At 63.0% G+C, this 56,292-nt stretch carries 53 protein-coding genes, 1 tRNA gene and 1 pseudogene (2 of these 55 running past the window's edge); 35 read left to right on the forward strand and 20 right to left on the reverse strand.

Annotation, left to right across the window (positions count from 1 at the left end):
- From AB7A72_RS15085 to AB7A72_RS15105, 5 genes are all read left to right on the forward strand, one after another.
- Positions 1–239, forward strand: partial view of a cytochrome b gene (locus AB7A72_RS15085; RefSeq protein WP_239810789.1) — the 3' portion only. The gene continues 1,210 nt to the left of window position 1, outside the view; only the last 239 of its 1,449 coding nucleotides appear in the window; the start codon falls outside the window, past its left edge; the stop codon is at positions 237–239.
- A gap of 18 nt (positions 240–257) precedes the next feature.
- Positions 258–1,022, forward strand: a complete 765-nt coding sequence (locus tag AB7A72_RS15090) for a cytochrome c1 (protein WP_239810790.1) — start codon at positions 258–260, stop codon at positions 1,020–1,022.
- 124 nt (positions 1,023–1,146) lie between these two features.
- Positions 1,147–1,758, forward strand: coding sequence for a glutathione S-transferase N-terminal domain-containing protein (locus AB7A72_RS15095; protein WP_116927111.1), 612 nt, complete (start codon positions 1,147–1,149; stop codon positions 1,756–1,758).
- 79 nt (positions 1,759–1,837) lie between these two features.
- Positions 1,838–2,356, forward strand: a complete 519-nt coding sequence (locus AB7A72_RS15100; RefSeq protein ID WP_312529430.1) for a ClpXP protease specificity-enhancing factor — start codon at positions 1,838–1,840, stop codon at positions 2,354–2,356.
- Between the two features lie 49 nt (positions 2,357–2,405).
- Positions 2,406–2,481 (forward strand) — tRNA-Thr (locus tag AB7A72_RS15105).
- 100 nt (positions 2,482–2,581) lie between these two features.
- On the opposite strand, the gene AB7A72_RS15110 is transcribed toward AB7A72_RS15105, so the two are convergent.
- Positions 2,582–2,890 (reverse strand): hypothetical protein, encoded by a 309-nt coding sequence (locus tag AB7A72_RS15110; RefSeq protein WP_369460436.1) that lies wholly within the window; start codon positions 2,888–2,890, stop codon positions 2,582–2,584.
- 230 nt (positions 2,891–3,120) lie between these two features.
- On the opposite strand from AB7A72_RS15110, the gene secA reads away from it, so the two are divergent.
- The 4 genes from secA to AB7A72_RS15130 all read left to right on the forward strand — a co-directional run bounded on the left by secA (position 3,121) and on the right by AB7A72_RS15130 (position 8,719).
- The gene (gene secA / locus AB7A72_RS15115) at positions 3,121–5,859 is read left to right on the forward strand and encodes a preprotein translocase subunit SecA (protein WP_239810792.1); all 2,739 of its coding nucleotides are present in this window, start codon (positions 3,121–3,123) and stop codon (positions 5,857–5,859) included.
- 78 nt (positions 5,860–5,937) lie between these two features.
- Complete coding sequence (gene argJ / locus AB7A72_RS15120) at positions 5,938–7,170, forward strand: bifunctional glutamate N-acetyltransferase/amino-acid acetyltransferase ArgJ (protein ID WP_313332123.1); 1,233 nt, start codon at positions 5,938–5,940, stop codon at positions 7,168–7,170.
- An 83-nt stretch (positions 7,171–7,253) separates the two neighbouring features.
- Positions 7,254–8,210: an ATP-binding protein gene (locus tag AB7A72_RS15125; protein WP_239810794.1), complete on the forward strand. Its 957-nt coding sequence runs from the start codon at positions 7,254–7,256 to the stop codon at positions 8,208–8,210.
- 35 nt (positions 8,211–8,245) lie between these two features.
- A complete protein-coding gene (locus tag AB7A72_RS15130) occupies positions 8,246–8,719 on the forward strand; it encodes an NUDIX domain-containing protein (RefSeq protein ID WP_312416468.1) in 474 nt (157 codons plus the stop codon).
- Between the two features lie 11 nt (positions 8,720–8,730).
- On the opposite strand, the gene AB7A72_RS15135 is transcribed toward AB7A72_RS15130, so the two are convergent.
- The 7 genes from AB7A72_RS15135 to AB7A72_RS15165 all read right to left on the reverse strand — a co-directional run bounded on the left by AB7A72_RS15135 (position 8,731) and on the right by AB7A72_RS15165 (position 15,332).
- Entirely contained in the window at positions 8,731–8,943 is a 213-nt protein-coding gene (locus AB7A72_RS15135; RefSeq protein WP_021027806.1) for a DNA gyrase inhibitor YacG, read from the reverse strand.
- 54 nt (positions 8,944–8,997) lie between these two features.
- The gene (gene zapD, locus AB7A72_RS15140; RefSeq protein ID WP_312416464.1) at positions 8,998–9,753 is read right to left on the reverse strand and encodes a cell division protein ZapD; all 756 of its coding nucleotides are present in this window, start codon (positions 9,751–9,753) and stop codon (positions 8,998–9,000) included.
- 3 nt (positions 9,754–9,756) lie between these two features.
- Positions 9,757–10,386 carry a dephospho-CoA kinase gene (coaE, locus tag AB7A72_RS15145; RefSeq protein WP_369460437.1) on the reverse strand — a complete coding sequence of 210 codons (630 nt, stop codon included), beginning with the start codon at positions 10,384–10,386 and terminating at the stop codon, positions 9,757–9,759.
- Between the two features lies 1 nt (position 10,387).
- Positions 10,388–11,263, reverse strand: a complete 876-nt coding sequence (locus AB7A72_RS15150; RefSeq protein ID WP_369460438.1) for a prepilin peptidase — start codon at positions 11,261–11,263, stop codon at positions 10,388–10,390.
- A gap of 2 nt (positions 11,264–11,265) precedes the next feature.
- Positions 11,266–12,486 carry a type II secretion system F family protein gene (locus AB7A72_RS15155; RefSeq protein ID WP_239810799.1) on the reverse strand — a complete coding sequence of 407 codons (1,221 nt, stop codon included), beginning with the start codon at positions 12,484–12,486 and terminating at the stop codon, positions 11,266–11,268.
- 20 nt (positions 12,487–12,506) lie between these two features.
- The gene (gene pilB / locus AB7A72_RS15160) at positions 12,507–14,240 is read right to left on the reverse strand and encodes a type IV-A pilus assembly ATPase PilB (RefSeq protein ID WP_239810800.1); all 1,734 of its coding nucleotides are present in this window, start codon (positions 14,238–14,240) and stop codon (positions 12,507–12,509) included.
- Between the two features lie 162 nt (positions 14,241–14,402).
- A complete protein-coding gene (locus AB7A72_RS15165) occupies positions 14,403–15,332 on the reverse strand; it encodes a polyprenyl synthetase family protein (protein ID WP_312416684.1) in 930 nt (309 codons plus the stop codon).
- A 267-nt stretch (positions 15,333–15,599) separates the two neighbouring features.
- Here AB7A72_RS15165 and rplU point away from each other — a divergent pair, with 267 nt between their 5' ends.
- The 4 genes from rplU to proB all read left to right on the forward strand — a co-directional run bounded on the left by rplU (position 15,600) and on the right by proB (position 18,716).
- Entirely contained in the window at positions 15,600–15,911 is a 312-nt protein-coding gene (rplU, locus tag AB7A72_RS15170; protein WP_092832020.1) for a 50S ribosomal protein L21, read from the forward strand.
- 15 nt (positions 15,912–15,926) lie between these two features.
- A complete protein-coding gene (gene rpmA, locus AB7A72_RS15175) occupies positions 15,927–16,187 on the forward strand; it encodes a 50S ribosomal protein L27 (RefSeq protein ID WP_021027814.1) in 261 nt (86 codons plus the stop codon).
- 189 nt (positions 16,188–16,376) lie between these two features.
- Positions 16,377–17,492, forward strand: a complete 1,116-nt coding sequence (cgtA, locus tag AB7A72_RS15180) for an Obg family GTPase CgtA (protein ID WP_230770598.1) — start codon at positions 16,377–16,379, stop codon at positions 17,490–17,492.
- An 84-nt stretch (positions 17,493–17,576) separates the two neighbouring features.
- Positions 17,577–18,716: a glutamate 5-kinase gene (gene proB / locus AB7A72_RS15185; protein WP_312529447.1), complete on the forward strand. Its 1,140-nt coding sequence runs from the start codon at positions 17,577–17,579 to the stop codon at positions 18,714–18,716.
- A 234-nt stretch (positions 18,717–18,950) separates the two neighbouring features.
- Here the strand turns inward: proB and AB7A72_RS15190 are convergent.
- Positions 18,951–19,497, reverse strand: a pseudogene (locus AB7A72_RS15190) (RNA pyrophosphohydrolase); the annotation flags it as partial.
- A 92-nt stretch (positions 19,498–19,589) separates the two neighbouring features.
- Between AB7A72_RS15190 and AB7A72_RS15195 the strand changes: the two are divergent.
- Together AB7A72_RS15195 and AB7A72_RS15200 are read left to right on the forward strand one after the other, a co-directional pair.
- Entirely contained in the window at positions 19,590–21,329 is a 1,740-nt protein-coding gene (locus AB7A72_RS15195; protein WP_369460439.1) for a proline--tRNA ligase, read from the forward strand.
- 126 nt (positions 21,330–21,455) lie between these two features.
- Complete coding sequence (locus AB7A72_RS15200) at positions 21,456–22,067, forward strand: lytic transglycosylase domain-containing protein (RefSeq protein WP_239810805.1); 612 nt, start codon at positions 21,456–21,458, stop codon at positions 22,065–22,067.
- 96 nt (positions 22,068–22,163) lie between these two features.
- Here AB7A72_RS15200 and AB7A72_RS15205 read toward each other — a convergent pair whose 3' ends face one another.
- The 6 genes from AB7A72_RS15205 to hemA form a co-directional block, all read right to left on the reverse strand.
- Positions 22,164–23,504, reverse strand: a complete 1,341-nt coding sequence (locus AB7A72_RS15205) for a hemolysin family protein (RefSeq protein WP_312451965.1) — start codon at positions 23,502–23,504, stop codon at positions 22,164–22,166.
- A gap of 347 nt (positions 23,505–23,851) precedes the next feature.
- Positions 23,852–24,172, reverse strand: coding sequence for a Grx4 family monothiol glutaredoxin (gene grxD / locus AB7A72_RS15210; RefSeq protein ID WP_021027821.1), 321 nt, complete (start codon positions 24,170–24,172; stop codon positions 23,852–23,854).
- Between the two features lie 109 nt (positions 24,173–24,281).
- Positions 24,282–25,148 (reverse strand): peptide chain release factor N(5)-glutamine methyltransferase, encoded by an 867-nt coding sequence (gene prmC / locus AB7A72_RS15215; protein ID WP_369460440.1) that lies wholly within the window; start codon positions 25,146–25,148, stop codon positions 24,282–24,284.
- A gap of 29 nt (positions 25,149–25,177) precedes the next feature.
- A complete protein-coding gene (locus tag AB7A72_RS15220; RefSeq protein ID WP_369460441.1) occupies positions 25,178–27,202 on the reverse strand; it encodes a PEP/pyruvate-binding domain-containing protein in 2,025 nt (674 codons plus the stop codon).
- A gap of 8 nt (positions 27,203–27,210) precedes the next feature.
- Entirely contained in the window at positions 27,211–28,296 is a 1,086-nt protein-coding gene (gene prfA / locus AB7A72_RS15225) for a peptide chain release factor 1 (protein ID WP_239810809.1), read from the reverse strand.
- Between the two features lie 117 nt (positions 28,297–28,413).
- Positions 28,414–29,730: a glutamyl-tRNA reductase gene (hemA, locus tag AB7A72_RS15230; RefSeq protein ID WP_230770608.1), complete on the reverse strand. Its 1,317-nt coding sequence runs from the start codon at positions 29,728–29,730 to the stop codon at positions 28,414–28,416.
- Positions 29,731–29,809: 79 nt separating this feature from the next.
- Here hemA and AB7A72_RS15235 point away from each other — a divergent pair, with 79 nt between their 5' ends.
- The 3 genes from AB7A72_RS15235 to AB7A72_RS15245 all read left to right on the forward strand — a co-directional run bounded on the left by AB7A72_RS15235 (position 29,810) and on the right by AB7A72_RS15245 (position 32,704).
- On the forward strand, positions 29,810–30,088 hold the full coding sequence (locus AB7A72_RS15235; protein WP_239810810.1) for a hypothetical protein: 279 nt from the start codon (positions 29,810–29,812) through the stop codon (positions 30,086–30,088).
- A gap of 69 nt (positions 30,089–30,157) precedes the next feature.
- Positions 30,158–31,597, forward strand: a complete 1,440-nt coding sequence (locus tag AB7A72_RS15240; protein ID WP_369460442.1) for a hypothetical protein — start codon at positions 30,158–30,160, stop codon at positions 31,595–31,597.
- 132 nt (positions 31,598–31,729) lie between these two features.
- Positions 31,730–32,704: a Bug family tripartite tricarboxylate transporter substrate binding protein gene (locus AB7A72_RS15245; protein ID WP_369460443.1), complete on the forward strand. Its 975-nt coding sequence runs from the start codon at positions 31,730–31,732 to the stop codon at positions 32,702–32,704.
- 82 nt (positions 32,705–32,786) lie between these two features.
- Here AB7A72_RS15245 and ugpQ read toward each other — a convergent pair whose 3' ends face one another.
- The 5 genes from ugpQ to ugpB form a co-directional block, all read right to left on the reverse strand.
- On the reverse strand, positions 32,787–33,560 hold the full coding sequence (gene ugpQ / locus AB7A72_RS15250) for a glycerophosphodiester phosphodiesterase (protein WP_239810813.1): 774 nt from the start codon (positions 33,558–33,560) through the stop codon (positions 32,787–32,789).
- Between the two features lie 115 nt (positions 33,561–33,675).
- Positions 33,676–34,683 carry a sn-glycerol-3-phosphate ABC transporter ATP-binding protein UgpC gene (ugpC, locus tag AB7A72_RS15255; protein WP_230770617.1) on the reverse strand — a complete coding sequence of 336 codons (1,008 nt, stop codon included), beginning with the start codon at positions 34,681–34,683 and terminating at the stop codon, positions 33,676–33,678.
- Positions 34,684–34,737: 54 nt separating this feature from the next.
- Positions 34,738–35,586, reverse strand: a complete 849-nt coding sequence (gene ugpE, locus AB7A72_RS15260) for a sn-glycerol-3-phosphate ABC transporter permease UgpE (protein WP_116927066.1) — start codon at positions 35,584–35,586, stop codon at positions 34,738–34,740.
- 2 nt (positions 35,587–35,588) lie between these two features.
- Complete coding sequence (gene ugpA / locus AB7A72_RS15265) at positions 35,589–36,470, reverse strand: sn-glycerol-3-phosphate ABC transporter permease UgpA (protein WP_239810815.1); 882 nt, start codon at positions 36,468–36,470, stop codon at positions 35,589–35,591.
- 110 nt (positions 36,471–36,580) lie between these two features.
- Positions 36,581–37,897 carry a sn-glycerol-3-phosphate ABC transporter substrate-binding protein UgpB gene (gene ugpB / locus AB7A72_RS15270; protein ID WP_369460444.1) on the reverse strand — a complete coding sequence of 439 codons (1,317 nt, stop codon included), beginning with the start codon at positions 37,895–37,897 and terminating at the stop codon, positions 36,581–36,583.
- 512 nt (positions 37,898–38,409) lie between these two features.
- Between ugpB and AB7A72_RS15275 the strand changes: the two genes are divergently transcribed.
- The 17 genes from AB7A72_RS15275 to AB7A72_RS15355 form a co-directional block, all read left to right on the forward strand.
- The gene (locus AB7A72_RS15275) at positions 38,410–42,321 is read left to right on the forward strand and encodes an FAD/FMN-binding oxidoreductase (protein ID WP_312416414.1); all 3,912 of its coding nucleotides are present in this window, start codon (positions 38,410–38,412) and stop codon (positions 42,319–42,321) included.
- Entirely contained in the window at positions 42,318–42,791 is a 474-nt protein-coding gene (locus AB7A72_RS15280) for an HIT family protein (RefSeq protein ID WP_312529469.1), read from the forward strand. Before AB7A72_RS15275 ends, AB7A72_RS15280 begins: the two co-directional genes overlap by 4 nt.
- A gap of 92 nt (positions 42,792–42,883) precedes the next feature.
- Positions 42,884–43,300, forward strand: a complete 417-nt coding sequence (locus tag AB7A72_RS15285; protein WP_312416408.1) for a DUF971 domain-containing protein — start codon at positions 42,884–42,886, stop codon at positions 43,298–43,300.
- A gap of 190 nt (positions 43,301–43,490) precedes the next feature.
- Positions 43,491–44,222, forward strand: a complete 732-nt coding sequence (gene ubiE / locus AB7A72_RS15290; protein WP_312416405.1) for a bifunctional demethylmenaquinone methyltransferase/2-methoxy-6-polyprenyl-1,4-benzoquinol methylase UbiE — start codon at positions 43,491–43,493, stop codon at positions 44,220–44,222.
- A 147-nt stretch (positions 44,223–44,369) separates the two neighbouring features.
- Positions 44,370–45,359 carry a Tim44 domain-containing protein gene (locus tag AB7A72_RS15295; protein ID WP_230770626.1) on the forward strand — a complete coding sequence of 330 codons (990 nt, stop codon included), beginning with the start codon at positions 44,370–44,372 and terminating at the stop codon, positions 45,357–45,359.
- A 75-nt stretch (positions 45,360–45,434) separates the two neighbouring features.
- Positions 45,435–46,076 carry a hypothetical protein gene (locus AB7A72_RS15300; protein ID WP_369460445.1) on the forward strand — a complete coding sequence of 214 codons (642 nt, stop codon included), beginning with the start codon at positions 45,435–45,437 and terminating at the stop codon, positions 46,074–46,076.
- On the forward strand, positions 46,073–47,644 hold the full coding sequence (gene ubiB / locus AB7A72_RS15305) for a ubiquinone biosynthesis regulatory protein kinase UbiB (RefSeq protein WP_369460446.1): 1,572 nt from the start codon (positions 46,073–46,075) through the stop codon (positions 47,642–47,644). Before AB7A72_RS15300 ends, ubiB begins: the two co-directional genes overlap by 4 nt.
- A 39-nt stretch (positions 47,645–47,683) precedes the next feature.
- Positions 47,684–49,162: a sodium:solute symporter family protein gene (locus AB7A72_RS15310; RefSeq protein WP_369460447.1), complete on the forward strand. Its 1,479-nt coding sequence runs from the start codon at positions 47,684–47,686 to the stop codon at positions 49,160–49,162.
- Positions 49,163–49,265: 103 nt separating this feature from the next.
- Positions 49,266–49,562 carry an FmdB family zinc ribbon protein gene (locus AB7A72_RS15315; RefSeq protein ID WP_312451938.1) on the forward strand — a complete coding sequence of 99 codons (297 nt, stop codon included), beginning with the start codon at positions 49,266–49,268 and terminating at the stop codon, positions 49,560–49,562.
- Positions 49,563–49,577: 15 nt separating this feature from the next.
- Positions 49,578–50,216, forward strand: coding sequence for a DUF502 domain-containing protein (locus AB7A72_RS15320; protein WP_239810825.1), 639 nt, complete (start codon positions 49,578–49,580; stop codon positions 50,214–50,216).
- A gap of 41 nt (positions 50,217–50,257) precedes the next feature.
- The gene (gene aspS, locus AB7A72_RS15325) at positions 50,258–52,066 is read left to right on the forward strand and encodes an aspartate--tRNA ligase (RefSeq protein ID WP_312529482.1); all 1,809 of its coding nucleotides are present in this window, start codon (positions 50,258–50,260) and stop codon (positions 52,064–52,066) included.
- A gap of 140 nt (positions 52,067–52,206) precedes the next feature.
- A complete protein-coding gene (locus tag AB7A72_RS15330; protein ID WP_312833709.1) occupies positions 52,207–53,040 on the forward strand; it encodes a CsgG/HfaB family protein in 834 nt (277 codons plus the stop codon).
- A 2-nt stretch (positions 53,041–53,042) separates the two neighbouring features.
- The gene (gene nudB, locus AB7A72_RS15335) at positions 53,043–53,528 is read left to right on the forward strand and encodes a dihydroneopterin triphosphate diphosphatase (RefSeq protein WP_312529486.1); all 486 of its coding nucleotides are present in this window, start codon (positions 53,043–53,045) and stop codon (positions 53,526–53,528) included.
- Entirely contained in the window at positions 53,525–54,280 is a 756-nt protein-coding gene (locus tag AB7A72_RS15340; RefSeq protein WP_239810829.1) for an endonuclease/exonuclease/phosphatase family protein, read from the forward strand. Before nudB ends, AB7A72_RS15340 begins: the two co-directional genes overlap by 4 nt.
- Positions 54,281–54,413: 133 nt before the next feature.
- Complete coding sequence (folE, locus tag AB7A72_RS15345; RefSeq protein ID WP_312833707.1) at positions 54,414–55,145, forward strand: GTP cyclohydrolase I; 732 nt, start codon at positions 54,414–54,416, stop codon at positions 55,143–55,145.
- Between the two features lie 78 nt (positions 55,146–55,223).
- Positions 55,224–56,114 (forward strand): DMT family transporter, encoded by an 891-nt coding sequence (locus AB7A72_RS15350; RefSeq protein ID WP_239810831.1) that lies wholly within the window; start codon positions 55,224–55,226, stop codon positions 56,112–56,114.
- 3 nt (positions 56,115–56,117) lie between these two features.
- On the forward strand, positions 56,118–56,292 hold the 5' portion of the coding sequence (locus AB7A72_RS15355; protein ID WP_369460448.1) for a DUF429 domain-containing protein. 683 nt of this gene lie beyond the right edge of the window; 175 of the gene's 858 nt are visible here — the first part of the coding sequence; its start codon is at positions 56,118–56,120; its stop codon lies beyond the right edge, outside the window.

The raw sequence follows: 56,292 nt of genomic DNA on the forward strand, positions 1-56,292 counted from the left end.
ACAGCCCCGTGCGCTCCATCCGCTACCGCCCGCACTGGCACAAGTATGTGTATGCGGTGTTTGTCGTGAACTTCGTGGTGCTCGCCTATCTGGGGGTGCAGCCGCCATCGCCGATTGGCGAAAAGGTCTCGCAAGTGGGTACCTTGTTCTACTTTGGCTTTTTTCTGCTGATGCCGTGGTGGAGCCGCAAGGGCACCCCCAAGCCGGTGCCTGAGCGTGTCACCTTCCATGCGCACTGAACCAGAAAGCATCCCACGATGAAAAAAATCATTCTCTCCGCATGCCTGGGCCTGGGCGTGCTTTTGGGGGCCGGCGCGGTGCAGGCGGCCGAAGGCGGTGTCGCTTGGGACAAGTTCAAGCCCGACACCACCAACACCACCTCCTTGCAAAACGGCGCCAAGCTGTTTGTGAACTACTGCCTCAGCTGCCATTCGGCCGCTTTCATGCGCTACAACCGGCTGCAGGACATTGGCCTGACCGAGCAGCAGATCAAGGACAACCTGCTGTTCACCACCGACAAGGTCGGCGAGACGATGAAGGCGGCCATCGATCCCAAGCAGGCCAAGGAGTGGTTTGGCGCCAATCCGCCGGACCTGACCTTGGTGGCACGCTCGCGCGCCGGCCACCAGGGCAGCGGTGCGGACTACCTCTATACCTTCCTGCGTGGCTTCTACAAGGATGACACCAAGGCCACCGGCTGGAACAACATGGCCTTCCCCTCGGTGGGCATGCCCCATGTGCTCTGGGAACTGCAAGGTGTGCGCGTGCCGGTCTACAAAGAGGTCGAAGAGCATGGGCACAAGACGCAGGTGTTCAGCGGCTGGCAACAGGTCACGCCGGGCAAGCTGAGTTCCACCGAATTCGATAAGAGTGTGGGTGATTTGGTGAACTATCTACAATGGATGGGTGATCCCAGCCAGAACACCCGCATGCGCGTCGGCGTCGGGGTGTTGATATTTTTGCTGGGCCTGATCCTCATCACCTGGCGTCTGAATGCGGCGTTCTGGAAAGATGTGAAGTAAACGTATTTTGCGTGCAGCCGGTTCAGGCCCTGTGAGCAGGGCTTGAATTTGGGTAGCCGATTTGTGTAGAGTGGGCGGCATTGACTGCAGTCCACTCTTTTTTGATTTTGAGGAGCCTCTCACCATGATGGTGCTTTATTCGGGAACGACCTGCCCTTTCTCCCACCGCTGCCGCTTTGTGCTGTTTGAAAAAGGGATGGATTTCGAGATCCGCGATGTGGACCTGTTCAACAAGCCCGAAGACATCAGTGTGATGAATCCCTACGGCCAGGTGCCTATCCTGGTCGAGCGCGACCTGATCCTGTACGAGTCGAACATCATCAACGAGTACATCGACGAGCGCTTCCCCCATCCACAGCTGATGCCCGGCGATCCGGTCGAGCGCGCCCGCGTGCGCCTGTTCCTGCTGAATTTCGAAAAAGAGCTGTTCACCCACGTGCACACCCTGGAAGAGCGTGCCGTCAAGGGCAACGAGAAGGCGCTGGAAAAGGCCCGTGCTCAGATCCGCGACCGCCTGACCCAGATGGCACCGGTGTTCCTGAAGAACAAGTTCATCCTGGGCGAGAACTTCTCGATGCTGGACGTGGCCATTGCGCCGCTGCTGTGGCGCCTGGATTACTACGGCATCGAGCTGTCCAAGAACGCCGCTCCGCTGCTCAAGTATGCAGAGCGCATCTTCTCGCGTCCTGCGTACATCGAGGCGCTGACGCCTTCCGAAAAGGTCATGCGCAAGTAAAAGGCCCCGTGCCTGCCGCAGCGCGGGCAGCGTCTGCGGAGCCATGCTCCGTGGCGCGGGAGCGCGCAGAAAGTGTCCAATGAGTGAAATCCAGACAACATCCACCCAGCCGTACCTGATCCGCGCCTGGGTGGAGTGGTGCAATGACAATGGCCTGACCCCGTACCTCAGTGTCCGTGTGGACAAGACGGTGCTGGTGCCGCGCGAATTCGTCAAAGACGGCGAAATCGTGCTCAATATCAGCTACGACGCGACCAGTGCGCTCAAGCTGGGCAATGACTACATCGAGTTCACCGCGCGTTTTGGTGGCGTGCCGCGCGACATCATGGTGCCTGTCAGCCGTGTGGTCGCGATCTTTGCCCGTGAAACGGGGCAGGGCATGGGCTTTCCGCCACCGGAGGACCTGCTCGATGACGATGCCGACATTGCGATGGCAGCGCTGGAGGCAGGCAGCGACAAGGGCGAGGAGACCGCCGCGGACGCTGCGCCGCCGGTCATGCAGGTCGTGACCTCCAGTGATGAACCGCCCGCGCCCGATGGCAATGCCCCCAGCCGCAGCGGCAAAGGCGGCAAGCCGTCCCTCAAACTGGTCAAATAGGACCCATTTGGCTTTGCTGCGGGCAATCCCGTATAGAATGCCGAGTGTTGCCGGTTTAGCTCAGTTGGTAGAGCAACCGCCTTGTAAGCGGTAGGTCATCAGTTCGATTCCGATAACCGGCACCAGATTCCAGAGCCGTTCTCAGCCCCGTGCTGCGAACGGCTTTTTTGCGTCCAGACTGGCCGCCTGGCCTGGCCTGGCCTGGCCTGGCCTGGATGGGGTCAGTCAGCGCAGTACTTTGAGGCGAATGTCAGCCGTTGGGTAGCCTTTGACGCGCAGATGGGCAGCCATGGCCGGCAGCAATTGCTTCATCTTGGCCGCGCAGGCATTGTTGGCCACCAGCAGGCACCACTGGTCGCCGTCGATGGGGCCGGGCTTGATCGAGGCGCGCAGCATCGGCGGAATCAGCGGCTCCACCAGCTTGAAGCGGGTGGCGGACTCGCGCGTCAATGCGACGAGGCTGGCCAACGTGGGCGCTTCGCTCACGGCTTGTTCTACGGTGACGGCGAAATGCCGGCGTTGGGGCTGGATCATGGCTGGGCAGGGGTGTCAGGGGCGGGCCAGGGGCGATAGCCATACATTGCAATGCACCTGCCACAACGCATTCTATTCAGGGTTGTAGAATGTTTTATTCGGCAGGCCTCGTTCCCGGTATTGAAGCCGGGGTCATTGCCTCCATCTGACACAACACTAATCACTAGGAATTCCGGTCGCATGGCAGGGGTGGACGAGAGTGCACTCCCTGGTTGTGTGGTTCTGTTCGCATGGCAACCAACTTCTTCACCAAAATTTTTGGCAGTCGCAATGATCGCCTGCTCAAGCAATACCGCAAGGTCGTCGCTCGCATCAATGCGATGGAGCCGGAGTACGAAAAGCTCAGCGACGAACAATTGCGCGAGAAGACGCAGGAATTCAAGAACCGCATTGCTGGCGGCGAGTCGCTGGACAACATCCTGCCCGAGGCATTTGCCGTGGTGCGCGAGGGCTCCAAGCGTGTGATGAAGATGCGCCACTTCGACGTGCAGATGCTGGGCGGCATGGCCCTGCATTACGGCAAGATTGCCGAAATGCGCACCGGTGAAGGCAAGACCTTGACGGGTACCTTGCCGGTGTACCTGAACGCGCTGAGCGGCAATGGTGTGCACGTCGTGACGGTCAACGACTACCTGGCCACGCGTGATGCGACCTGGATGGGGCGCCTGTACAACTTCCTGGGTCTGTCGGTGGGCATCAACCTGTCGCAACTGCCCAAGCATGAGAAGCAGGCAGCCTACAACTCCGACATCACCTACGGTACGAACAACGAATACGGCTTTGACTACCTGCGCGACAACATGGTGCAGGATGCGAGCGAGCGCGTGCAGCGCCGGCTCAATTACGCGATTGTCGACGAGGTGGACTCCATCCTGATCGACGAGGCGCGTACGCCGCTGATCATCTCCGGCCAGGCCGAAGACCATACCGCCGCCTACCTGGCGATGCGCGAAGTGGTGCCGCTGCTGACCCGCCAGGAAGGCGAAGCCGACCCCCGCACCGGTGAAGGCGTGACCAAGCCCGGCGACTTCACGGTCGACGAAAAGGGCCACCAGATCCACCTGACCGAGCAAGGCTACGAAGCGGCAGAGCGCATTCTGGCCGAAAAGGGTATGCTGGCCGAAGGCGCATCGCTGTACGACCCGGCCAACATCACCCTGGTGCACCAGCTGTACGCCGCACTGCGCGCCCAGCACCTCTACCACCGCGACCAGCACTATGTGGTGCAGGGCGGCGAGGTCGTGATTGTCGACGAGTTCACGGGCCGCCTGATGTCGGGCCGCCGCTGGAGCGAAGGCCTGCACCAGGCCGTGGAAGCCAAGGAAGGCGTGGAGATCCAGGCCGAGAACCAGACCCTGGCATCGATCACCTTCCAGAACTACTTCCGCCTGTACAACAAGCTCGGTGGCATGACGGGTACCGCAGACACCGAGGCCTATGAGTTCCAGGAAATCTACGGTCTGGAGACCGTGGTGATTCCGCCCAACCGCCCCAGCAAGCGCGATGACCAGTTGGACCGCGTCTACAAGACCACGCCCGAGAAGTATGCGGCGGCGATCCAGGACATCCGTGAGTGCTACGAGCGCGGCCAGCCGGTGCTGGTGGGCACGACCTCGATCGAGAACTCCGAAATCATCGACGAGATGCTGAAGAAGGAGAACCTGCCTCACCAGGTGCTCAACGCCAAGCAGCACGAGCGCGAGGCCGACATCATCGCCCAGGCAGGGCGCCCCGGCGTCATCACCATCGCGACCAATATGGCCGGTCGTGGTACCGACATCGTGCTGGGTGGCAATATCGAAAAGCAGGTCGCTGCGATCGAGGCCGACGAGTCGCTGTCCGAGACCGAGCGCCGCAACAAGATCGATGCACTGCGCGCCGAGTGGAAGGTCGAGCATGACAAGGTGACCGAGCTGGGCGGTCTGCGCATCATCGCGACCGAGCGCCATGAATCGCGCCGTATCGACAACCAGCTGCGTGGCCGTGCCGGCCGCCAGGGTGACCGGGGCTCCTCGCGTTTTTACCTGTCGCTGGACGACCAGCTGATGCGCATCTTCGCGGGCGACCGTGTCAAGGCCATCATGGAACGCCTGAAGATGCCCGATGGCGAAGCCATCGAAGCGGGCATCGTGACCCGCTCCATCGAGAGCGCCCAGCGCAAGGTGGAAGCGCGCAACTTCGACATGCGCAAGCAGCTGCTCGAATACGACGATGTCGCCAATGACCAGCGCAAGGTGATCTACCAGCAGCGCAACGAGATTCTCGATGCGGCCGATCTGGCACCGATGATCGATGGCATGCGCGACAGCGCACTGGCTGACATCGTGCGCCAGTATGTGCCTGAGCAGTCGATGGAAGAGCAGTGGGACCTGCCCGGTCTGGAGAAGGTATTGCGTGAGGAGTGGCATATCGACCTGCCGCTGCAGCAACTGCTCGAAGGCGCGGAATCGATCACCGACGAGGAAATCGAAGAGAAGGTGGTGGCCGAAGGTGCACGCCTGTTCAATGACAAACTGGAGCAGGCAGGCAAGGAAAACTTCATGCAGTTCATGCGTGCGGTGCTGCTGCAGACGCTCGACTCCAGCTGGCGCGACCACCTGGCCGCGCTGGACTATCTGCGCCAGGGCATCCACCTGCGTGGCTACGCGCAAAAGCAGCCCAAGCAGGAATACAAGCGCGAGGCATTCGAGCTGTTCAGCCAGCTGATCGACCAGGTCAAGACCCAGGTCACCCGGGTGATGATGTCGGTGCAGATCCGCTCGCCCGAACAGCTCGACGAAGCCACCGAGCAGCTGGAACAAAGCAATGACCGCACGGCCCACGTGACCTACAGCGGCCCCGATGAATCGGGGGATGCCGAGGCCAGCGAGCCACTGGCCCTGCCCGAAGGTGTGCGCGTGGCCCGCAATGATCCATGCCCCTGCGGCAGCGGCAAGAAATACAAGCTCTGCCACGGTAAACTCGCGTAATTACCGGATCGCTTCACCACAACGGGCTTTGACTGGTTCATCGCCCGTTTTTTTCATGGTTCCAAGGAAAAGACTGATATGCCCGTCAATTTGAAAGCCCCCGTAGCGCAGGACCTGGCCCCTGTCGCCGGTATTCGCATTGGTGTGACGGAGGCCGGCGTGCGCAAGGCCAACCGCAAGGATGTGACGGTGTTCTTGCTGGACGAGGGCAGCCATGTCGCTGGCGTGTTCACGAAGAACCGCTTTTGCGCTGCGCCCGTGCAGATCTGCCGTGAGCACCTGGCCAGCCATAGCCAGTCCATCCGCGCGATAGTCATCAACACCGGCAATGCCAATGCCGGCACCGGCGCCGATGGCCTGGCCCGTGCGCACGCCACCTGTGATGCGCTGGCAGGCCTGCTGAAGATCGATGCCCAGCAAGTGCTGCCGTTCTCGACGGGCGTGATCATGGAGCCGCTGCCGGTGGACCGCATCACTGCGGGCCTGCCTGCAGCGATTGCCGATGCGCAGCCGGGCCACTGGGCCAAGGCGGCCGAGGGCATCATGACCACCGACACCCTGCCCAAGGCGTTTTCCGCCTCGGCCACCGTGGCTGGCAAGACGGTGCAGGTCACCGGCATCAGCAAGGGCGCGGGCATGATCCGCCCCAACATGGCAACCATGCTGAGCTTTCTGGGCACCGACGCGGCCATCAGCCCTGAGCTGATGCCAGCGCTGGCCAAGACTTTGGCTGACCAGTCCTTCAACCGCATCACGATCGATGGCGACACCTCGACCAATGACTCCTTTGTCGTGGTCGCGACCAACCAAGCGGGCAATGCCCCGATCACCGACTGGAACACCGCCGATGGCCAGGCCTTGATGGCCGCGCTGCGCGAAGTGGCCCAGAAGCTGGCGCAGGCCATTGTGCGCGACGGCGAAGGTGCCACCAAATTCATCCAGATCGATGTGGAGCAGGGCCGTACTGAAGAGGAATGCCGCCTGGTGGCCTATGCGATTGCGCATTCGCCGCTGGTCAAGACGGCGTTTTTTGCCAGCGACCCCAACCTGGGCCGCATTCTGGCTGCTGTGGGTTATGCCGGTATCGACGACCTGGACCAGACCCAGATCGAGCTGTACCTGGACGATGTGCATGTCGCGACCAAGGGCGGCCGCAACCCGGCCTACCAGGAGGCCGATGGCCAGCGCGTCATGAAGCAGCAGGAGATTGTGGTGCGTGTGCAGCTGGGCCGTGGCAACGCATCCACCCAGCTGTGGACCTGCGACCTGAGCCACGACTATGTGAGCATCAACGCGGACTACCGCTCCTGATCCCACTGGGCCAGCGCGCCGCACCCCCCAAGCCGGGTGGGTGCCGGCCTTACTGGCATTCCAACCTTGAGCCTCTGGATACCATGACCGAGTCTTCCAACTCCCCTTTTTCTCCGCTTGAACGCCTGGTGCAGCGCGCCGAGCAGCTGATGCAGCGCATCGAATCCGTGCTGCCCCAGGCGCTGCAGGCGCCGGCCGACTGGAGTGACGCGATTGCCTGGCGCTACCGCAAGCGGGCCAACGGCTGCGGCGTGCTGGAGCCTGTGCGCCATGTGGGAGCCATGTCCTTGTCCGATCTGCAGAACATCGACGGGCAAAAGGAAAAGATTGCGCGCAACACCGAGCAGTTTGTGCAAGGCAGCACCGCCAACAATGTGCTGCTGACGGGCGCACGGGGGACTGGCAAGTCGTCCTTGATCCGCGCCTGTCTGCATGCCTACGCGCCCCAGGGCCTGCGCCTGATCGAGGTGGACAAGGCCGATCTGACCGATCTGCCCGATATCGTCGATGTGGTGGCCGGCCGGCCCGAGAAATTCATCATCTACTGCGATGACCTGAGCTTTGAAGAAGGCGAGCCCGGCTACAAGGCGATGAAGTCGATTCTGGATGGCTCCGTGTCTGCAGCGACCCCGAATGTATTGGTCTATGCGACCAGCAACCGCCGTCACCTGTTGCCCGAGTACATGACCGACAACCTGGCCCAGCAAAAGGGCGAGAACGGTGAGATCCACCCCGGGGAAGTGGTCGAGGAAAAGATTTCGCTGTCCGAGCGCTTTGGCCTCTGGGTGAGCTTTTACCCGTTCAGCCAGGACGAGTACCTGCGCGTAGTGGGCCAATGGCTCTCGGCGCTGGGCGTGGCCGAGGCCGATATCGAGGCCGCCAGGCCCGAGGCGCTGGTCTGGGCGCTGGAGCGCGGCTCGCGCAGCGGCCGGGTGGCCCACCAGTTTGCCCGCGACTGGGCGGGCCGCAGCCACCGCGAAGTGCAGGGGCGCCAGAAGATTGCCGATGTAGCCGACCTGGGTGAAGAGGCCCAGGATTGACGATACCGGGCTGCCCGCGCAGCCCATGAAGACCTATGAGCCAGACTGACACCACCGAGACCCGCAGCCATACCGACGTGGCGGTGGGCGTGCTGATCCGCGAAAGCGACAATGCGCTGCTGATAACGAGCCGCCCCCTGGGCAAGCCCCGTGCGGGCTGGTGGGAGTTCCCCGGCGGCAAGCTGGAGGCGGGCGAGACCGTCGAAGAGGCGCTGCGCCGTGAGCTGGTCGAAGAGCTCGGCATCCGCATCGGCAACTGCATCGCCTGGAAGGTGACCGAGCATGACTACAGCCATGCGCTGGTGCGCTTGCACTGGTGCAAGGTGACGCAGTGGTCGGGTGAATTCGAGATGCGTGAAGGCCAGCAGATGTCCTGGCAGCAACTGCCGCTGACGGTGAGCCCGGTGCTGGAGGGGTCTTTCCCCGTGCTGCAATGGCTGAGCGAGGAGCGGGGCCTGCCTTTTGACCCCGCCATCTATATCCAGGCGGCAGAGGCTGCGGCTAAATAAGGCCGGGGTGCTCAGTCTTCCAGGCGCGGATCGCCGTAGGGCTGGTCCAGCGGTGGCGATTGCGCCGGCACCCGAAAATCCTCGTTGCCCCAGGCGCCCAGGTCAATCAGCTTGCAGCGCTCGCTGCAAAAAGGGCGAAACCGGTTGCTGCGTTCAAAGCTGGAGGGGCCGCCACACTGGGGGCACTGGATGCTGGGGAGCGCGTTGTCTGCGGAAGAACTCATCCGGCCATTGTAGGGCGCCTGTACTGGCCGCCTCATGTGCAGGCGTTTAGCCGATCAAGCGCAAAGCACCATCTCGTACTGGCCGTCCTGCGTAGTGAGGCCCAGCTGACCGCTCTCGGTCTTTTGCAGCATGCGGATCGAGATCATCAGGCGGTTGCCACTGATCTCGGGCACCAGGCTGGAGCTGGGGTCCATCTTGAGGCGCAGCAGCTGGTAGATGCGGCCCTGTGGCAGGTTCTGCTGGAACTGGCCACGCACCGTCGCAATGCGCTGGGGGGCGCCGGCATCCCGGAACAGCCGCAGCAGCAGAATAAGGGCGCTGGCCAGCGGCGCAAAACACGACGTCCAGCCTTGCAGATCGGCACGGCGGCTCTGGCTGTCCGCATGCAGCCAGGCGTGGTAGCTGGGCAGGTCAAATGTGCAGGTGCCACCGGGAATGCCGGTACGGTTGCGGATGGCCATCAGCCATTCGTTCTCGATCAGCAGCTGGCTGGGCTTGCCGTTTTGGGCACGCAGCTCGCTATGGGCGGCGTCGATCTGGCCAATCACCTTGTCGAGCATGTCGACGGCGATCATCGGGTTGTCGCGGTAGGCATTGAACTGCTGGCGCTGGCGTTCCAGGTCCTTGAGCAGGTCGGTCTTCAGGTCGCTGCGGGAGGCGACATCCATCACCTCGAACAGGGTGGTGATGGCGAAATGGTGGTCGATGTCCGTGTCGCGCTGCAGGAGTACGTCAAGCCTGCGCAGCAGATACTCCAGGCGGAGATAGGCGCGCACGCGTTCGTTGAAGGGGTACTCGTAAACTATCACGGATCAGTCGGGCTGCAGAAGGCGGTAGTGGGCTATCAATTCATTGTATAGGTCGAATACGGCCTCGCCTAGCGCTTGTAACGACAGCGTTTCATTCCACAGCACCCAGTCGGCCTTGCGCAGGCGCTGCAAACGGGTGGCCTGCTGGGCCATGATGGCCTCGATCGCTGCCTGGGGCAGCTGGTTGCGCTGCTGCACCCTTGCGATTTGGGTGCGCTCAAGACAATCGACGACGATGACCTGGTCCAGCCTCGGGCTCCATTGGCCGGACTCAGCCAGCAAGGGGATATCAAAGATCACCAGCGGCGCGTCGGTGGCTTCACAGGCATGCTGGTACTGCTGGTCGATCTGCTGGCGGATGAGCGGATGCAGGATGCCTTCGAGCTGGGCCTTGTAGCCTGGATCGCGGAAGGCAGCATCCCGCATCCGTGCACGGTCCAGGGCGCCGTCTGCGCCGATGAAATGGGCACCCATCCGGGCCGCGATCGGGGCGATGGCCGCACCGCCCGGCAGCGTAAGCGTGCGGGCAATGCGGTCGGCATCGATCACATAGCAGCCCTGCTGGGCAAAGCCTTGGGCCACCGTGCTTTTGCCACTGCCAATGCCCCCGGTGAGACCAATGCGCGGGCGCATATCAGGGCTGCAGCAGGCGGTCGACGATGCCGGTGCCGAACCACATCACCAAAAAGCCGGCGCCCGCCAGAAAGGGACCAAACGGGATGTAGCCACCTTCGCGCAGGTTGGAGAATATCTTCAACGCGATGCCGATGACTGCGCCGACGACCGACGAGAAGAGTGCAATCGGTATCAGCGCCTGCCAGCCAAACCAGGCGCCCAACGCCGCGAGCAGCTTGAAATCGCCGTAGCCCATGCCTTCCTTGCCGGTCAGCAGCTTGAAGGCCCAGTAAATCAGCCAGAGCACCATGTAGCCGATGGCGGCACCAAACAGCGCATCTTTGAGCGGTACCGCAATCCATCCCATCGCACTGCACAGCAAGCCTGCCCAGAGCAGCGGCAAGGTCAGGTCATCGGGGAGCAGGGTCGTGTCCCAGTCAATCAGCGCTGCGGTCAGCAGCATCGATGCGAAAAAACACCAGGCTAGGCCGGTGGGGCCCAGGCCCCAGCGGTGGATGCAATAGGCCCAGAGCAGGCTGTTGGCGATTTCCACGACCGGGTAGCGTACGGAAATACGTGCGCGGCACTGGCTGCAGCGCCCGCCCAGAAACAGCCAGCTGAACACGGGCACATTCTCGTACCAGCGGATCTGGTGGCTGCAATGCGGGCAGCGCGAGGCGGGGGTCCAGAGATTGAAGCGGTCTGCCTTAGGTTCGGCCGCAGGCACTGCCTCTGGCGTCTGCACGCTGTCCGCCGCGGCCAGCATGTCCTGCGCATCACGCCGCCATTGGCGCTCCAGCATCAGCGGCAGGCGGTGCACCACCACATTCAAAAAGCTGCCCACCAGCAGGCCCAACAGGGCAAACAGCCCTGTGTTCAATTGCGCTTCGGACATGCTTAAACCACCTGACCGAGCTTGAAGATCGGCAGGTACATCGAGACCACGATGCCGCCGATGATGGTGCCCAGAAACACGATGATGATGGGCTCCATCAGGCTGGACAGGCCAGCGACGGCCTCGTCGACCTCGGCTTCGTAAAAGTCGGCCGCCTTGCCCAGCATATGGTCGATCGATCCCGATTCCTCACCGATCGCACACATCTGCAGCACCATCGACGGGAACACATGCGCATCCGACATGGCGACCGTCAGGCTGGTACCGGTGGAGACCTGCTGCTGGATCTTCTCCGTGGCCACCGCGAAGACGGCATTGCCGGAGGCCCCGCCCACCGAGTCCAGCGCTTCGACCAGCGGCACACCGGCGGCGAACATCGTCGACAAGGTGCGGGTCCAGCGCGCCACGCAGGATTTCTCAATCAGCGGGCCGAAGATGGGTACCTTCAGCAGCCAGCGGTCCATCGTGCGCTGCATTTTTTCGCTGCGCTTCCAGGCCTGCAGAAAGAAATAGATGCTGCCACCAATGCCAAAGAAGATCAGGTACCAGTAGCTGACAAAGAAATCACTGATACCCATCACGATCAGGGTCGGGCCGGGCAGATCGGCTCCAAACGAGGTGAACACCTCCTTGAATGCCGGAATCACGAAGATCATGATGATGGCCACCACGACGAAGGCCACGATGATCACTGAGGTTGGGTACATCAGCGCAGAGCGGATCTTGCTCTTGATGGCCTCGGTCTTTTCCATGTAGGTGGCCAGGCGGTCGAGCAGGCCTTCCAGAATACCGGCGGCTTCACCGGCCTCAACCAGGTTGCAGTACAGCGCATTGAAGTACATCGGGTGGCGGCGAAAGGCGGTGCTCAGCGAAGAGCCCGATTCCACGTCACTGCGCACATCGTTGAGCAGCTTGGTCACGCTGGGGTTGGTGCTGCCCCTGCCCACGATGTCAAAGGCCTGCAGCAAAGGCACACCGGCCTTCATCATCGTGGCCAGCTGGCGCGTGAACAACGCTATGTCCTTGGGCTTGATGCGTTTGCCCGAACGCATGCGGCGCTTCTTGATCTTGGACGGCAGAATGCCCTGGCGGCGCAGCGATGCGATGACCTGGTTTTCTCCGCCCGCGCGGGATTCGCCGCGCACGATCTTGCCGTTGCGGTCCTTGCCTTCCCACTCATAAACGGCTTCGTTCGATGTTTTCTTATGGACTGTAGTTGCCATTTATCCCTGCCCTCATTGCTTTATTCGTTGGTGACGGCTAAGACCTCTTCGAGGGAGGTCAGTCCCTTTTTGACTTTGTGCAGACCCGATGCGCGCAAGGAGCGGACATTTTCGAGGTTGGCTTGCTCCGCAATTTCCAGTGCGCTGCCATCACGCAGGATGATGCGCTGTGTTTCTTCAGAGATGGGCATCACCTGGTAGATGCCCAAACGGCCCTTGTAGCCGTTGTTGCAGGCATCGCAACCCACAGGCTCGTAGGGCATCCAGGTGCCATCGAGATCCTCTTCCTTGAAGCCGGCTTCCAGCAGCGCTTCATGCGGAATCTCCGTGGGCCGCTTGCAGACGGGACACAGCTTGCGTGCCAGGCGCTGCGCGGTGATCAGGATCACGCTGGAGGCAATGTTGAACGGCGCAATCCCCATATTGCGCATACGCGTCAATGTGGTGGGCGCGTCGTTGGTGTGCAAGGTCGACAGCACCAAGTGGCCCGTCTGCGCGGCCTTGATCGCAATGTCTGCGGTCTCCAGGTCACGGATTTCACCCACCATGATGATGTCGGGGTCCTGGCGCAGGAACGACTTGAGCGCCGTCGCAAAGGTCAGGCCGGCCTTTTCATTGACATTGACCTGGTTGACGCCGGGCAGGTTGATTTCCGACGGGTCTTCCGCGGTGGCAATATTGACCGCTGGTGTATTGAGAATGTTCAGGCAGGTATAGAGCGACACGGTCTTGCCCGAGCCGGTGGGGCCGGTGACCAGAATCATGCCGTAGGGCCGCTTGATGGCGCTGAGCAGACGCTCCTTCTCTTCCGGCTCATAGCCCAGCGCATCGATGCCCAGCTTGGCGCTGCTCGGATCCAGAATACGGATCACGATCTTTTCGCCAAACAAGGTCGGCAAGGTGCTGACCCGGAAGTCGATCACCCGGTCGGCGCCGATCTTGAGCTTCATGCGGCCATCCTGGGGCACGCGCTTTTCGGAGATGTCCAGGCGCGAAATGACCTTGATGCGCGATGCCAGCTTGTCCTTGATGCCGGGAGGCGGGGAGGCGATTTCGCGCAGCTCGCCATCGATGCGGAAGCGGATGCGGTATTGGTGCTCGTAGGGCTCGAAATGCAAGTCCGATGCGCGCATATTGAATGCGTCGATCAGCATCTTCTGCAGGAACTTGACGATGGGCGCGTCTTCAACTTCGGTCTCGTCGCCGCTGCTGCTTTCCGTGTTCACCGATTCGTCGTCAATCTCGAACTCGTTGAGATTGACGTCACCGGTGATCATGTCCTGGATGCTGTCACCGCCCTTTTTGGCGACGGACTCCAGGGCCTTGAGCAGCTTGGCATGCTCGGCAATCACCCAGTCCACGCTCAGCTGTGTGGAGAACTTGATCTGCTCGGCCACCGAATGGTCGGTGGGATCGGCGGTAACGACCACCAGGCGGTTGCCCCGCTTGGCCAGCGGGATGATCTTGTTGGTCAGGGCCAGCTTGGTATCGAGCAGGCCGCTGGCCAGCCGGGTCAGGTCGATCGCATCCAGGTCGACCATGGGCGCGCCATAAACCGTCGAGATGATGCTGGCTACATCACTGCCGGAGACGGCTCCGCTGGCCACCAGCTCGCCAATGAAGCTGTTCTTGCTCTTGAGACTTGTCGCATACAGCGCCTCTGCCTTGGCAACAGGAAGCTTTCCGCTGGCCACCAGCGCTCTGGCGATGCCGGGAAGGGCGACGGCTTTTTGGGGGGTGTTGATGTCAGCCATGTAAACGGGGACGCCTATCGTCGATAGCCTCGCTGCGTAATCCGGCAAACTGTAGCAGTTGTTCGGAGATTTAACAAAGAAATGCACCCGCCATTCTGTGCCAGTGCAGTCGATCTGCGACAGTCTGTGGGGTACGCCAGCCGATGCCCGACGACCGCTGCGTTACTCCCGGCGCGCCAGAAGTTGTGATGCCAGCGTAGTCAGGGCGTCGGTATAGGCATTGCGGGGCAGCAGCGCCAGGCAGTCGATGGCTTCCTGGGCCTGCAGTGCCGCGGCTGCCCGGGTGGCCTCCAGCGAGCCGGTGTCCTTGACCACCTGCACGATATGGGCCATGTGGGGCGTGGAGCCTTGCTCGATGGCGTCCACGATCATCTGCCTATCATCGGCGTTTGCGCGCTGCATGGCAATGATCAGCGGCAAGGTGACCTTGCCTTCGCGCAAATCATCGCCAATATTCTTGCCCATCACGGTCGTGTCACCGTCGTAGTCGAGTGCATCGTCGATCACCTGGAAGGCGGTGCCCAGCGAGCGGCCATAGTTGGCGCAGGCTTCTTCCAGCGCAGCAGGTGCCTCGGTCAGGACAGCGGCCAGGCGGGCGCTGGCCTCGAACAGCTTGGCCGTCTTGGAGCGGATGACGGACAGGTAGCCGGCCTCGTCCAGATCGACATTGTGGGTGTTGATCAGCTGCTGCACCTCACCCTCGGCGATGATATTGGTGGCCTCCGACAGGATCTGCATCACACGCATGCTGTCGGCGTCAACCATCATCTGAAACGCGCGCGAGTGCAGGAAGTCCCCGACCAGGACGCTGGCGGCGTTGCCAAAGCTCTCATTGGCGGTAGGTTTGCCGCGCCGCATCGTGGATTCGTCCACCACATCATCGTGCAGCAGGGTGGCGGTATGGATGAACTCGACCACGGCCGCCAGATTGAAATGCTGCTCGCCCCGGTATTCCAGTGCACCGGCTACCAGCAGCAGCAGCGCGGGGCGCAGACGCTTGCCACCGGCCGAGATGATGTAGTGGGACACCTCCCCGATCAACGGAACGGAGGAGCTCAGGCGCCTGGCAATCACGGCGTCAACCTGTCGCATATCGCCAGCGACGAGGCTCAAGGGGTTGGACGGGTTGGGAGTGTTGGACTCGGACAAGGCGGCTATCTCGGCATTTTATGGATACTGCATTATAGAAACGAGAGCAGTGCGACTTGCAGACATGGCCGCTTGTCCGTCTTCGGCATGCGCATTCTGGCCGGTGTTGTGGCGCAAAAACGTGCAGGGTTTGCGTCGTTCATAGCCTCGTGCTACAATCTTCGGCTCTTGCGAAATTTCTTTGCAAGCTATCCCCTTTTAGAGGTTCTTATGTACGCGGTCATAAAAACCGGTGGCAAACAGTATCGTGTTGCTTCCGGCGAAAAAATCAAGGTAGAACAGATCGCTGCGGACGTAGGCCAAGAAATCGTGATCGACCAGGTTCTGGCAGTCGGCAACGGCGCAGAGTTGAAGGTTGGTACGCCCTTGGTGTCCGGAGCAACTGTGACGGTTACGGTAGTAGCCCACGGCAAGCACGACAAGGTGCGCATTTTCAAGATGCGTCGTCGTAAGCACTATCAAAAGCGCCAAGGCCATCGCCAGCAGTTCACTGAGCTGCAAATCGGTGCGATTGCAGCTTAACAGGAGCTATATCTCATGGCACAGAAAAAAGGCGGCGGCTCTACGCGCAACGGACGTGATTCCAAGCCAAAGATGCTGGGTGTGAAGGCTTTCGGTGGTCAACTGATCAGCGCCGGTTCGATCATCGTGCGTCAACGCGGCACCAAGTTCCACCCCGGCACCAATGTCGGCGTGGGCAAGGACCACACCTTGTTTGCTCTGGTGGACGGCCACGTGTCGTTCGAAACCAAGGGCGCTTTGTCCAAGCACACGGTGAGCATCACCAAGGCTGCTTAAGACAAGACAAGTGTCTTGAAGGCCTTCCATGGCCTTGTCCAAAGCCCCGCGCAGTCGGGGCTTTGGTGTTTTTGGGCTGACCCGCTTGGCGCCCCGGTGCGACAATAGCGGTTTTGGCAGGGCTGCATGTATCGGCATGTAGCAGAACAATTCCCGTAATTCCTGTACCAGGACGGGTGGATAACGACCATGAAATTCGTAGATGAAGCGTTTATTGACATTGCAGCTGGCGATGGTGGCAATGGCTGTGTGTCGTTCCGCCATGAAAAGTACAAGGAATTCGGCGGCCCCGATGGGGGCGATGGCGGCCGTGGCGGCCATGTGTACGCACTGGCCGACGTCAACCTCAACACCTTGATCGACTACCGCTATTCGCGCCGCCATGAGGCTGAGCGCGGTGAACATGGCAAGGGCTCGGACATGTTTGGCTGCGCCGGTAAGGACATCACCTTGCACATGCCGGTGGGGACCATCATCACCGATGCACAGACCGGTGAGGTGCTGTTTGAGTTGCTGAACCCGGGCGAGGTCATCACCATCGCCAAGGGCGGTGACGGCGGCTTTGGCAACCTGCGCTTCAAAAGCGCGATCAACCGCGCGCCGCGCCAGAAGACCCCCGGCTGGAAGGGTGAGCGCCGCAGCCTGAAGCTGGAGCTGAAGGTGCTGGCTGACGTAGGCCTGCTGGGCATGCCCAATGCCGGCAAGTCGACCTTCATCTCGGCAGTGTCCAACGCCCGCCCCAAGATTGCGGACTACCCCTTCACCACCTTGCACCCCAACCTGGGCGTGGTGCGCGTGGGGCCGGAAAAGAGCTTTGTCGTTGCCGATATCCCGGGCCTGATCGAAGGCGCTTCGGACGGTGCGGGCCTGGGCCACCAGTTCTTGCGCCATCTGCAGCGTACGCGCTTGCTGCTGCACATTGTCGATCTGGCACCGTTTGACGAAGGTGTGGACCCGGTCGCGCAGGCCAAGGCGATTGTCGGCGAGCTCAAGAAATACGACGAAGAGCTCTACAACAAGCCGCGCTGGCTGGTGCTCAACAAGCTGGACATGGTGCCCGGTGATGAGCGCGCCGCCAAGGTCAAGGACTTTGTCAAGCGCTACAAGTGGAAGGGTCCGGTCTACGAGATCTCGGCGCTGACCCGTGAAGGTTGCGAGCCGCTGATCAAGGAGATCTTCCAGTTCGTGCACAAGATGCAAAAGGCCGAGCAGGAGCCGCAAGAGGTCGATCCGCGCTTCGCCGCAGGCGCAGAGCTGGAGCAACCCGACTACTCGGACGATCCCCGCTTTTCGTCGCCTGACTGAGCGACAAGGCCTGCACCGTAGATTTCTCATGGATGGATAGCTGCTTGCGCTTGCGAGACGGGCGCAATGCCGGAAAAAGCAAAAATGGCATCGAATGTTCTGCGCGACGCACGTCGCATCGTCGTCAAAGTCGGCTCCAGTCTGGTCACCAACGAGGGCAAGGGCCTCGATGAAGGGGCCATCACTGAATGGAGCCGCCAGCTCGCCGCCCTGGTGCACGGTGAAGGGGGCGCCAAGCGCGAAGTGATCATGGTCTCCAGTGGTGCGGTCGCAGAAGGCATGAAGCGCCTGGGCTGGCACCAGCGGCCCAAGGAAATCCATGAGCTGCAGGCCGCTGCCGCCGTCGGCCAGATGGGCCTGGTCCAGATGTACGAGACCAAGCTGCGTGAACAGAACCTGGGCAGCGCCCAGGTGCTGCTGACCCATGCCGACCTGGCCGACCGCGAGCGCTACCTCAATGCGCGCGTCACCTTGCTGACCTTGCTGCAGCTGGGTGTCGTGCCGGTGATCAACGAGAACGACACCGTCGTCAACGACGAAATCAAGTTCGGTGACAACGACACCTTGGGGGCGCTGGTGGCCAACCTGGTCGAGGCCGATGCGCTGGTCATTCTGACCGACCAGAAGGGCCTGTACACCGCTGATCCCCGCAAGAACCCCGGCGCCGAATTTGTGCACGAGGCGCAGGCTGGCGACCTGAAGCTGGAGGCCATGGCCGGCGGCGCAGGCTCGGGCATTGGCAAGGGCGGCATGCTGACCAAGATCCTGGCTGCCAAGCGCGCTGCGGGCTCAGGCGCCTCCACGGTGATCGCCTGGGGGCGTGAGCAGAATGTGCTGCTGCGTCTGGCTGCCGGCGAGGCCATTGGCACGCTGTTGGTGGCCGATACCCACAAGAACCAGGCACGCAAGCAATGGATGATGGACCACTTGCAGATGCATGGCTATGTCACGGTGGATGAGGGTGCCGCTCAAAAGCTGCGCCGTGACGGCAAGAGCCTGCTGCCGATCGGCATGGTGAGCGTGCATGGCGAGTTCTCGCGCGGTGAGGTGATTGGCGTGCGTGATCCGCAAGGCATCGAGCTGGCGCGTGGCCTGGCCAACTACAGCAGTGCGGAAGCGCGGCGCCTGTGCCGCAAGCCCTCGGCAGAGTTCGAGCAGCTGCTGGGCTATACCGGTGAGCCGGAGATGCTGCACCGTGACAACATGGTGTTGACCGGGCATTGATCCGGCCGCTTGCGGCCTGCCATGCACCCGTGGCTCAAAGCACAAAGCGTCCCGAGGGACGCTTTGTGCTTTGGATCGCTCATCCGCCTTTGGGTTGCGGATCGCGCCCGGCATTGCCCGGGTCCGGGTCAAAGCTGGCACCCGGTGGCAGCTCCATCTCCTGCATCATGCGCAGCGGCGAATGGTAGCTCACCACCGTGGTGGTGGTCACCGATACCTGCAAGGTCTCGGCAGAGCTGCCGTCAGGCTCATGCAGCTCACCGTCACGCGCGCGCGCATTGCTGCGCAAGTAGCGGTTGCGCGGATCGTGGCGGGGCACAAAACGCGACAGCTCGGTCAACGCCATCTCGTAGACGCCCCGCTTGAACTCCACCACCACATCCAGTGGTACCCAGTAGTCATTCCAGCGCCAGGCATCGAACTCCGGATGGTTGGTGGCACGCAGATTCAGGTCCCAGTCATGCCCCGTTAACTGGAGCAAAAACCAAATCTGCTTTTGTCCGCGATAATAGCCTCTGGCATCGCGGCGGATGAAGCGTTCTGGCACCTCGTACCGTAGCCAATCCCGCGTTCTAGCCACAATACGTACATGCTCCGGTCGCAAGCCCACTTCCTCATGCAGCTCTCGAAACATCGCCTGCTCGGGGGTTTCTCCACGGTCGATACCGCCCTGCGGAAACTGCCAGCTATGGGTGCGGATGCGCTTGCCCCAAAACACCTGATTGCGCTGGTTGAGCAGGATGATGCCGACGTTTGGCCTAAAGCCATCTCGGTCCAGCATAATCTAACCCCAATTTTTTAAACTGTGTCCATTATGCCTGTGCCTTGAAGCCATCTTCAAGGGGGCAACTACTAGGTCCATTGTCATAGACTATGAAAGCTTCGCAATTTCTCATCTCGACCCTGAAAGAAGCGCCTGCGGACGCTGAAATCGCCAGCCACCAGCTGATGACCCGCGCCGGCATGATCAAAAAGCTCGGCGCCGGCATCTACAACTACATGCCGATGGGCCTGCGCGTGATCCGCAAGGTCGAGGCGATCGTGCGCGAAGAGATGAACCGCGCTGGCGCCATCGAAGTGACGATGCCCGTGGTGCAGCCTGCCGAGCTGTGGCAGGAGACCGGCCGTTTCGACAAGATGGGTGCCGAGCTGCTGCGCATCCAGGACCGCCACTCGCGTGACTTCGTCATCCAGCCCACCAGCGAAGAGGTGGTGACCGACATCGCGCGCCAGGAGTTCAAGAGCTACAAGCAGCTGCCCAAGAACCTCTACCAGATCCAGACCAAGTTCCGCGACGAGCGCCGCCCCCGCTTTGGCCTGATGCGTGGCCGCGAGTTCATCATGAAGGACGCCTATTCCTTCGACAAGGACCGCGACGCCGCCCAGATCAGCTACCAGACCATGCGCGCTGCCTACAAGCGCATGTTTGACCGTTTCGGCCTGCAATACCGTGCCGTGCGCGCAGACAGCGGCGCCATCGGTGGCGATCTGAGCGAAGAGTTCCAGGTGATTGCCGCGACCGGCGAGGACGCCATCGTCTACTGCCCCAACAGCGATTACGCGGCCAACATCGAAAAGGCCGAAAGCCTGGCGCCTACCCAGCCCCGTGCTGCTGCCGCGCAGGCCATGGCCAAGACGGCCACGCCGGGCAAGAGCACCTGCGCCGATGTGGCCGAGCTGCTGAACCTGCCTTTGGCCAACACCGTCAAATCGCTGGTGCTGGCCACCGACGAGACCAATGACAAGGGCGACATCCTGAGCTCGCAGGTCTGGCTGCTGCTGCTGCGCGGTGACCATGACATGAACGAGATCAAGGTCGGCAAGGTCGAGGGCCTGGCCAACTTCCGTTTTGCGACCGTCAGCGAGATTGAAGAACACTTTGGCTGCCAGCCCGGTTACCTGGGCCCGATCGGCCTGAAGAAGCCCGTCAAGCTGGTGGTGGACCGCGACGTGGCCGTGATGGCCGACTGGGTCTGCGGTGCCAACGAGGCCGACTACCACTTGACCGGTGTGAACTGGGGCCGTGACCTGCCCGAGCCTGCGCTGGTCGCCGATCTGCGCAATGTGGTCGCCGGCGACCTCTCGCCAGACGGCCTGGGCGAGCTGGCCATTGAGCGCGGTATCGAGATCGGCCACGTGTTCTACCTGGGCACCAAGTACTCCAAGGCGATGAAGGCCACCTTCCTGGCCGAGAACGGCAAGCCCAGCGAGTTCGAAATGGGTTGCTATGGCATTGGCGTGACCCGCCTGCCCGCTGCGGCTGTGGAGCAAAACCACGACGAGCGCGGCATCATCTGGCCCGATGCGATTGCGCCTTTCACGGTGGTGATCTGCCCGATCGGCATGGACCGCAGCGAAGCGGTCAAGACTGCGGCTGAAAAGCTACACGCAGACTTGTTGGCCGCCGGCGTCGATGTGATACTGGACGACCGCGGCGAGCGCCCGGGCGCGATGCTGGCTGATTGGGAGCTGATTGGCGTGCCGCACCGTGTAGTGCTGGGCGACCGGGGCCTGCAAGAAGGCATGGTCGAGTACCAGCAGCGCCGCGACACCGCAGCCACCAAGGTGCCTGTGGACGAGGTGTTCAGCTTCATCACCAGCCGCTTGGCCTGATGCGGGCATGGGCTGCAAGTGCAGCCCGGCCGGCCAGGCGCCGCAAAAAATATTCACCAGAGGGATTGATCCAGGATGTCAGGCTCACGCATTGCTCTACCTGCGGGCGTATCACGCCGCGCGGCCATGGCATCGCTGTTGGCGGGGCCCGGCGCCTGGCTGGCAGCGCCGCAGGCTGCGCATGCCGGTGGCCAGCTGGAGGAGCCGCTGATCGATTCGGTGCGCTCGGCGCTGACGGCCGCCATTGGCAGCGCGGCGCCACCGGAGCCCGTGTTTGTCTCGACCGAGGCCAAGATCGTCTACCTGCGCTGGCTGGGCGCGATGAGCGACCGCCTGCGCCGGCGCAAACCCGACTGGGAAGTGCGCCGCGATTTTCTGCAGACCGTCTGGTATGAGGCCCGGCGTGCGCGCCTCGATGAATCGCTGGTGCTGGGCCTGATCCAGGTCGAAAGCGGTTTCCGCAAGTTCGCGATGTCCAATGTCGGCGCCCGTGGCTACATGCAGGTGATGCCATTCTGGACCCGGGTGATCGGTGATGGCGACCCTGCCAAGCTTTTCCACATGCAGACCAATCTGCGCTTTGGCTGCGTGATTCTGCGCCACTACCTGGACCGCGAAAAGGGCGATCTGTTCATGGCACTGGGCCGCTACAACGGCAGCCGCGGCAAGGACACCTACCCCAACCTGGTCTACGGGGCCCAGCGCCAGTGGCTGTTCGAGAACAAGGTGGAAGCCTGAAGCTTGGGCCCGTGGCAGCTGCCAGCACTGCGACCACAACATAGCCACCGCATGCGGTGGCTTTTTCATGGGCCCGGGTGTGGGTTGGACCGGTGTTCAGGCCAACAGGCTGCCCGGGGCTGGCGGCACCGGCGAATCCGGCACCTTGTTGGGGTCCACGACGGTGACCAGCACCTGGTCGATGCGGTAGCTGTCCACATCCATCACCTCGAACTGGTACTTGCCCCAGACCACCTTGTCGGTGCGGCGGGGGATGCGGCGCAGCATCACCATCAAGAAGCCGCCGAGGGTCTCGTACTCGTCGGCGTGCGGCAGGTCATCGAGCAGCAGGGCCCGCTCCACATCCTCGATCGGCGTGATACCGTCGATCAGCCACGAGGTCTCGTCACGGCGCACGATCAGCTCCTCATCAACCGGGCCCATCAGGTCGCCCATGACGGTGCTCATCACATCGTTGAGCGTGACCACGCCGACCACGAGGCTGTATTCGTTGACGATGATCGCAAAGTCCTCATGCGCCTGGCGGAACTGCTGCAGCACCTCGGCCAGGGTCAACCGGTCGGGGATGACCAGGGCCTTCTTGACCAGGCCTTCGTCGTGCAGCTTCATCGGCAGGTTGTTCAGCGCGCGCTGGAACAGGTCCTTGGCATCCACATAGCCGACCACATGGTCGATATCCCCGGCGCAGACCGGGTAGGTCGAAAACGGCTCTTCGGCAATGCGGGCGCGGATGATGTCGTCGCTGTCGTCCTGGTAGAAGAAGGCGATGCGGTCGCGCTGCGTCATCGCCGAGCCGACGGTGCGCGTGTCGAGCTCGAACAGGTTGGCAATCACCTGCTGCTCCTGCGCGGCCAGCACACCAGCCTTGGCGCCCGCCTCGGTCATCGCCAGAATGTCTTCGTAAGTGATCTTTTCATCGCGGATCGTCGACAGGCCGAGCACGCGGAACAGTGCATCGGCCGCCTTGCTGTAGAACCAGACCACCGGCTTGAAGATCGTCATGCACCACTGCATGGGCCGCAGCACCCGCAGCGCCAAGGCTTCGGGCTCGGCCATCGACAGGCGCTTGGGCAGCAGGTCGGCCAGCAAAATGAACAGCGAGGTGACCACGGTGAACGAAAACAGGAACCCGATGGTTTGCGCGGTGGCTGGTTCCAGCCAGCGGCTGGCGATGCCCGCGACAAAGGGGCTGAGTGCCCCTTCGCCAACGATACCGCCCAGAATGGCCACCGCATTCTGGCCCACCTGCACGACGGTGAAGTACTCACCGGGCTGCTCCTGGACCTTCATCACACGTTCTGCACGCGGGTCTCCGTCATCCACCATCTGCCGCAAGCGCAGGCGGCGCGAGGCGGCCAGCGCTATCTCCGCCATGGAGAAAAAGGCGCTGAAGCTGATCAGCAAGGCAATGACAAAGAGACTCTGCGTAAGATTCATAGACGTTCTTGTAGGAGCAGTGCAGACCGGCTGCTCACATTTTTCGGCAAAAGCGGGGGCAGCGCGCGGGGCGCCGCCGGATTGAATCCGTGTTCAATGGTCGCATGCCCGTCTGGAGACTGGCAAGTGCTTTTGGCAGCAGGCGCTCAAAGCCCCACAGCGGGCGGGCGGGGCGCGGTTGGTGCTGCGGTGCCAAGCTTACCCCAGCAGCCTGGCTATGGCGGCTGGCAAGGCCATTGTGTGCCGCCATCAAAGGGCCGCGCAGCGCAGCCAGCAGCAGCGCACAGGCGCAAAAAAGCCGCCTCAAAGGCGGCCTGGGCACATCCGGCAAGCCGGTTGCAGCGCAATCAGAGCGTCGCCACGAGTTGCTGCAGCTCGCCCGATTCGTACATTTCCATCATGATGTCCGAGCCACCGATGAATTCACCTTTGACATACAGCTGCGGGATCGTGGGCCACTGGCTGTAGTCCTTGATGCCTTGGCGGATCTCGGGGTCTTCGAGCACATTGACGGTGGTCAGACCACGGGTCTCCACGCCGCTGGCTTTGAGAATCTGAATGGCACGGCCGGAGAATCCGCATTGCGGAAAGCTGGCTGTTCCCTTCATGAACAGCACGATGTCATGGCCTTTGACCAGTTGGTCGATGCGTTGTTGGGTATCGCTCATGGATGGGCTCCGTCGGGGCGTGTGGGTTGCTATGTAATCGGATCAGCGCTGGGATCATCTTCCCAGATGTGGGCGGTTTGCCACATATCAAGCGCGGACAGGGTTGCCATTATTTCATGGAAGCCCATTGCCCGCCGCTGGCTCGCTCGATGCCAGCGAGGTCGTTGCGGCTTTGCACCTGGGCAAAGCCGCGCTGTGCCAACAGCGCGCGCACCCCGTCCGCCTGGTCCCAGCCATGCTCGATCAGCAGCCAGCCGCCGTCACGCAGGTAGCGGGGGGCGGCATCAATGATGTGGCGGATGTCGTCCAGCCCATCGGCGCCGCTGGTCAGCGCCTGGCGCGGCTCATGGCGCAGTGCAGGCATGTGCGGGTCATCGTCGCGGATATAGGGCGGATTCGTGATGATGGCGTCAAACGGGCCTTGCAACGCCGACAGCCAGTGGCTGTGCGCCAAGCGCAGCGGCAACTGCAGCCGCTCTGCATTGGCCTGGGCCACCGCCAGCGCATCGCTGCTGGCATCCACCGCCCAGACCTCGGCTGCAGGCCGCGCATGCTGCAAGGCCAGCGCAATCGCGCCGCTGCCGGTGCCCAGATCGGCCAGGCGCAAGGCTGGCTGGCCCGGTGCCGCATCGGGCAGCAGCTCCAGCGCCCAGTCCACCAAGGTTTCAGTGTCGGGGCGCGGGTCCAGCACGCGGGCGTCCACGGCCAAGTCCAGCCCGTAAAAGCCTTTATGGCCGGTCAGATAGGCCACCGGCTCGCCATCGGCGCGGCGCTGCAGCCATTGCTGCCACTGCGCGGTCTGCGCGCTGCTCAGGCTGTCGACGTCATGGGTGATGAGCCAGGCGCGCGCATGGGTCGGTTGGCCGCACAGGTGCAGCAGCAGCATCTGCGCATCGATGCGGGCGATACCCAGCGCAGCGGCTTGCGCCAGCGCCTGGCTGACCGTGACGGGGGTGTTCGGGGTGGAAGCATTCATGTCGGTGCGCGGTTCGCTGTGGCTGCGGGCTAGGGGTTGGCGGCTTGCACAAAGGGCCGCGATTGCAGGACCAGAAGCTGGTCACCGGCAAGCGCCCATTCAATATCCTGGGTGCGGCCGCCAAACTGCTTTTCGACCGCAGCAGCGGCATCGGCCAGGCGTTGGACCAGTGCATCGCTCAGCACCTGGCGCTGCGCAACGGCCACTTCCTGCACGCCGCCGCCAGGTGCCAGCCGCAGCTCGGTGTCTTCGGCCGAGCGGCTGAGGACCTGCACGGCCTTGCTGCGGCGCGAATACAGCACCTGCTCTGCGACCCGCCGGCCCTCCACCACGCGGATGCCGATGCCGCGCTTGGCGGCGATGAAGACGCTGTGCGGGGTGTTGCCCAGCGGATCGCGCGTGACCATCACACCCGAGGCATCGGAATCCACCGCCTTTTGCACCAGCACGGCCATTGCGACAGCGTCCTGTGCAATGCCGGCGGCGCGGCGCGCCTCCCAGGCTTCGAAGTTGAAGACCGAGGCCCAGACCTTGCGTACGGCATCCTGCAAGGCCGCCTCGCCCTTCACATGGGGCACGGTGGTGTAGAGGCCGGCGCCGCTGAAGCCGGGCAAATCTTCCGAACTGGAGGAGCTGCGCACAAACACGCCAGCCTGCTGCAGCTGGCTGGTCCAGCGCGCCTGCAACTGGCTGGCAAAAGCGGCATCCAGCGGCATCTGTTCGATCTCGGCACGCAGCGCGGCCAAGGCACTGCGGCGCAGCGCGGCATCGCTGTCAAAGCCCGGCTGCTGCTGCATGCGGGCCACTTTTTCCGCCAGGCCAAAACGCTGCATCGCGCTGGCATAGGCGCCAAAGGGCAGGCAGAAACCGTCGGGCACCTGGACCCCGGCAATGCCTGCATGCCGCACTTCGCCGAGGTTGGCGGCCTTGGCCCCGCACTGGCGGCGGTGGCTGGCGCGCAGTGCCGCCAGCGGCTGCAGCGCGCTGCTGCGCGTGTCGGTCTGGATGCTGGCGCCCGCCAGGCTGCGTTTGAGGGCCGTGCGCTCCAAGGCCTGGTTGCGTTCGGCACCGGTGGCGGCCCGCAGCTGGTAGTCCTTGGCGCTGACCGTCAGGTGCACCCATTGGCCGTTGTGTGCTGCCAGCAGCTGGCTGGCATCGCGAACATAGGCATTGGGTACGCCCCAGCCCCTGGCCAGCAGGTTGACATGCGACACCATGGTCGATGGCTGCCCGGTCACCACGCCCGCCACCGGCGGCAGCGCAATCGGTACCTGGCGCAGCACCACGATGTCGCTGGGCTGCAGGTCCTGCACCTGGTCGATATCCTCCACCAGGCGCAAACGGCCCACGGCCTGGCCAGTGTTCAGCGGCAAAAAGGGCTGCTGGCCGATCAGCGCGCTTTGCGTCACAGCGGGAATGCCTGCGGCGGCCGCCACCTGCTCTTGCGCGCTGGCATTGGCCTTGAACTGTACGGGCGCAAAAAAATGGCTGCGCAGCTGGGCTTGGGTTTCGCGCAGCAAGGCGCCTGTCAGCTGGTCGCCTTCCCAGAATTCGTAGACATAGCCGTCGATCTGCGGCTGCCAGCTCAAGGTGCCCAGGATGAAGCGGCGCCCCGCGTCGCGGTAATTGCGGTTCAGCGCGTCCTTGCCGCCGCGCAGCAAGCCCTGGGCGCGCAGAAAGCGGTCGTGCAGCTGGTAACGCGGGGTGTTGATGAAATACAGCCGGGCCGCAGGTTGGGCCTGGCGGTCCACCACAAAGATCACATGGGGCTGGGCCAGCGGCGTGCCGGCGTTGTAGACGCGGGCCAGCTGGTCAAAGGCGGCCTGGCTGGGCAGATCGGCGGCAAAGGGCAGGCTGGCGTGGTGGTCCATCGCCTGTGCGGGGGAGTAGTTGCCTGGCCTGGCAATCAGCTCCTGCGGCGCGCGGCCATCCTCATACATCGATGGTTTGCGCGCCAGCTGTGCCGATGCGCTGCTGGTGGCCAGAGCCAGCGCGATGCAACCCGCCGCACGCCAGACAGCGCGCAACGCCAAACCGGGGTAGGGGCTGGGCATCGCAGGCCTTATTGGTTGACTTCCAGCTCGGCCAGCAACTCGGCCTCGCGTTCGGACTGCAGCGCTTCCATCAGCTCGCTGAGGTCGCCGTCCATGATGAAGCTGAGCTTGTACAAGGTCAGGTTGATGCGGTGGTCGGTGACGCGGCCCTGCGGGAAGTTGTAGGTGCGGATGCGGTCGCTGCGGTCGCCCGAGCCGATCAGGCCCTTGCGCATCGCTGCCTCCTTGGCGGCACGCTCGCTGCGTTCCTTTTCCTGGATGCGGGCCTGCAGCACCTGCAAGGCCTTGGCCTTGTTGCTGTGCTGGCTGCGGCCGTCCTGGCATTCGGCGACGATGCCGGTGGGCAAGTGGACGATGCGCACCGCCGAATCGGTCTTGTTGATGTGCTGGCCACCGGCGCCGCTGGCGCGGAAGGTGTCGATGCGCAGGTCAGCCGGGTTCAGCGTAATGGCCTGCTGTTCATCGGGCTCGGGCATCACCGCCACGGTGCAGGCGCTGGTGTGGATGCGGCCCTGGGTTTCGGTGGCGGGCACGCGCTGCACGCGGTGGCCGCCGGATTCAAAGCGCAGGGTGCCGTAGACGTTGTCGCCACCGTCGATGCGCAGCACCACTTCCTTGTAGCCGCCCAGCTCGGCCTCGTTGGCGCTCATGATCTCGACCCGCCAGCCCATGCGCTCGGCGTAGCGGGTGTACATGCGGGTGATGTCGCCGGCAAACAGCGCCGATTCATCACCGCCGGTGCCGGCCCGCACTTCGACGAAGGCGGGGCGGGCATCGTCCGGGTCCCTGGGCAGCAGCATGCGCTGCAGCTGCGCGGCGAGCTGCTGCAGCTCGGCTTCGCCATTGCTGATTTCCTCGCGCGCCATGTCGGCCATGTCCGGGTCGGCCAGCATCTCCTTGGCGCCTTCGATATCGGATTCGACCTGCTGGTAGCGCGCATAGCGCTCGGCCACTGCGGCGACATCGGTGTGCTCACGCGAGAGCTTGAGGAACTGCGGCATGTTGGCCATGATGTCCTCGCGCGAAAGCAGAAAATTCAGCTCGTTGAGGCGCTCGGCATAGCGTTCCAGCTGTTGGCGGAGAAAGTCTTTCATGGCGGTCTGGTAGGCAGGGCCTGCGCCGGGGCTGCCGCAAATGCAGCGATCAAACAGGCAGGCCGAGAAAAAGAGGGGCGGGGGAGCGAGCAGGGGGCGGCAAGCCGCGCAGCGTCGCTACAAACCCGATTGGTGGCCGTTGCCACCGCCGCGCTGGCTGCGCAGGAACAGGCGCGACACCATGTCTGCAGTCTGGGCACGCGCCTGGGCATCGCCCGCGTGCAGCTCGGCCATCGTGCCATGCAAAATCTTTTGCGACAGGCCACGCGTCAGCGCATCGAGCACTGCGTCCATGTCTTCGCCCTTGGCCAGGCGCTTCTTGGCACGTTCGATCTCCAGTGCACGCCAGACATCGGCCTGTGCGTTGATCTGCTGGATCAACGGCACGGCGCCACCCTCGGGGGCGCGCTGGTCCATCCAGTGCATGAAGCGCTGCACGCCGGCATCGATGATGGTTTCGGCCTGCACCACGGCAGCCTGGCGCTGCTCCTGGCCGGCCTTGACCACATGGGCCAGATCATCCACGGTGTAGAGGTAGATATCGCCCAGGTTCTTGACCTCGGCCTCGATATCGCGGGGAACGGCCAGGTCCACCATGAAGATCGGGCGGCGCTTGCGCTTTTTCAGTGCGCTCTCGACGGCACCCAGGCCGATGATCGGCAGGCTCGATGCGGTGCAGCTGATGATGGCATCGTATTCGTGCAGATGGTCGGGCAGATCGGCCAGGCGCATCGTGCTGGCGCCAAAGTGGCCGGCCAGTTTTTCGCCGCGCTCCAGCGTGCGGTTGGCCACCGTGATGTGGGCGGGCTGCTTGGCTGCGAAATGGGTAGCGCACAGCTCGATCATCTCGCCGGCGCCGACAAACAGCACGCGGATCTTGGTCAGGTCTTCAAACAGCTGGCCCGCCAGGCGCACGGCAGCGGCGGCCATGCTGATGCTGTGCGCGCCGATCTCGGTGGCACTGCGCACTTCCTTGGCGACGGCAAAGCTGCGCTGGAACAGCTGGTTCAGCGTGGTGCCCAGCGAGCCGGCTTCTTCAGCGGCGCGCACGGCGTTCTTCATCTGGCCCAGAATCTGGGCCTCGCCCAGCACCATCGAGTCCAGACCGCTGGCGACGCGGAAAGCATGGCGGGCGGCCAGGTCGTTCTGCAAGGTGTAGGTGTAGTGCTTCAGCGCATCGGCTGGCAGGTCGCCGCTCTGGGCGAGCCAGCGCAAGGTGTGGTCAAGCGCCGGCTCTTGGGCGGCGCAGTAGATCTCGGTGCGGTTGCAGGTCGACAGGATGGCGGTTTCCACACCGGCGTGGCTGTGCACACCCGAGATCGTGCTGCGCAAACTCTGCAAAGTTGGCGCAATCTTGTCGAGTGCAAATGCAAACCGGCCGCGAATGTCGACCGGTGCCGTCGTGTGGTTGATGCCCAGGGCCCAAACTGCCATGTCACAGATTATAAAATCTCTGTAAATCCATTGCTTGTCGTATCAGTACCAGCTTGACTTATATCAACCTGCCCGCTCCATGACTGCTAGCACCAGCCTCTGGCACCTGCTGAATTTCTGCGCACCCGCCGCCTTTTTGGCGCTGTTGCTGGTGTTGGCCCGCTGGGTGTTTGCACGCAAGGCCGCGCCCTTGCTGCCCTGGTATGGCCAGCTGGCACTGCATTTTCTGGTGGGCTGTGCCGCCCTTTTTGCCGCTCTGCTGTGGCAGGGCCGCGATGGCAGCCTGGCGGGCTATGCGCTGTTGGTGCTGGCGATGGCCAGCAGCCAATGGGCGGTGCTGGGCAACTGGCGGCGCTGAGGCCGGTGACTGCAACTATTTCTGAGGCAGGAGCTATACGTTTCTTTACAATTCAGACATAATTGTGGGATGACTACCACAACGACCTTGGCAGGCCACCGCTCCCGGTGGCTTTTCTGTATCTGCTTTCTGGCGGTGGGCGTTGTAGCGGCGGCGCTGGTCTGGGGATCGCAGGCCTTGCTGTTTGCCGACACCAATGATTTTCAACGCGTGGTGGGCCATCTCTACCTGACGCCTCTGGGCGACGGCATCCACTGGACGCTGCCCGAGCGCGCGTTCCGCACGCCGGGCAATCCGGAGCTGGCCTCGCATATGTTCACGTTTGCGGGCTGGGTGCAGCGCTTCATGCCGGGGAACCTGTTTGACCTGTCGCGCACGGCGCTGGCGGCCAAATTGCTGCTGCTGGCCTATGCCGGTGTGCTGGCCTGGCAATGCGCTGTGGCGCTGCAGCGCGGTGCGCTGGGCTGGGCGGGGCTGGCGCTGGCCTGGTTGGCGGCGTTCTTCATGGCGCACAACATCGGTATGGCGCAGTCGTTCTATGCCGAATACGCCTGCCTGATCGCGCTACCGCTGCTGCTGCTGGGCATGCTGGCCTCGCGCCGCGCAGTCCGGCTGGCCGGTCTGGGCCTGGGGGCACTGGTGTGCGGCCTGGCCAAGGTGCAGTATTTTTATGTTCCGCTGCTGGCGCTGTTGTGCGTCTGGGCCGCGGGCCGCTGGCAGCGCAGCCCGGCCGACAGGGGGCTGCTCAAGCTGCTGCTGGCGGTGCAGGTGCTGTGCCTGGTGCCGCTGTTGATCGGCAAGAACGCCAGTCTCAATGCCTACCATGGCGTCTACCTGGGCTCCTACATGGTGCTCAGCCCGGCGCAGCTCAATGGCCTGGGCGTGCCGGCCGAGCGCCGTGACTGCATCGGTGTCGATGCCTGGGGCAATGCGCTTTCGGGCCCCGGCGGCACCCAGGTGCAGCACACGAACCGCGATTGCTACCCGGTGACACCCAAGCTGGGCAAGGGCGATGTGCTGCGGCCCTATCTGCACTACCCGCTGACCCTGTGGCGCCTGGCCCGCTTTGCGCTGCCCAGCCATTTCACGGTGCAGTACTTCCATGTGTTTCCCGGTAACTTCTACCTCCACCGCCACGAGGTCGGTGCCCAGCCGGTGACCGATCTGTTGCAGCAGCTGACGCTACTGCGCGACCGCAGCATCACGCCGCTGGCGCCGCTGTTTCTGCTGGCCGCGCTGGCGCTGTTTGCCGCCAGCCGCTGCCGCCAGGCCGCCCGCATGCGCCCGCTGGCTGCTGGCGGCCTGCTGCTGGCGCTCTTGGTGGTGTCGCAGGTGATCATCGTGCTGCTGGGCGAAGGTGTGCGCGACATGAGCAAGCACCTGTGGGCGGCGCAGCTGGCGCTGGACATGCTGGTGGTGCTGACGGCCGTGCAAGGCCTGGGCTGGCTGTGGCTGCTGTGGCGGCGCAAGTCCGCGCCTGCTGCCCAGGCGGTGGCAGCTACTGTCTGAAGGCGGCGTCAATCCGAAAAAATGCGAGACAGGGGCCGGTTGTAGAAGCGGGGTGCGCCGGTCATCATGCGGTGCACAGGCCGCGCTTGCGCTGCCCGCCGCTCAACCGATAACAACCCAAGGAGACCCTCCATGAAGCACATTGCACACACCTGCCTGGCAGCCGTCGCCGGGCTGGCGCTGACTGCCGCCGCCCAGGCCCAGCAACCTTTCCCGACCAAGCCGGTGCGCGTGGTCATCGGCTTTCCCGCAGGCGGTCCGCTGGACCAGCATGCCCGCTTGTTGACCGACAAGCTCCAGGGTGTGCTGGGCCAGCCGATCATCGTCGACTACAAACCCGGTGCCGGTGGCGCGGTGGGCGCGCAGGATGTCATGAAGGCGCCGCCCGATGGCTACACGCTGATGCTGGCCAATACCGGGGTGATGGTGATCAACCCCGCGCTCTACCCCAAGCTGCCCTACAGCACCTTGCGCGATTTCACGCCGGTGGCGCGCACGGCCATGCAGCCCTTGGCCTTGCTGGTCAACAACAAGGTACCGGCCAAGAACCTGCAGGAGTTCATCGCCTACGCCAAAGCCAACCCGGGCAAGGTCAACTTTGGCTCGGCCGGCAATGGCGGCATCAGCCACCTGGTGCCCGAGATGTTCAAGAGTGCGACCGGGCTGGACCTGGTGCACATTCCCTACAAGGGCAGTGCGCCGGCCTTTACCGATCTGGTGGGTGGCCAGGTGCAGTTCATGGCCGAGAGCATTCCGCAGGCTGCCGCCTACCACAAGCAGGGCAAGGTGCGTGCGCTGGCCGTCACCAGCAAGGAGCGCAACCCGGCGCTGCCCGAGGTGCCCACCGCCATTGAAAGCGGGCTCAAGGGCTTTGAGGTCGTGGGCTTTTATGGGTTTCTCGCGCCCGCCGGAACGCCCAAGGACGTGGTGGACAAGCTCAGCTCCGCGTTTGGCCAGGTGATGCAGATGCCCGATGTGCGCGGCCGCATGGTGGAGCAGGGGGCTGACCCTGCCTTTCTCGGTGCCGAGGCCTTCCAGCAGTTCCTGGCGGCGGAGACGCCACGCTGGGCCGAGGCGGTGAAGGCCTCGGGCACCAAGATGGACTGAGGCGCAGCGCGCACCCAAAAAAGGCCCGGCATGGCCGGGCTTTTGTCTGGCGGTCAGCTAAGGCACGAGTGCTGCGATGGCATTACAGCAGCGGACCATCCTGGGCCGGGCTGAACAGATCGACCCGGTCGGTGATGATGCCGTCGGTGCCCAGATCGATCAGGCGCTGGGCGGCCCATTCGTCGTTGACGGTGTAGCTGCTGCAGCGCAGGCCTGCGGCATGGACCTTGGCTACCAAGGCGGCATCCCAGAGTGCATGGTTGAGCACCAGTGCCTGGCAGCCCAGCTCCAGCGCTAGCTGCAGCTCGGTATCGCCGCTGCCATCGGCCAGCTTGTCCACCAGCAGGCCGCGCGGGATATGCGCTGCCACTTCGCGGGCCCCGCGCAACGAATCGGCCTTGAACGAGGTGAACAGCGGCGGCACCACGTTTTGCGGCCAGATGCGGTTCATCAGCGCGCCAGTGGCGCGGCCGGTCTCCAGCTCCTGGCCGGGCGTGGGCTTGATCTCGACATTGAGGTAGAGGTGGTTGGCCAGGCACCAGCGGGCGAGCGCTTCCAGGGTGGGCAGGTTTTCGCCCGCATGGCTGCGGGAGTGCCAGCTGCCGGCATCGAGCTGGGCCAGCTCGCCCATGCTCAGATCGCTGCCGGTGCCCTGGGCATTGGTGGTGCGCTTCAGGTCTGCATCGTGCATCAGAAACAGCACGCCATCGCGGCTGAGCTTGGCATCGCATTCGAACATGCGGTAGCCATGTGCCGCGCCCAGGCGGAAGGCGCTCATGGTGTTTTCGGGCGCCAGTTTGCCTGCGCCGCGGTGGGCCACCCAGCGTGGATAGGGCCAGTTGCTAGAAAGCGTCATATCAGTCTCGATGAGAAAAAAGAAAAGCGCCACAAGTGCTGCACTTGGGCGCTGGGGTTCAAGGGCTCAGCTCAGGAGCCAAGGCGCGGCAGGGGTGCACATCGCCTTGCCGCGCTCAGATGCGCTTGCCGGTTTCTGCGTGGAACCAGTGCAGGCGGTCTTCACGGGCGCTGATGCGCGCCACTTCGCCGGGCTTGGGGAAGGCATGGCCTTCCTCGACGCGCACGACGACTTCTTCACCGCCGACCTTGCCGTACAGCAGGCGCTCGGCGCCCAGCAGTTCCACGGTTTCCACCTGGAACTCCCAGCCGCCCGAGGCCACCAGGTCGATGTGCTCGGGGCGGATGCCCAGGATCTGGCCGGCCTTGCCAATGGGGGCGTTCTTCAGCAGGTTCATCGGTGGCGAACCGATGAAGCCGGCCACAAAGGTCGACGCGGGCGTGTGGTAGACCTCTTCAGGCGTACCGAACTGCTCGACATTGCCGCCGTTCATCACGATCATGCGCTGGGCCAGGGTCATGGCCTCGACCTGGTCGTGGGTCACGAACAGGCTGGTGATGCCCAGCTCGGCATGCAGCTTCTGGATTTCGATGCGGGTCTGGCCGCGCAGCTTGGCGTCCAGGTTGGACAGCGGCTCGTCAAACAGGAAAACCTGGGGCTGGCGCACGATGGCGCGGCCCATGGCCACGCGCTGGCGCTGGCCGCCCGACAGCTGGCGCGGCTTGCGGTCCAGCAGGTGCGACAGCTCCAGAATCTTGGCGGCCTTGTCCACGCGGCGCTTGATCTCGTCCTCCGGCACCTTGGCGAGCTTGAGGCCGTAGGCCATGTTCTCGTAGTTGCTCATGTGCGGGTAGAGCGCGTAGTTCTGGAACACCATGGCGATGTTGCGCTTGGCGGGCTCCAGGTTGTTGACGATCTTGTCGCCAATCATCAGGTCGCCGCCGGTGATTTCTTCCAGGCCGGCAATCATGCGCAGCAGGGTCGATTTGCCGCAGCCCGAGGGGCCGACCAGGACGATGAATTCGCCGTCCTTGATTTCGGCATTGACGCCATGGATCACGGGAACGGCGGTCTTGCCGGTGCCGTAGCGTTTGACAATGTTCTTGAGAGAGATGGAAGCCATATGAAGGTTTCGTTGTATCGGTCAAAGATGGTGGAGGGACAAGATGGCGAGGGGTTACTTTTCGGTATCCACCAGACCTTTGACAAACCACTTTTGCATCAGCATCACCACCAGGGTCGGTGGCAGCATCGCCAGGATGGCCGTGGCCATCACGATATTCCAGTCCACAGCGGCTTCGCCGCCTGCCAGCATGCGCTTGATGCCGATCACCACGGGGTACATGTCTTCCGAGGTGGTCATCAGCAAGGGCCAGAGGTACTGGTTCCAGCCGTAGATGAACTGGATCACGAACAGCGCAGCGATCGAGGTGCGCGACAGCGGCACCAGGATGTCCTTGAAAAAGCGCATCGCGCCGGCGCCGTCGATGCGTGCCGCTTCCACCAGCTCATCGGGTACCGTCAGGAAGAACTGGCGGAACAGGAAGGTAGCGGTGGCCGAGGCGATCAGCGGCAGGGTCAGGCCGGCGTAGCTGTTGAGCAGGCCCAGTTCGGCCACGACCTTGTAGGTGGGCAGAATCCGCACTTCGACGGGCAGCATCAGGGTGAGGAAAATCGCCCAGAAGCAGATCATCTTGAACGGGAAGCGGAAGTAGACAATCGCAAAGGCCGACAGCAGCGAGATGGCGATCTTGCCGACGGTGATGATCATCGCCACCCAGAAGCTCACCCACATCATGTGCATCACATTGGTGTTGGAGCCCAGCTTGCCGGAGCCAAACAGTGCGGCCTGGTAGTTTTCCCAAAGGTGGGCGCCAGGCAGCAGCGGCATGGGGGACTGCACGATCGCATCGGCCGTGTGGGTCGATGCGATGAAAGCCAGGTACAGCGGGAAGGCCACAATCGCCACGCCGAGCACCAGCACGGCGTGCGAGAAGAAATTGAGCCAGGGATTGCGGTCAACCATGATCAGTACTGCACTTTCTTTTCAACATAGCGGAACTGAACCACGGTCAGCACAATGACGATCAGCATCAGCACGACGGACTGCGCTGCCGAGCCGCCCAGATCCAGCGCCTTGAAGCCGTCCTGGTAGACCTTGTAGACCAGGATAGACGTCGATTGGCCGGGGCCGCCCTGCGTTGCGGCATCGATGATGCCAAAGGTGTCGAAGAACGCGTAGACGATGTTGATCACCAGCAGGAAGAAGGTGGTCGGCGACAGCAGCGGCAGCTGGATGTTCCAGAAACGGCGCCAGGGTCCGGCACCGTCGATGGAGGCGGCTTCAATCAGTGCCTTGGGGATGGACTGCAGGCCCGCGAGGAAGAACAGGAAGTTGTAGGAAATCTGCTTCCACACCGAGGCCATGACGATCAGCGCCATCGCCTGGTTGTCATTCATCATGTGGTTCCAGTTGTAGCCCAGCTTGCCCAGGTAGTAGGTGACCACGCCAATGGAGGGCGAGAACAGAAACACCCACAGCACGCCGGCAATGACGGGCGCGACGGCATAGGGGACGATCAGCAAGGTCTTGTAGACCATCGCGAAGCGCACGATGCGGTCTGCAAAGATGGCCAGCACCAGCGAGATGGCAATGCCAGCGCCTGCGACCAGCACCGAGAACATGGCGGTGCGCTTGAAGGAATTCAGATAGGTGGGATCGGAGAACAGGTTGCGGAAGTTATCCAGCCCGACCCATTCGGTGCTCATGCCAAAGGCGTCTTCCATCTGGAAGGACTGCAGCACAGCCTGGCCAGCGGGCCAGAAAAAGAAAATGCCAATGATCAGCAACTGCGGTGCAATCAACACCCAGGGCAGCCATTTAGAGCGGAAAAGTACGCGTTTTTCCATGATGGAGCTTAAAAACAAAAAAACCGCCGGGGCTGCAGGCAGCCGCCGGGCGATGGTTCATCGACTGCGCCAGCCCCACGCGTGCGGGATTGGCGCCTGTGATGAAAGGATTAAGGCTTGTACGACTTTTCGAAGCGAGCCAGCAGTTCGTTGCCGCGGGACACGATGGCGTCCAGGGCTTCCTTGCCAGTCTTCTTGCCAGCCCAGACCTGTTCGAGTTCTTCGTCCTCGATGGTGCGGATCTGTACGTAGTTGCCCAGACGGATACCACGCGAGTTGTCAGTGACCTTGCGGATCATCTGGGTCACGGCGGTGTCGGTGCCAGGGTTCTTTTGGTAGAAGCCGGACTTCTCGGTCAGGTCATACGCTGCCATGGTCACAGGCAGGTAGCCGGTGCGTTGGTGCGAAGCGGCCTGCACCTTGGTTTGCGACAGGAATTCGAAGAACTTGGCCACGCCCTTGTACTCTTCGGACTTCTTGCCAGCCATCACCCACAGCGATGCGCCACCGATCACGGTGTTCTGTGGTGCGCCCTTGACGTCAGGGTAGTAAGGCAGAGGTGCCAGGCCGTAGGCGAACTTGGCGTTCTTGGCCACGTCGCCGTAGAAACCGGACGAGGTCTGGATCATCGCGCATTCACCGGCGGTGAAGGACGCCTGGGCGGTGGAAGCACGGCCCTTGTAGACAAACTCACCGGCCTTGGCCGCAGCGGCCAGGTTGTCGATGTGCTTGACGTGCAGCGGCGAGTTGAGCTTGAGGCGAGCCTTGTAGCCGTTGGCCGAGAGGCCGTTGTGCTCGGTCGCGAACTCGACGTTGTGCCAGGTGGAGAAGGACTCCAGCTGGGTCCAGCCTTGCCATGCCAGCGTCATCGGGCAGCTGTGGCCGCTTTCCTTGAGCTTCTTGGCCGCAGCGAACACTTCAGGCCAGGTGGTGGGCGCCTTTTCCGCGTCCAGGCCTGCCTTCTTGAAGGCGTCCTTGTTGTAATAGAAGATGGTCGTTGAGCTGTTGAACGGGAAGCTCAGCATCTGGCCGTTGGGCGCAGTGTAGTAACCGGCCACGGCGGGGATGTAAGCCTTGGGGTCGAAGGACACGCCGGCGTCCGACATCACCTTGCCCACGGGCACGGTAGCACCCTTGGAAGCCATCATCGTGGCGGTGCCCACTTCAAACACTTGCAGGATGTGGGGCGCATTGCCCGAGCGGAAAGCCGCGATCGCTGCAGTCATCGACTCGTCGTACACACCCTTGAAGGTGGGCACAACCTTGTATTCCTTCTGGCTCTCGTTGAACTCCTTGGCCAGGTCGTTGACCCATTCGTTGTTCACGGCGGTCATGGAGTGCCACCATTGGATCTCGGTGACGGCATGGGCGGACAGGCTGGTAGTGGCTGCAATACCGGCAGCGATGACCAAACGCTTGAAGTGCATGAATGCTCCTAGGGGTTTATAAAACGCTCAAAAACGAATCGTATGTGGCGTTTGTGAATGTTCTGTGACGTTGTGGCATATCCGCTGGTTTTGGGCAACTGGGGAAAGCCAGCGCCCATCCGCACAGCGTCAACAAATACAAGGCGTTACGATTGTAGTTCAGCCGCCATTCGTAATCGAGAGAAAAGTGTAACCTTAGGGGTTTAGACGCGACACTGCATAAAGGTTGTCACATGGCTCTGTCAAACAGTTGTGGTAAGGGCGAGCCGCTGGTTCGAAATGCTCAATTTCGATCAAATAAGAAAAAATAGGAAAAAGTACGTACTGACGCAGGCCTGAGCTGGCCAGCGCGGGTCTACGCTGACGACTGGCTGATGACGCCCGGCAAAGCCAGACTGCGGCGTACCATGTTTTAAAAGGGCCAGCCATGCGTGCAAGCCCTGTGTCATAAAATCGGTGGCCCCACTGCTTACCCATATAAGGGAGCGCCCGCTCCCATACAGGTCCCACACATGAACGCACCGATTGCGCTGGCAAGCTTGCAAGCACAGGTTGACGGGCCCGCCCGTCTCCGCGAGATCCCCTACAACTACACCTCGTTCTCCGACCGCGAAATCGTGATTCGCCTGCTGGGCTCGCAGGCCTGGGATCTGCTGGACCAGCTGCGCCAGGAGCGCAAGACGGGACGCTCGGCCCGCATGCTGTACGAGGTGATGGGCGATATCTGGGTGGTGCAGCGCAACCCCTACCTGCAAGACGACCTGCTGCACAACCCCGGCCGCCGCAAGCAGCTGGTGGAAGCGCTGGAGCACCGCCTGGCCGAGGTGCAAAAGCGCCGTGCGCCTGCCGAGGACCCGGCGCGCGATGCACTGGTGGGGCAGCTGATTGCAGCAGCGCAGGTGGCGGTGTCCGAGTTCGACACCACGTTGCAGGAGGCCACCGAGCTGCGCCGCAAGGTGCTGCGCACCTTCAAGCCGCTGACCGCGAAGGACAATGTCAAGTTCGATGGCCTCTCGCGCGTGAGCCATGTGACCGACGCGACCGACTGGCGCGTCGAGTACCCGTTCGTCGTTTTGACGCCCGACACGGAAGAAGAAATGGCCGTGCTGGTCAAGGCCTGTATCGACCTGGGGCTGACCATCGTGCCCCGCGGAGGTGGCACCGGCTACACCGGCGGCGCCATTCCGCTGAGCTGGCGCAGTGCCGTCATCAACACCGAGAAGCTGGAGAAGATGTCCGAGGTGGAGATGGTGTCGCTGCCGGGCATCGACCACCCGGTGCCCACCGTCTGGTCGCAAGCCGGCGTGGTGACCCAGCGTGTGGCCGATGCCGCCGAGCGCGGTGGTTTTGTGTTTGCGGTCGATCCGACGTCGATCGAGGCCTCGTGCATCGGCGGCAACATCGCGATGAACGCCGGCGGCAAGAAGGCCGTGCTCTGGGGCACGGCGCTGGACAACCTGGCCAGCTGGCGCATGGTCACGCCCGATGCGCAGTGGCTGGAAGTCACGCGCCTGGACCACAACCTGGGCAAGATCCACGATGCCGAGATGGCCAGCTTCGAGCTGAAATACCTGGAGGCTGACGGCAAGACCCTGGTGCGCACCGAGCGCCTCGACATTCCCGGCTACAAGTTCCGCAAGGAAGGCCTGGGCAAGGATGTGACCGACAAGTTCCTCTCGGGCCTGCCGGGCATTCAGAAAGAGGGCTGTGACGGCCTGATCACCAGCGCGCGCTGGGTCGTGCACCGCATGCCGTCGCACACCCGCACCGTCTGCCTGGAGTTCTTTGGCAATGCCAAGGATGCCGTGCCCTCGATCGTCGAGATCAAGGACTATATGTTTGGCGAGCAAAAGCGCTGCGGCGTGTTGCTGGCCGGGCTGGAGCATCTGGATGACCGCTACCTGAAGGCAGTGGGCTATGCCACCAAGAGCAAGAAGCATGGCGGCCTGCCCAAGATGGTGCTGTTTGGCGACATCGTTGGCGACAACCCCGATGAGGTGGCGCGCGTGACCAGCGAAGTGGTGCGCATTGCCAACTCGCGCAGCGGTGAAGGCTTTATCGCCATCAGCCCCGAGGCCCGCAAGAAATTCTGGCTGGACCGCAAGCGCACGGCGGCCATCAGCCGCCATACCAACGCCTTCAAGATCAATGAAGACGTGGTGATTCCGCTGCCCCGCATGGCCGAGTACACCGACGGCATCGAGCGCATCAACATCGAGCTGTCGCTGAACAACAAGATCAAGCTGTGTGATGCACTGCACGACTTTTTTGCCAAGGGCAAGCTGCCGCTGGGCAAGCAGGATGATGCCAACGACATCCCGTCCGCCGAGCTGCTGGAAGACCGCGTGGCCCAGGCGCTGGTGCTGCTGACCGACGTGCGCAGCCGCTGGCAGGCATGGCTCGATGGCGTGGCCGAGAATTTCCGCCAGCTGCAGGACCACAGCCTGCGCGCCAGCTGGAAGAGCGATCTGCGCGCGCCGCTGGCCGCCATCTTTGCCGGCTCGGCCTACCAGCCGATCATGGACGAGGTCATTGCCATCCACCAGCGCGTGCTCAAGGGCCGCGTGTTTGTGGCACTGCACATGCACGCCGGCGACGGCAACGTGCACACCAACCTGCCGGTCAACAGCGATGACTACGAAATGCTGACCACCGCGCATGCCGCCGTGGCCCGCATCATGGCGCTGGCGCGCAGCCTCGATGGCGTGATCTCCGGCGAGCACGGCATCGGTATCACCAAGCTGGAGTTCTTGAGCGACGACGAGCTGCGCCCCTTTGCCGAGTACAAGGCCAAGATCGACCCGCACGGCCACTTCAACAAGGGCAAGCTGCTGCGCCCCGAAGAGCGCCGCCTGCTGCTGGAGCAGACCTATGCCGGCGACAAATCGCGCAAGTCGCTGATGTACGCCGATCTGACCAATGCCTACACGCCATCGTTCGGCCTGATGGGGCATGAGTCGCTGATCATGCAGCAAAGCCATATCGGCGCGATTGCCGATTCGGTCAAGGACTGCCTGCGCTGCGGCAAGTGCAAGCCGGTCTGCGCCACCCATGTGCCGCGCGCCAACCTGCTCTACAGCCCGCGCAACAAGATTCTGGCGACGTCGCTGCTGGTCGAGGCCTTCCTGTATGAAGAGCAGACGCGCCGTGGCGTGTCGATCCGCCACTGGCAGGAGTTCGAGGACGTCTCGGACCACTGCACCGTCTGCCACAAGTGCGCCACGCCTTGCCCGGTCAAGATCGACTTTGGCGATGTGACGATGAACATGCGCAACCTGCTGCGCCAGATGGGCAAGAAGAGCTTCCGTCCGGGCAACAAGGTCGCCATGGCCATGCTCAACGCGACCAACCCCGACACCATCAAGCTGCTGCGCAAGACCATGGTGGGCGTGGGCTTCAAGGCCCAGCGCCTGGCGGTCGATGTGCTCAAGGGTTTTGGCAAGCGCCAGACCGCGCACCCGCCTGCCAGCGTCGGCACCGCGCCGCTCAAGGAGCAGGTGATCCACTTCGTCAACAAGAAGTTGCCCGGTGGCCTGCCCAAGCAGACGGCGCGCGCGCTGCTCGATATCGAGAACAAGGACTACGTGCCCATCATCCGGGACCCGAAGACCACCACCTCTGAGACGGAGGCGGTGTTCTATTTCCCCGGATGCGGCTCCGAGCGCCTGTTCAGCCAGGTGGGCCTGGCCACGCAGGCCATGCTCTGGCATGCCGGCGTGCAGACCGTGCTGCCACCGGGCTACCTGTGCTGCGGTTATCCCCAGCGCGGCTCGGGCCAGTTCGACAAGGCCGAGAAGATGATCACCGACAACCGGGTGCTCTTCCACCGTGTGGCCACCACCTTGAACTACCTGGACATCAAGACCGTGGTGGTGAGCTGCGGCACCTGCTACGACCAGCTGCAGGGCTACCAGTTCGACAAGATCTTCCCCGGCTGCCGCATCATCGACATCCATGAATACCTGCTGGAAAAGGGTGTGACCTTGCAGGGCAAGAGTTCCTACCTGTACCACGACCCCTGCCACACACCGATGAAGCAGCAGGACCCGATGAAGACCGTCAAGGCCCTGGTGGGTGACAACGTGCTCAAGAGCGAACGCTGCTGCGGCGAATCGGGCACATTGGGTGTGACCCGTCCCGATATCTCGACGCAGATCCGCTTTCGCAAGACCGAAGAAATCCGCAAGGGCGAAGCGCAGCTGCGCGAGTCCGGCCAGGTGGAGGCCAAGGAGAACGTCAAGATCCTGACCAGCTGCCCGAGCTGCCTGCAGGGCTTGAACCGCTACCAGGGTGACCTGCAAAACGGGCTGCTCGAAGCCGATTACATCGTCGTCGAGATGGCGCGCGAGATTCTGGGCGACAACTGGATGCCCGACTATGTGCAACGCGCCAACAACGGTGGCATCGAGCGGGTGCTGGTATGACCCATCCTGCGATCGAACCGAACCCCGGCTGCCCGCTGTGCGATGGTGCAGGCGGCCGTCTGGTGTGGCAGGGCGCTCGTGCGGGCGGTGCCTTGCGTGTCATCCATGCGCAAGAAGCGGGTTTTCCTGCTTTCTACCGGGTGGTCTGGGCTGCACATGTGGCAGAGTTCTCCGATCTGCCTGACGCGCAGCGCCAATGGTGCATGGATGCTGTGGTGGCTGTGGAGCTGGCATTGCGTGCAATGACCCCCGCGCCGCGCAAGATCAATGTGGCTGCGCTGGGCAATATGGTGCCGCATCTGCATTGGCATGTGATTGCTCGCTACAGCGGCGACAGCCACTTTCCAGGCTCGGTATGGGCTGCGGCGCAACGTGAGCGCAACGCTGCGCTGGAAGCCGAGCTGACCGCGCAGCTGCCAGCCGCCGAGGCGCGCATGGTGGCTGCGCTAGAGCGCCTCGTTGCGGCATAATTGCTATTGTTTTTGATAGCATTGCGCACGCCAGTTGTGCGTAATGAGCTGTTTTATCCGCAGTGTGCGCTGCGGGGCTGTAAAGGAATCCGATGGCTGGCTTGAACCGCGATACCCCGACACCGACCGCGTTGACGGTGCATGGCGCAAGCCGCGTGCTGGAAGTGCAATATGCCGACGGCGCGGTATTCAAGCTGCCGTTCGAGCTGCTGCGCGTGTATTCACCGTCGGCCGAAGTGCAGGGCCATGGCCCGGGCCAGGAAGTGCTGCAGACCGGCAAGCGCGATGTGGCCATTGTGGCGGTGGAGCCGGTGGGCAACTACGCCATCAAGCCCATCTTCTCCGACGGCCATGAAAGCGGCCTCTACAGCTGGCAGTACCTCTACGAGCTGGGCAGCCGCCAAAGCGCGCTGTGGCAGGACTACCTCGACCGCCTGCAGGCAGCAGGTGCTGACCGCGACCAGCCGATGCCAGGCAAGGCGGGCAGTGCCTGCGGACACCAGCACTGAGCCAGCGCTGGCCCTTATCACTGAATGGCGACGCGGTCATTCGGAAAAATTTTGTATTTAAAGCTATTAAACTTATAGCTCTGAGTATTCGCCATCATTGGCTTTGGGCGTTTTATGCATTGAACTGCATACCCTCGAATAATCCGGGGTATGGGGGTCGGACGTTACAGAGCTTGCTAGCATTCACACCATGAGCACCACCCACTTTGGATTTGAGACCGTTGACGAGAAGGACAAGGCGCGCAAGGTGCGCGGTGTGTTCGACTCGGTCGCGAGCAAATATGACGTGATGAACGACCTGATGTCCGGTGGCTTGCACCGGGTCTGGAAGCATTACACCGTCATGGTTGCCAACCTCAAGGAGGGCCAGCGGGTGCTGGACATCGCAGGCGGTACCGGCGATCTGTCGTTGGCATTTGCGAAAAAGGTCGGCCACAGCGGCCAGGTGGTGCACACCGATATCAACGAGGCCATGCTGCGCGTGGGCCGTGACCGCCTGATCGACAAGGGGCTGAACCTGCCCACCACGGTCTGTGATGCGGAAGCCCTGCCTTTCCCGGACCAGCACTTTGACGTGGTGAGCGTGGCCTTCGGTCTGCGCAACATGACCAACAAGGACCAGGCGCTCAAGGAAATGTGCCGCGTGCTCAAGCCGCGCGGCAAGCTGCTGGTGCTGGAATTCTCCAAGGTGGCCAAGCCGCTGGAGAAGGCCTATGACTTGTATTCCTTCCAGGTGCTGCCACGTATAGGAAAGATGGTGGCCGGCGATGCCGACAGCTACCGCTACCTGGCCGAATCGATCCGCATGCATCCGGGCCAGGCTGAGCTCAAGGCCATGATGCAAAAAGCAGGCTTTGGCCATGTGGACTACCACAACATGACGGCAGGGATTACCGCCTTGCACGTCGGGATCAAATGCTGAAAAAGTAAGACGCGATACCGGTCGCAAAGCCAGGTGCCTGCCCAGCGCCCAGCGCAATACAACACAACAGACCGGAGTTGCTGAGAAGCGGGCGTGAACGCAATAGCCGGCGCCAAGGCGTGCCGGCACTAACAAAACGGAGCAAATATGACAAAACTGTGGTCAGTGGTCTTGGTGGTACTGCTGGCATTTGTGCACCTCGATGCCGATGCCAAGCGCATGGGAGGTGGCAAGTCCATGGGCCAGCAGTCCGGTAATGTGACCCAGCGGCAGGCCACGCCGGCGCAAGCGCCTGGCAACAATGCCACCGCACCTGCGCAGGCCCAGCGTCCCGCCACCCCGAATGCCGCCCCTGCTGCCCCCAAGAAGCCTTGGGGCGCGATGCTGGGTGGCCTGGCCGCCGGCCTGGGTCTGGCCTGGCTGGCCCATTCGCTGGGCTTTGGTGAAGCCTTCGCCAACATGCTGCTGATCGGCCTGGCCATCATGGCCGTGCTGGCCATCGTCGGCTTTGTGATGCGCCGCAAGGGTGCAGCTGCTGCCCAGCCTGCGCAGTCGCCGTTTGCGTTCCAGGGTGCAGGCAATGCCGCGCCGCAAGCGCCGGTATCGGCACCGGTGGCCCCGCAGTACAACCCCGAGAAGGTCGGCAACGATGCATCGGCCCGCCCCTGGGAGCAGGGTGCAGCGCCCGCCGCTGCCGCTGGCGGCAGCATGATCGGCTCCGGCCTGGCCGGTGCCCAATCCTGGGGCGTGCCGGAAGGCTTTGATACCCATGGCTTCCTGGAAGCTGCCAAGCGCAATTTTGTGACCCTGCAATCTGCCTGGGACCGTTCGGACATCAACACCCTGCGCTCGATGATGACCGACGACATGCTCGGCGAAGTCAAGGGCCAGCTGCAGGACCGTGAGCAGCACCGTGAAGGCGTGCAGCCCAACCAGACCGACGTGGTGATGCTCGAAGCCCAGTTGCTGGGTATCGAGGATGTGGGCAATGCCTACATGGCCAGCGTCGAGTTCTCGGGCATGATCCGCGAAGAAGCCCATGCCGGCCCGAGCCCTTTCCGCGAAGTCTGGAACATGACCAAGCCCAAGGACGGCACCAGCGGCTGGCTGGTGGCAGGCCTTCAGGCCCTTCAGTAAGCAAACCGTAAAACTCCACCGCTTTGCCTGTTAATGCTTACGACAGGCGGCGGACTTGGGGAATAATTGGGGACTATGGCAACACAGTCCCCTTTTTCTTTTCCGGGCGGCATTTTTGCGCGCATTCTGGAGTCGGCCCAACCCCCGCAGTGGCTGGTGTCGGAGGTGCAGCACCGCGTGGTGCTGTTCCTCAACCATGTGCTGATGCAGGAAAGTGCGGCCATGGAGCGCCTGGTGCGCCAAAGCGGACGCGTGGTCCAGGTGCAGTGGCGCAGTATCGTGCTGGCGCTGAAGATCACCCCCGCCGGCCTGCTGGACCTGGCCGGCACCCAGGAAACCCCCGATCTGCGCGTGCAGGTGGTGGACGACTCGCCGCTGGCCTTGGCGCGCGGCGTCATCCAGGGCGAAAAGCCCGCCATCCGCATCGATGGCGATGTGCAGTTTGCCGCCGAGATTCAGTGGCTGGTGGACCATGTGCGCTGGGATGTGGAAGAAGACCTGGCCCGCCTGGTGGGTGACACCCCCGCGCATTGGCTGGCCCAGCTGGGCCAGCGCGTAGCGGCGGCGCTGCGCCAGTTTGTCAGCATGGGCGTGCGTACGGCCGACCGCTTTGGTGCCGGCCGCTTCAGCGCACAGGCCCAGCCGCCGGCGCCGCCGACGCCTCCCGGCTATGGTGCCGACAGCAGCGACACGGCCAGCGAGCGCAAACCGACATGACGCGCTTTCTACGCGGCTTCACCATATTGTGGGTGGTCTGGCGCTATGGTCTGCATGACATGGTGCTGTCGAGCTTCAACCATCCGTGGCTCAAGGGCATCACCCGGGTACTGCGCATAGGCCGCAAGTGGACGGAGCCGCGCGGCCAGCGCCTGCGTGAGGCGCTGGAGCAACTGGGCCCCATCTTTGTCAAGTTCGGCCAGGTGCTGTCCACCCGGCGCGACCTGCTGCCCCCCGATATCGCCGAAGAGCTGTCCCTGTTGCAGGACCGCGTGCCCTCGTTCGACCCGCGCATTGCGGTGCAGACCATCGAGCGTGCCTTCCGGAAGCCGCTGGCCGAGGTCTTTGTCAGCTTTGACGAAAAGCCCATTGCCAGCGCTTCGATTGCCCAGGTGCACTTTGCCACCATCCGCACCCGTGCGGGTGAGCTGCGCGATGTTGCCGTCAAGGTGCTGCGCCCGGGCATGCTGCCGGTGATCGACAGCGACCTGGCGCTGATGCGCACGATGGCCGAGCTGGTCGAGAAGTTCTCTGCCGACGGCAAGCGCCTCAAGCCGCGCCAGGTGGTGGCCGAGTTCGACACCTACCTGCACGACGAGCTCGATCTGATGCGCGAGGCCTCGAACGCCGCCCAGCTGCGCCGCAACATGGAAGGTCTGGACCTGGTGCTGATCCCCGAGGTGTTCTGGGATTTCTGCCACCAGGAAGTGATGGTGATGGAGCGCATGAATGGCGTGCCCATCAACCAGGTCGATACCTTGCGCGCTGCCGGTGTCGATATCCCCAAGCTCGCCCGCGATGGCGTGACCATTTTCTTCACCCAGGTGTTCCGCGATGGCTTTTTCCATGCGGATATGCACCCGGGCAATATCCAGGTGAGCCTGGAGCCCGAAAGCTTCGGCCGCTATATTTCGCTGGACTTCGGCATTGTCGGCACCCTGACCGAGTTCGACAAAGAGTATCTGGCGCAGAACTTCACCGCTTTTTTCCGCCGCGACTACAAGCGCGTGGCCGAGCTGCACATCGAAAGCGGCTGGGTGCCGCCCGACACCCGGGTCGATGAACTGGAGGCAGCCATCCGCGCGGTATGCGAGCCGTATTTCGACCGCCCGCTCAAGGAGATCTCGTTGGGCATGGTGCTGATGCGCCTGTTCCAGACCTCGCGGCGCTTTCAGGTCGAGATCCAGCCGCAGCTGGTGCTGCTGCAAAAGACGCTGCTCAACATCGAAGGCCTGGGCCGCCAGCTCGACCCGGACCTGGACCTGTGGAGCACCGCCAAGCCCTTTCTCGAGAAATGGATGCTCGACCAGATGGGCCCCCAGCGCCTGTGGCGCGAGCTCAAATCCCAGGCGCCGCGCTATGCCAAGCTGCTGCCCGACATGCCGCGCCTGGTGCACCAGTACCTGGCGCGCAACAGCCAGGGCCCGGACAGCGACCTGATGCTCAAGGAGTTGCTGGTGCAGCAGAAATTGACGAACAAGCTGCTGCAGATCATCATCTGCGGTGGTATTGGCTTCGTGCTGGGGCTGGTGGTGCTGCAACTGCTGATCCGCATCCGAATTTTCTAATCCTCAATCCCCAGCCTTACCCTTTGCAGGAGTGACAACGTGCTGCTCTACATGGTGATCGCCTACCTATTCGTGACCATTGGCGTAGGTCTGTGGGCCGCCAAGCGGGTGAAGAATACCGCCGACTTTGCGGTCGCGGGCCGGAACCTGCCGCTGTTCATGATCATTACCACCACGTTTGCGACCTGGTTCGGGTCGGAGATCGTGCTGGGCGTGCCGGCCAAGTTCATCGAAGGCGGCCTGCGCAATGTGGTCGAAGACCCGTTTGGTGCCGGCACCTGCCTGATCCTGGTGGGCCTGTTCTTTGCGGCCAAGCTCTACCGCATGAACCTGCTGACCATCAGCGACTACTACCGCAAGCGCTATGGCAGCGCGGTGGAGATCATCTGCTCGCTGATCATCATGCTGAGCTACCTGGGCTGGGTCTCCGCCCAGGTCACGGCCCTGGGCCTGGTGTTCAACCTTCTCTCGGGCGGCGCGGTCAGCATCTCCATGGGCATGGTGATTGGCGTGGTGTCCATCCTGGCCTACACCTTGTTTGGCGGCATGTGGTCGGTGGCCGTCACCGATTTTGTGCAGATGATCATCCTGGTGGTCGGCCTCATGGTGCTGGCCTTCTTCGCCTCGGACATGGCCGGCGGCGCCGGCAAGGTCATCGACCTGGCCACCAGCCGCGATCTGTTCCAGTTTTGGCCCGAGCCGACCTGGCATGACATCGTCTTCTTCTTTGCCGCAGCCATCACGATGATGCTGGGCTCGATTCCGCAGCAGGACGTGTTCCAGCGCGTGATGTCGGCCAACACCGAGAAGTCGGCCGTGCGCGGCACGGTGATTGGCGGCTCGGCCTATATTTTGTTCGCCTTTGTGCCGATGTTCCTGGTAGCCAGCGCACTGATCATCATGCCCGAGGCCACGGCCAGCCTGCTCAAGGACGACCCGCAAAAGGTGCTGCCCACGTTGGTGATGGAGAAGATGCCGTTTGTGATGCAGGTGCTGTTCTTTGGCGCGCTGCTGTCTGCCATCAAGTCCTGTGCCTCGGCCACCTTGCTGGCCCCGAGCGTCACCTTCACCGAGAACATCTGGCGCCAGTTCCGCCCCCAGGTGAGCGACCGCGAGAACCTCAAGACGATGCGCATCAGCGTGCTGGTGTTCAGCGCCTGCGTGCTGGCCTATTCGATCCGCATGCAGGGCACCCCCATCTATGAGCTGGTCTCGGGCGCCTACCAGGTGCCGCTGGTCGGCGCCTTTGTGCCGCTGGTGATGGGCCTGTACTGGAAACGTGCGACCACGCAGGGGGCGCTGCTGGCGGTGTTCCTGGGCATCGGCGTCTGGCTGTCAGGCTTGAACATGGCCTGGGGCGCTGCGTTCCCGGCCCAGCTGGCCGGCGTGCTGGCTGCCTTCACCGGCATGGTGGCCGGCTCGCTGCTGCCGCAGGCCATCCGCAACCAGAAGACGGATGTGCAGGCCTTTGTGGCCGAGACCGCGCCTGCTGCCGGCGCAGCAGTGGCGGGGCGCTGAGCGAGCAGGGCTGGACGGCGGGCGTAGTGCTTAGCCTACGCCCGGGATCGGTTTTGCAACCCGCCTATAATCAAGAGTTTCCCTCCGTTTTCTTACACGCGCGATGCCTATTTACGCCTACAAGTGCAGTGCCTGCGGCTATGCCAAGGATGTTTTGCAAAAGATATCGGATGCGCCGCTGACGGACTGCCCCGAATGCAAGCAAGCCAGCTTTTCCAAGCAACTGACGGCCCCGGGGTTCCAGCTCAAGGGTACGGGCTGGTATGCCACCGATTTCAGCGGCAAGTCGGCCAGTGCCGCGCCAGCGGGTGCGCCTGCCGCTGAGGCGGCCGCGCCCGCAGCGGCACCCGCACCTGCGTCTGCACCCGCACCGGCTGCCAGCAGCAGCTCGGCGGTCTGAAAGCGGCGTGCGGTGATGGCGTCCCTGCGTAAATGGTTGCTGACCGGGCTGCTGGTCATTGTGCCGGGGGTCATCACGGTCTGGGTGCTCAACTGGATCATCGGCACGCTCGACCAGACCTTGCTGATCCTGCCGCAACACTGGCAGCCAGACGAGGTCCTGGGCTACCATATTCCCGGCTTTGGTGTGGTGCTGACCTTGGCGATCCTGCTGATCGTCGGCGGCATTGCGAGCAATTTTGTCGGCCGCAAGCTGGTCGCCTGGGGCGATGCGCTGGTCAGCCGCATTCCGGTGGTGCGCTCGATTTACTCGAGCGTCAAGCAGGTCTCCGACACCTTGTTTTCCGAGAGCGGCAATGCCTTCCGCACCGCCGTCATGGTGCAGTGGCCCCATCCCGGCATGTGGACCATCGGCTTTGTGACCGGTGCTCCCAGCGGTGAGCTGGACAGCCACCTGCACCAGAACCCGGACAGTGCCGATACCGCTTTTGTCAGCGTCTATGTGCCCACCACGCCCAACCCGACGGGCGGCTACCTGGTGATGGTGCCCAAGCGCGATTGCATTGAATTGAACATGAGCGTGGATGCTGCGCTTAAATACATCGTCTCGATGGGGGTCGTGGCTGCGCCCGATGCCCCGGCGGGGTCTAAATAACTGAGAACTAAGGCACCTTTGTCGGTGCAGGAAGATTGGCTATGGCAATGCGTTCCCAATACTGCGGTCAAGTGACCGAAGCCCAGATGGGCGAAACCGTGAGCCTGTGCGGCTGGGTCAATCGCCGCCGTGACCACGGTGGTGTGATTTTCATCGACCTGCGTGACCGCGAAGGCTATGTGCAGGTGGTCTGCGATCCCGACCGCGCCGAGATGTTCAAGGTCGCCGAGGGCGTGCGCAATGAGTTCTGCGTGCAGGTCAAGGGTCTGGTGCGTGCCCGTCCTGACGGCACCACCAACGATTCGATCAAGAGCGGCAAGATCGAGGTGCTGTGCCACGAGCTGAACGTGCTCAATGCGTCGGTGACGCCTCCGTTCCAGCTCGACGACGAGAACCTGTCGGAGACCGTGCGCCTGACCAACCGCGTGCTGGACCTGCGCCGCCCCACGATGCAGCGCAACATGATGCTGCGCTACAAGACGGCCATCCAGGTGCGCAACTTCCTCGACAAGGAAGGCTTCATCGACATCGAAACGCCGATGCTGGGCAAGAGCACGCCCGAAGGCGCGCGTGACTACCTGGTGCCCAGCCGCGTGCACGACGGCGAATTCTTCGCGCTGCCCCAGTCGCCCCAGCTGTACAAGCAGATGCTGATGGTGGCCGGCTACGACCGCTACTACCAGATCACCAAGTGCTTCCGCGACGAAGACCTGCGCGCTGACCGCCAGCCCGAGTTCACGCAGATCGACTGCGAAACCTCGTTCCTGAACGAAGAAGAGATCCGCGCCATTTTCCAGCGCATGATCAAGGAAGTGTTCCAGACCCAGCTGAATGTGGATCTGGGCGAGTTCCCGATCATGACCTACCAGGACGCAGCCTTCCGCTTTGGCTCGGACAAGCCGGACCTGCGCGTCAAGCTGGAGTTCACCGAGCTGACCGACGTGATGAAGGACGTGGACTTCAAGGTCTTCTCCGGCGCTGCCAACATGAAGGGCGGCCGCGTGGTGGGTCTGCGTGTGCCAGGCGGCGCGCGCGAGCAGGGCGGTCTGTCGCGTGGCGACATCGACGCCTACACCGACTTCGTCAAGATCTATGGCGCCAAGGGCCTGGCCTACATCAAGGTCAATGAGCTGGCCAAGGGACGTGACGGCCTGCAGTCGCCGATCGTCAAGAACATCCATGACGCCGCGATTGCCGAGATCCTCAAGCGCACCGAAGCGCAGGACGGCGATTTGATCTTCTTTGGCGCCGACAAGGAAAAGGTGGTCAACGACGCCATCGGCGCGCTGCGCATCAAGATCGGCCACAGCGCATTCGGCAAGAGCACCGGTCTGTTTGAAGACCGTTGGGCACCGCTGTGGGTGGTGGACTTCCCGATGTTCGAGTATGACGAGGAAAACGACCGCTGGGCGGCCGTGCACCACCCCTTCACGTCGCCCAAGGACGGCCATGAGGACCTGATGGACACCGATCCCGGCAAGTGCATTGCCAAGGCCTACGACATGGTGCTCAACGGTTGGGAACTGGGCGGCGGCTCGGTGCGTATCCACCGCGCCGATGTGCAGTCCAAGGTGTTCACGGCCCTGAAGATCAGCGCCGAAGATGCACGTGCCAAGTTCGGCTACCTGCTGGATGCGCTGCAGTACGGCGCGCCTCCCCACGGCGGCCTGGCCTTCGGTCTGGACCGTCTGATCACCTTGATGACCGGCTCCGAGTCGATCCGCGACGTGATTGCCTTCCCCAAGACCCAGCGCGCCCAGGACCTGCTGACCCAGGCCCCATCGCCAGTGGACGAAAAGCAGCTGCGCGAGCTGCACATCAAGCTGCGCAACCCTGCCGGCGCGCAGTAAGCGGACCGCGCCGTGCATGGCCTTGCCTGATGCACGGCGCCGCCACAAGGCCAAAGCCCTCCGGGCTTTGGCCTTTTTTGTCATTCCGGGGCGCTATGCTCTGGCCTGACTGACAGATTGCAAAGGTAGCCATGCAAGCGATGACTGCACATTCCAACCGCAGCGGGTGCTGGGCACGCGGCATGGCCGTGGCCGCCATCGCGCTGGCCTTGGCCGGCTGCGGCGAGAAAAAGACCGAGCTGGGCCAGGGAGGCTCGGAAGTCTCCGGCTCGGCCGGGCCGGCGGGCGGCCAGGGCGCGCATGCCAGCCTGGAGCGCTGCGACGAGCCGATTGCCACCGTGGCCTTGCTGGAGAACCCGCGCGGCTACGTGATGCCCAGCAGCGTGAACCTGCCGCCAACCCCTGTGCCGCTGGTGCGCTTGCTGATGCAGCAAAGCGGCTGCTTTCGCGTGGTGGACCGGGCCGGTGGCCTGGAGGGCACCATCCGCGAAGGCGAGCTGCAGGATGCCGGCGTGCTGCGCCCCCATGGCACGGTGCAAAAGCGCAAGGGCTACGAAGCCCAGTACACGATGGTGCCCAACCTCACCTTCAGCGAGCAGGATGCCGGCCGGGGCCTGGCGGGCATCATCGCGATGATCCCGGTGCTGCGCGATATCGCAGGGCTGGCCGGTGTGGCCGAGCAGGTCAAGTTCAAGGAGGCGCAGACGGCCCTGTTCCTGACCGACAACGAAACCACCGAGCAGGTCGCCGCTGCTACCGGCTCGGCCCGTGCGACCGACCTGGGCGTGGGCGGCGTGCTGCTGGGCCGCCTGGGTGGCGGCGCTGGCATGGGCTGGAGCAATACCAATGAGGGCAAGGTGATTGCCGCTGCGTTCCTGAACGCCCACAACCTGATGGTGCAGCAGGTGCGGTTGCTGCAGGCCAAGGCCTTGCCACCGGCCGTGGCCACCCGCAAGCCCGAGGCCAAGCGTTGACGATGCAAGCGGCCACAGGCGCCAGCCTGCCCTACAAACTGCCGCGCTCGGTGCTGGTCATCATCCACACGGCCGATCTGCAGGTGCTGCTGCTGCGCCGTGTCAGCCAGATGGAGGGCCAGGACTACTGGCAACCGGTGACCGGCAGCCAGGACAGCGATAGCGAGAGCTGGCAGGAGACGGCTATCCGCGAGGTCTTCGAGGAAACCGGCATCGATGCCCGGCAGCCCGGCTGCGTGCTGCGCGACTGGCATCTGGAGAACACCTACCCGATCTACCCGGCCTGGCGCCACCGCTATGCGCCCGATGTCCGCATGAACACCGAGCATGTGTTCAGCCTGCAGGTGCCGTCCTACACCAAGATCGTGCTCAGCCCCCGTGAGCACACCGCCCATGCGTGGCATGATTGGCAAGAGGCAGCACAGCGCTGCTATTCCATATCGAACAGCGAAGCCATTCTCTGGCTGCCGAGGTTCATAGCTTCATGACCGATACTCACGACGATTTACCGATACTGCGGGTGGCCACCTACAACATCCACAAGGGGGTGCAGGGCCTGGGACCCGTGCGCAGGTTGGAGATCCACAACCTGGGGCTGGCGGTCGAGCAGATGGATGCCGACATCATCTGCCTGCAGGAGGTGCGCAAGGACAACCGCAAGGAAGAGAGTTTCTTCAACAACTGGCCCGAGCAGAACCAGGCGGATTTTCTGACCCCGCTGGGCTACACCGCCGCCTACCGCACCAATGCCACCACGCGCTGGGGCGAGCATGGCAATGCGCTGCTCACCCGCTGGCCGATTCTGGAATCTAACCACCGTGACATCTCCGACCACCGCTTCGAGCAGCGTGGCCTGTTGCATGTGGCGATGGATATTGCCGGCCAGCGCATCCACACCATCGTCGTGCACCTGGGCCTGGTGCATGGCAGCCGCCTGCGCCAGACGGCGCTGATCCATGAGTTCATCAAGGCCCATGTGCCCGATGACGAGCCGGTGATTGTCGCCGGCGACTTCAACGACTGGGGCTTTCAGGTCAAGCGCATGCTGGCCGGGTTTGGCTTGTTTGAGTACGACGAGCAGCCGCTGATGACCTATCCTTCGCGCCTGCCCGTCGTACAGCTGGACCATGTCTACGCCCGGGGCTTGACGCCCTGCGGCCTGTTTGTGCCCCGGGGCCGTATCTGGTGGCGCATGTCCGACCATTTGCCGTTGATTGCCGAGTTCCGCCTGCGCGACTGAGGCAAAAGCCGTTTTTCGGCTTTTGGGCGCCGCGTGCTATCGAATCCATAGCTTTTGCCCTTTTCTTGCGCTGGCCGAAGGGCAAGAAACACCTTATGCTTGCGGGTCTGCAATCGCTGCTACCATCCCCGCTATGTTTACAGAACTATCCGATCCGAATAAAGCACCCGCCAGCGACGAAGGCACGCCGGTGTCCGTCAAGATCCGTGAGCGGATAGTGGCAGCCCAGCAGCGCTTCCATGCCAACGACAACATCTCCGGGTTCATCGAGCCCGGTGAGCTCGAGCAGCTGCTCGACGAGGTCGAGAGCAAGATGCAGGGCGTGCTCGACAGCATGGTCATCAACACCAAGGACGACCACAACACCCGCAACACGGCGCGCCGTGTCGCCAAGATGTACCTGACCGAGGTGTTCAAGGGCCGCTATGTGCCCCAGCCCGAGGTCACCGCCTTCCCCAATGCCGAGCACCTCAACGAGCTGATGATCGTCGGCCCGATCACCGTGCGCAGCGCCTGCAGCCACCACCTCTGCCCGGTCATCGGCAAGGTCTGGATCGGCGTGCTGCCCAACAAGAACACCAATGTGATCGGCCTGTCCAAATATGCCCGCCTGGTCGACTGGGTGCTGGGCCGCCCCCAGATCCAGGAAGAGGCCATTGTGCAGCTGGCCGATCTGATCATGAAAAAGACCCAGCCCGACGGCCTGGCTGTGGTGCTGGAGGCCTCGCACTTCTGCATGTCCTGGCGCGGCGTGCGCGAGATGGACTCCAAGATGCTCAACTCCGTCATGCGTGGCGAGTTCCTGACCAACCCCAATCTGCGGCGCGAATTCCTGTCGCTGATTCCACAGCGCGCAGGCAACTGATCTGCACCCTGACCTTGTGACACCCGGGCCCGCCCCGGGTTATTTTTTTCCTGCCCCGTTTCTACCGTTTCGCCAGCCATGACGCTCCATGCTTTCACGCTCATCATCGCGGCCGGCATCATCCACGCTTTCTGGAACATCGTTGCCAAAAAAGCCGGGGGCGATGCCCGCTTCTCGCTGTTCACTTCGGTGCTCAATGCGCTGGTGTGGCTGCCGGTGGGCTGGTGGGTGGGCAAGGATGTGGTGCCGCTGTGGGGTACGACCGAATGGGCCTTTGTCTCGGCCAGCGCCTTGCTGCATATCTTCTACTTTGTCACCTTGCTGCGCGGCTACCGGGTGGCCGATCTGACTGTGGTCTACCCGCTGGCGCGCGGTAGCGGGCCACTGATCTCGTCGATGGTGGCGGTGCTGTTTCTGGGCGAGCATCTGTCGAGCCTGGGTGCCGTGGGCATTGCCGCCGTGGTCGCGGGCGTGTTCCTGATTGCCGGCGGCCCGGCCATGCTGCGCGCCGCCACCCGGCCCGGCCCCGGCGAGGCCCGGGACCGCACCATCAAGGGCCTGTACTACGGGCTGCTGACAGGCCTGTTCATTGCCGCCTATACGGTGGTGGACAGCTATGCCGTCAAGGTGCTGCTGCTGTCGCCGATCTTGCTGGACTACATGGGCAACCTGGTGCGGGTAGTGATGCTGGCGCCGCTGGGCGTGATGGATTGGGGCGAGACCCGGCGCCTGTGGCTGCAGCAGTGGCGCTTTGCGCTGGTCGTCGCCATCTTCAGCCCCATGGCCTATGTGCTGGTGCTGTATGCGGTGCAGACTGCGCCCATCTCGCATGTGGCGCCTGCGCGCGAGGTCTCGATGCTGTTTGCCGCGCTGATTGGCGGCAAGCTGCTGGGCGAGGGCGACCGCCTGCTGCGCATTGCCGGTGCGCTGCTGATTGGCGTGGGCGTGGTCGCGCTGGGACTGGGCTGAGCGATGCCAAGGGCCGCACTGCCGCCGGTACTGGGCTGCGATTTCAGCAGCAGCCCGAGCCGGCGCAAGCCTGTGGTGGTGGCCTGGGGCCAGCTGGATGCCGAGGCGGGCACCGTGGCGCTGCAGGGCTTTCACAGCTTTGCCAGCTTGGCCCAGTGGCAGGAGTTTTTGCAGCAGC

The sequence above is a fragment of the Comamonas sediminis genome (assembly GCF_041107495.1).
GTDB classification, from domain to species: Bacteria; Pseudomonadota; Gammaproteobacteria; order Burkholderiales; family Burkholderiaceae_C; genus Comamonas; species Comamonas sediminis.

Excerpts from the sequence above, each read along its gene's own strand:
- AB7A72_RS15090 (WP_239810790.1), top strand. The coding sequence starts at position 258 with ATGAAAAAAATCATTCTCTCCGCATGCCTGGGCCTGGGCGTGCTTTTG.
- AB7A72_RS15095 (WP_116927111.1), top strand. The coding sequence starts at position 1,147 with ATGATGGTGCTTTATTCGGGAACGACCTGCCCTTTCTCCCACCGCTGC.
- AB7A72_RS15100 (WP_312529430.1), top strand. The coding sequence starts at position 1,838 with ATGAGTGAAATCCAGACAACATCCACCCAGCCGTACCTGATCCGCGCC.
- AB7A72_RS15110 (WP_369460436.1), bottom strand. The coding sequence starts at position 2,890 with ATGATCCAGCCCCAACGCCGGCATTTCGCCGTCACCGTAGAACAAGCC.
- secA (WP_239810792.1), top strand. The coding sequence starts at position 3,121 with ATGGCAACCAACTTCTTCACCAAAATTTTTGGCAGTCGCAATGATCGC.
- argJ (WP_313332123.1), top strand. The coding sequence starts at position 5,938 with ATGCCCGTCAATTTGAAAGCCCCCGTAGCGCAGGACCTGGCCCCTGTC.
- AB7A72_RS15125 (WP_239810794.1), top strand. The coding sequence starts at position 7,254 with ATGACCGAGTCTTCCAACTCCCCTTTTTCTCCGCTTGAACGCCTGGTG.
- AB7A72_RS15130 (WP_312416468.1), top strand. The coding sequence starts at position 8,246 with ATGAGCCAGACTGACACCACCGAGACCCGCAGCCATACCGACGTGGCG.
- AB7A72_RS15135 (WP_021027806.1), bottom strand. The coding sequence starts at position 8,943 with ATGAGTTCTTCCGCAGACAACGCGCTCCCCAGCATCCAGTGCCCCCAG.
- coaE (WP_369460437.1), bottom strand. The coding sequence starts at position 10,386 with ATGCGCCCGCGCATTGGTCTCACCGGGGGCATTGGCAGTGGCAAAAGC.
- AB7A72_RS15150 (WP_369460438.1), bottom strand. The coding sequence starts at position 11,263 with ATGTCCGAAGCGCAATTGAACACAGGGCTGTTTGCCCTGTTGGGCCTG.
- AB7A72_RS15155 (WP_239810799.1), bottom strand. The coding sequence starts at position 12,486 with ATGGCAACTACAGTCCATAAGAAAACATCGAACGAAGCCGTTTATGAG.
- pilB (WP_239810800.1), bottom strand. The coding sequence starts at position 14,240 with ATGGCTGACATCAACACCCCCCAAAAAGCCGTCGCCCTTCCCGGCATC.
- AB7A72_RS15165 (WP_312416684.1), bottom strand. The coding sequence starts at position 15,332 with ATGCGACAGGTTGACGCCGTGATTGCCAGGCGCCTGAGCTCCTCCGTT.
- rplU (WP_092832020.1), top strand. The coding sequence starts at position 15,600 with ATGTACGCGGTCATAAAAACCGGTGGCAAACAGTATCGTGTTGCTTCC.
- rpmA (WP_021027814.1), top strand. The coding sequence starts at position 15,927 with ATGGCACAGAAAAAAGGCGGCGGCTCTACGCGCAACGGACGTGATTCC.
- cgtA (WP_230770598.1), top strand. The coding sequence starts at position 16,377 with ATGAAATTCGTAGATGAAGCGTTTATTGACATTGCAGCTGGCGATGGT.
- proB (WP_312529447.1), top strand. The coding sequence starts at position 17,577 with ATGGCATCGAATGTTCTGCGCGACGCACGTCGCATCGTCGTCAAAGTC.
- AB7A72_RS15195 (WP_369460439.1), top strand. The coding sequence starts at position 19,590 with ATGAAAGCTTCGCAATTTCTCATCTCGACCCTGAAAGAAGCGCCTGCG.
- AB7A72_RS15200 (WP_239810805.1), top strand. The coding sequence starts at position 21,456 with ATGGCATCGCTGTTGGCGGGGCCCGGCGCCTGGCTGGCAGCGCCGCAG.
- AB7A72_RS15205 (WP_312451965.1), bottom strand. The coding sequence starts at position 23,504 with ATGAATCTTACGCAGAGTCTCTTTGTCATTGCCTTGCTGATCAGCTTC.
- grxD (WP_021027821.1), bottom strand. The coding sequence starts at position 24,172 with ATGAGCGATACCCAACAACGCATCGACCAACTGGTCAAAGGCCATGAC.
- prmC (WP_369460440.1), bottom strand. The coding sequence starts at position 25,148 with ATGAATGCTTCCACCCCGAACACCCCCGTCACGGTCAGCCAGGCGCTG.
- AB7A72_RS15220 (WP_369460441.1), bottom strand. The coding sequence starts at position 27,202 with ATGCCCAGCCCCTACCCCGGTTTGGCGTTGCGCGCTGTCTGGCGTGCG.
- prfA (WP_239810809.1), bottom strand. The coding sequence starts at position 28,296 with ATGAAAGACTTTCTCCGCCAACAGCTGGAACGCTATGCCGAGCGCCTC.
- hemA (WP_230770608.1), bottom strand. The coding sequence starts at position 29,730 with ATGGCAGTTTGGGCCCTGGGCATCAACCACACGACGGCACCGGTCGAC.
- AB7A72_RS15235 (WP_239810810.1), top strand. The coding sequence starts at position 29,810 with ATGACTGCTAGCACCAGCCTCTGGCACCTGCTGAATTTCTGCGCACCC.
- AB7A72_RS15240 (WP_369460442.1), top strand. The coding sequence starts at position 30,158 with ATGACTACCACAACGACCTTGGCAGGCCACCGCTCCCGGTGGCTTTTC.
- AB7A72_RS15245 (WP_369460443.1), top strand. The coding sequence starts at position 31,730 with ATGAAGCACATTGCACACACCTGCCTGGCAGCCGTCGCCGGGCTGGCG.
- ugpQ (WP_239810813.1), bottom strand. The coding sequence starts at position 33,560 with ATGACGCTTTCTAGCAACTGGCCCTATCCACGCTGGGTGGCCCACCGC.
- ugpC (WP_230770617.1), bottom strand. The coding sequence starts at position 34,683 with ATGGCTTCCATCTCTCTCAAGAACATTGTCAAACGCTACGGCACCGGC.
- ugpE (WP_116927066.1), bottom strand. The coding sequence starts at position 35,586 with ATGGTTGACCGCAATCCCTGGCTCAATTTCTTCTCGCACGCCGTGCTG.
- ugpA (WP_239810815.1), bottom strand. The coding sequence starts at position 36,470 with ATGGAAAAACGCGTACTTTTCCGCTCTAAATGGCTGCCCTGGGTGTTG.
- ugpB (WP_369460444.1), bottom strand. The coding sequence starts at position 37,897 with ATGCACTTCAAGCGTTTGGTCATCGCTGCCGGTATTGCAGCCACTACC.
- AB7A72_RS15275 (WP_312416414.1), top strand. The coding sequence starts at position 38,410 with ATGAACGCACCGATTGCGCTGGCAAGCTTGCAAGCACAGGTTGACGGG.
- AB7A72_RS15280 (WP_312529469.1), top strand. The coding sequence starts at position 42,318 with ATGACCCATCCTGCGATCGAACCGAACCCCGGCTGCCCGCTGTGCGAT.
- AB7A72_RS15285 (WP_312416408.1), top strand. The coding sequence starts at position 42,884 with ATGGCTGGCTTGAACCGCGATACCCCGACACCGACCGCGTTGACGGTG.
- ubiE (WP_312416405.1), top strand. The coding sequence starts at position 43,491 with ATGAGCACCACCCACTTTGGATTTGAGACCGTTGACGAGAAGGACAAG.
- AB7A72_RS15295 (WP_230770626.1), top strand. The coding sequence starts at position 44,370 with ATGACAAAACTGTGGTCAGTGGTCTTGGTGGTACTGCTGGCATTTGTG.
- AB7A72_RS15300 (WP_369460445.1), top strand. The coding sequence starts at position 45,435 with ATGGCAACACAGTCCCCTTTTTCTTTTCCGGGCGGCATTTTTGCGCGC.
- ubiB (WP_369460446.1), top strand. The coding sequence starts at position 46,073 with ATGACGCGCTTTCTACGCGGCTTCACCATATTGTGGGTGGTCTGGCGC.
- AB7A72_RS15315 (WP_312451938.1), top strand. The coding sequence starts at position 49,266 with ATGCCTATTTACGCCTACAAGTGCAGTGCCTGCGGCTATGCCAAGGAT.
- AB7A72_RS15320 (WP_239810825.1), top strand. The coding sequence starts at position 49,578 with ATGGCGTCCCTGCGTAAATGGTTGCTGACCGGGCTGCTGGTCATTGTG.
- aspS (WP_312529482.1), top strand. The coding sequence starts at position 50,258 with ATGGCAATGCGTTCCCAATACTGCGGTCAAGTGACCGAAGCCCAGATG.
- AB7A72_RS15330 (WP_312833709.1), top strand. The coding sequence starts at position 52,207 with ATGACTGCACATTCCAACCGCAGCGGGTGCTGGGCACGCGGCATGGCC.
- nudB (WP_312529486.1), top strand. The coding sequence starts at position 53,043 with ATGCAAGCGGCCACAGGCGCCAGCCTGCCCTACAAACTGCCGCGCTCG.
- AB7A72_RS15340 (WP_239810829.1), top strand. The coding sequence starts at position 53,525 with ATGACCGATACTCACGACGATTTACCGATACTGCGGGTGGCCACCTAC.
- folE (WP_312833707.1), top strand. The coding sequence starts at position 54,414 with ATGTTTACAGAACTATCCGATCCGAATAAAGCACCCGCCAGCGACGAA.
- AB7A72_RS15350 (WP_239810831.1), top strand. The coding sequence starts at position 55,224 with ATGACGCTCCATGCTTTCACGCTCATCATCGCGGCCGGCATCATCCAC.